The 57,671-nt window shown below is 42.1% G+C and carries 45 protein-coding genes and 2 tRNA genes (2 of these 47 running past the window's edge); 30 read left to right on the top strand and 17 right to left on the bottom strand.

Annotation, left to right across the window (positions count from 1 at the left end; translation table 11 throughout):
• Positions 1-266 carry the beginning of a sensor histidine kinase gene (locus tag DWW10_RS15505; protein WP_118421771.1) on the bottom strand. 1,102 nt of this gene lie to the left of the window's left edge, so 266 of the gene's 1,368 nt are visible here — the first part of the coding sequence; the start codon lies at positions 264-266; its stop codon lies beyond the left edge, outside the window.
• Entirely contained in the window at positions 263-1,615 is a 1,353-nt protein-coding gene (locus DWW10_RS15500; RefSeq protein WP_022391354.1) for a sigma-54-dependent transcriptional regulator, read from the bottom strand. The genes DWW10_RS15505 and DWW10_RS15500 overlap by 4 nt, the downstream gene beginning before the upstream one ends.
• 130 nt (positions 1,616-1,745) lie before the next feature.
• Here DWW10_RS15500 and DWW10_RS15495 point away from each other — a divergent pair, with 130 nt between their 5' ends.
• Genes DWW10_RS15495 through DWW10_RS15480 form a run of 4 tightly spaced genes read left to right on the top strand, consistent with a single transcriptional unit; the run spans position 1,746 to position 6,674 of the window.
• On the top strand, positions 1,746-2,531 hold the full coding sequence (locus DWW10_RS15495; protein ID WP_118421770.1) for a UDP-2,3-diacylglucosamine diphosphatase: 786 nt from the start codon (positions 1,746-1,748) through the stop codon (positions 2,529-2,531).
• 45 nt (positions 2,532-2,576) lie between these two features.
• Positions 2,577-3,692, top strand: coding sequence for a glycosyltransferase family protein (locus tag DWW10_RS15490; protein ID WP_022392383.1), 1,116 nt, complete (start codon positions 2,577-2,579; stop codon positions 3,690-3,692).
• The gene (locus DWW10_RS15485) at positions 3,685-5,760 is read left to right on the top strand and encodes an RNA degradosome polyphosphate kinase (protein ID WP_118421769.1); all 2,076 of its coding nucleotides are present in this window, start codon (positions 3,685-3,687) and stop codon (positions 5,758-5,760) included. Before DWW10_RS15490 ends, DWW10_RS15485 begins: the two co-directional genes overlap by 8 nt.
• Positions 5,761-5,762: 2 nt before the next feature.
• Positions 5,763-6,674, top strand: coding sequence for a Ppx/GppA phosphatase family protein (locus DWW10_RS15480; RefSeq protein WP_118421768.1), 912 nt, complete (start codon positions 5,763-5,765; stop codon positions 6,672-6,674).
• Here the strand turns inward: DWW10_RS15480 and DWW10_RS15475 are convergent.
• On the bottom strand, positions 6,671-11,332 hold the full coding sequence (locus DWW10_RS15475) for a translocation/assembly module TamB domain-containing protein (protein ID WP_022393902.1): 4,662 nt from the start codon (positions 11,330-11,332) through the stop codon (positions 6,671-6,673). The genes DWW10_RS15480 and DWW10_RS15475 overlap by 4 nt on opposite strands.
• Positions 11,333-11,364: 32 nt before the next feature.
• Here DWW10_RS15475 and tsaD point away from each other — a divergent pair, with 32 nt between their 5' ends.
• The 19 genes from tsaD (at position 11,365) to DWW10_RS15380 (ending at position 28,455) form a co-directional block, all read left to right on the top strand.
• On the top strand, positions 11,365-12,387 hold the full coding sequence (gene tsaD, locus DWW10_RS15470) for a tRNA (adenosine(37)-N6)-threonylcarbamoyltransferase complex transferase subunit TsaD (protein WP_022393901.1): 1,023 nt from the start codon (positions 11,365-11,367) through the stop codon (positions 12,385-12,387).
• Between the two features lie 175 nt (positions 12,388-12,562).
• A complete protein-coding gene (locus tag DWW10_RS15465) occupies positions 12,563-13,030 on the top strand; it encodes a CinA family protein (protein ID WP_022393900.1) in 468 nt (155 codons plus the stop codon).
• A gap of 121 nt (positions 13,031-13,151) precedes the next feature.
• Positions 13,152-13,412 (top strand): 50S ribosomal protein L28, encoded by a 261-nt coding sequence (gene rpmB, locus DWW10_RS15460; RefSeq protein ID WP_007214256.1) that lies wholly within the window; start codon positions 13,152-13,154, stop codon positions 13,410-13,412.
• Positions 13,413-13,434: 22 nt separating this feature from the next.
• Positions 13,435-13,623, top strand: coding sequence for a 50S ribosomal protein L33 (gene rpmG / locus DWW10_RS15455; RefSeq protein ID WP_002560155.1), 189 nt, complete (start codon positions 13,435-13,437; stop codon positions 13,621-13,623).
• Positions 13,624-13,635: 12 nt separating this feature from the next.
• The gene (locus DWW10_RS15450) at positions 13,636-13,794 is read left to right on the top strand and encodes a DUF4295 domain-containing protein (protein WP_007662457.1); all 159 of its coding nucleotides are present in this window, start codon (positions 13,636-13,638) and stop codon (positions 13,792-13,794) included.
• A gap of 139 nt (positions 13,795-13,933) precedes the next feature.
• Positions 13,934-14,893 carry a signal recognition particle-docking protein FtsY gene (ftsY, locus tag DWW10_RS15445; RefSeq protein WP_022393899.1) on the top strand — a complete coding sequence of 320 codons (960 nt, stop codon included), beginning with the start codon at positions 13,934-13,936 and terminating at the stop codon, positions 14,891-14,893.
• Complete coding sequence (gene rimO, locus DWW10_RS15440) at positions 14,890-16,188, top strand: 30S ribosomal protein S12 methylthiotransferase RimO (RefSeq protein WP_118421767.1); 1,299 nt, start codon at positions 14,890-14,892, stop codon at positions 16,186-16,188. The genes ftsY and rimO overlap by 4 nt, the downstream gene beginning before the upstream one ends.
• A 77-nt stretch (positions 16,189-16,265) precedes the next feature.
• The gene (locus tag DWW10_RS15435) at positions 16,266-16,538 is read left to right on the top strand and encodes an HU family DNA-binding protein (RefSeq protein WP_022393897.1); all 273 of its coding nucleotides are present in this window, start codon (positions 16,266-16,268) and stop codon (positions 16,536-16,538) included.
• A 33-nt stretch (positions 16,539-16,571) separates the two neighbouring features.
• Positions 16,572-17,873 carry an HU family DNA-binding protein gene (locus tag DWW10_RS15430; RefSeq protein WP_022393896.1) on the top strand — a complete coding sequence of 434 codons (1,302 nt, stop codon included), beginning with the start codon at positions 16,572-16,574 and terminating at the stop codon, positions 17,871-17,873.
• Positions 17,874-18,137: 264 nt separating this feature from the next.
• On the top strand, positions 18,138-19,133 hold the full coding sequence (locus DWW10_RS15425) for an AAA family ATPase (protein WP_029428141.1): 996 nt from the start codon (positions 18,138-18,140) through the stop codon (positions 19,131-19,133).
• A 129-nt stretch (positions 19,134-19,262) separates the two neighbouring features.
• Positions 19,263-20,132 (top strand): DUF58 domain-containing protein, encoded by an 870-nt coding sequence (locus DWW10_RS15420; protein WP_007214248.1) that lies wholly within the window; start codon positions 19,263-19,265, stop codon positions 20,130-20,132.
• A gap of 8 nt (positions 20,133-20,140) precedes the next feature.
• Positions 20,141-21,220, top strand: coding sequence for a hypothetical protein (locus tag DWW10_RS15415; protein ID WP_118421766.1), 1,080 nt, complete (start codon positions 20,141-20,143; stop codon positions 21,218-21,220).
• Positions 21,221-21,278: 58 nt separating this feature from the next.
• Entirely contained in the window at positions 21,279-22,262 is a 984-nt protein-coding gene (locus DWW10_RS15410) for a vWA domain-containing protein (protein ID WP_007214246.1), read from the top strand.
• 42 nt (positions 22,263-22,304) lie between these two features.
• Positions 22,305-23,351, top strand: coding sequence for a VWA domain-containing protein (locus DWW10_RS15405; RefSeq protein ID WP_007214245.1), 1,047 nt, complete (start codon positions 22,305-22,307; stop codon positions 23,349-23,351).
• The gene (locus DWW10_RS15400; protein ID WP_007214244.1) at positions 23,335-24,051 is read left to right on the top strand and encodes a tetratricopeptide repeat protein; all 717 of its coding nucleotides are present in this window, start codon (positions 23,335-23,337) and stop codon (positions 24,049-24,051) included. The genes DWW10_RS15405 and DWW10_RS15400 overlap by 17 nt, the downstream gene beginning before the upstream one ends.
• 22 nt (positions 24,052-24,073) lie before the next feature.
• On the top strand, positions 24,074-25,918 hold the full coding sequence (locus tag DWW10_RS15395; protein WP_118421765.1) for a BatD family protein: 1,845 nt from the start codon (positions 24,074-24,076) through the stop codon (positions 25,916-25,918).
• A gap of 12 nt (positions 25,919-25,930) precedes the next feature.
• Positions 25,931-26,770 (top strand): tetratricopeptide repeat protein, encoded by an 840-nt coding sequence (locus DWW10_RS15390; protein ID WP_007218564.1) that lies wholly within the window; start codon positions 25,931-25,933, stop codon positions 26,768-26,770.
• A gap of 198 nt (positions 26,771-26,968) precedes the next feature.
• A complete protein-coding gene (locus DWW10_RS15385; RefSeq protein ID WP_007218563.1) occupies positions 26,969-27,241 on the top strand; it encodes a hypothetical protein in 273 nt (90 codons plus the stop codon).
• An 83-nt stretch (positions 27,242-27,324) separates the two neighbouring features.
• Positions 27,325-28,455, top strand: a complete 1,131-nt coding sequence (locus tag DWW10_RS15380) for a universal stress protein (protein WP_022393890.1) — start codon at positions 27,325-27,327, stop codon at positions 28,453-28,455.
• Positions 28,456-28,642: 187 nt separating this feature from the next.
• Here the strand turns inward: DWW10_RS15380 and DWW10_RS15375 are convergent, their stop codons facing one another.
• Positions 28,643-29,947: a tetratricopeptide repeat protein gene (locus DWW10_RS15375; RefSeq protein ID WP_022393889.1), complete on the bottom strand. Its 1,305-nt coding sequence runs from the start codon at positions 29,945-29,947 to the stop codon at positions 28,643-28,645.
• Positions 29,931-32,501, bottom strand: a complete 2,571-nt coding sequence (gene gyrA / locus DWW10_RS15370; RefSeq protein ID WP_118421764.1) for a DNA gyrase subunit A — start codon at positions 32,499-32,501, stop codon at positions 29,931-29,933. Before gyrA ends, DWW10_RS15375 begins: the two co-directional genes overlap by 17 nt.
• A gap of 333 nt (positions 32,502-32,834) precedes the next feature.
• On the opposite strand from gyrA, the gene DWW10_RS15365 reads away from it, so the two are divergent.
• The 5 genes from DWW10_RS15365 (at position 32,835) to DWW10_RS15345 (ending at position 40,246) form a co-directional block, all read left to right on the top strand.
• Entirely contained in the window at positions 32,835-35,357 is a 2,523-nt protein-coding gene (locus DWW10_RS15365) for an ATP-dependent Clp protease ATP-binding subunit (protein WP_022393887.1), read from the top strand.
• Positions 35,358-35,482: 125 nt separating this feature from the next.
• Positions 35,483-37,528 (top strand): molecular chaperone HtpG, encoded by a 2,046-nt coding sequence (htpG, locus tag DWW10_RS15360; protein ID WP_022393886.1) that lies wholly within the window; start codon positions 35,483-35,485, stop codon positions 37,526-37,528.
• A gap of 186 nt (positions 37,529-37,714) precedes the next feature.
• On the top strand, positions 37,715-40,006 hold the full coding sequence (locus tag DWW10_RS15355; RefSeq protein ID WP_118487119.1) for a patatin-like phospholipase family protein: 2,292 nt from the start codon (positions 37,715-37,717) through the stop codon (positions 40,004-40,006).
• 75 nt (positions 40,007-40,081) lie between these two features.
• Positions 40,082-40,155: transfer RNA gene (locus DWW10_RS15350), tRNA-Arg, on the top strand.
• Between the two features lie 17 nt (positions 40,156-40,172).
• Positions 40,173-40,246, top strand: a tRNA-Arg gene (locus DWW10_RS15345).
• A 272-nt stretch (positions 40,247-40,518) separates the two neighbouring features.
• Here the strand turns inward: DWW10_RS15345 and dapA are convergent.
• Positions 40,519-41,412: a 4-hydroxy-tetrahydrodipicolinate synthase gene (dapA, locus tag DWW10_RS15340; RefSeq protein ID WP_007214232.1), complete on the bottom strand. Its 894-nt coding sequence runs from the start codon at positions 41,410-41,412 to the stop codon at positions 40,519-40,521.
• Positions 41,413-41,516: 104 nt separating this feature from the next.
• Complete coding sequence (gene ligA / locus DWW10_RS15335) at positions 41,517-43,514, bottom strand: NAD-dependent DNA ligase LigA (protein WP_022393884.1); 1,998 nt, start codon at positions 43,512-43,514, stop codon at positions 41,517-41,519.
• Between the two features lie 79 nt (positions 43,515-43,593).
• On the opposite strand from ligA, the gene trmD reads away from it, so the two are divergent.
• Positions 43,594-44,274 (top strand): tRNA (guanosine(37)-N1)-methyltransferase TrmD, encoded by a 681-nt coding sequence (gene trmD / locus DWW10_RS15330; RefSeq protein ID WP_022210442.1) that lies wholly within the window; start codon positions 43,594-43,596, stop codon positions 44,272-44,274.
• A gap of 89 nt (positions 44,275-44,363) precedes the next feature.
• Here trmD and DWW10_RS15325 read toward each other — a convergent pair whose 3' ends face one another.
• The 5 genes from DWW10_RS15325 to DWW10_RS15305 all read right to left on the bottom strand — a co-directional run bounded on the left by DWW10_RS15325 (position 44,364) and on the right by DWW10_RS15305 (position 49,717).
• The gene (locus tag DWW10_RS15325; protein ID WP_007214229.1) at positions 44,364-45,275 is read right to left on the bottom strand and encodes a dihydroorotate dehydrogenase; all 912 of its coding nucleotides are present in this window, start codon (positions 45,273-45,275) and stop codon (positions 44,364-44,366) included.
• Positions 45,263-46,039 (bottom strand): dihydroorotate dehydrogenase electron transfer subunit, encoded by a 777-nt coding sequence (locus DWW10_RS15320; protein WP_118421763.1) that lies wholly within the window; start codon positions 46,037-46,039, stop codon positions 45,263-45,265. Before DWW10_RS15320 ends, DWW10_RS15325 begins: the two co-directional genes overlap by 13 nt.
• Positions 46,040-46,189: 150 nt before the next feature.
• Entirely contained in the window at positions 46,190-46,660 is a 471-nt protein-coding gene (locus DWW10_RS15315) for a helix-turn-helix domain-containing protein (RefSeq protein WP_118421762.1), read from the bottom strand.
• A gap of 1,252 nt (positions 46,661-47,912) precedes the next feature.
• Complete coding sequence (gene holA / locus DWW10_RS15310; RefSeq protein WP_022210439.1) at positions 47,913-48,932, bottom strand: DNA polymerase III subunit delta; 1,020 nt, start codon at positions 48,930-48,932, stop codon at positions 47,913-47,915.
• 8 nt (positions 48,933-48,940) lie between these two features.
• Complete coding sequence (locus DWW10_RS15305; protein ID WP_007214225.1) at positions 48,941-49,717, bottom strand: AMP nucleosidase; 777 nt, start codon at positions 49,715-49,717, stop codon at positions 48,941-48,943.
• Between the two features lie 114 nt (positions 49,718-49,831).
• On the opposite strand from DWW10_RS15305, the gene DWW10_RS15300 reads away from it, so the two are divergent.
• Positions 49,832-50,281 (top strand): type I restriction enzyme HsdR N-terminal domain-containing protein, encoded by a 450-nt coding sequence (locus tag DWW10_RS15300; protein WP_022391452.1) that lies wholly within the window; start codon positions 49,832-49,834, stop codon positions 50,279-50,281.
• Positions 50,282-50,419: 138 nt separating this feature from the next.
• Here the strand turns inward: DWW10_RS15300 and DWW10_RS15295 are convergent, their stop codons facing one another.
• From DWW10_RS15295 to DWW10_RS15275, 5 genes are all read right to left on the bottom strand, one after another.
• Positions 50,420-53,602, bottom strand: a complete 3,183-nt coding sequence (locus DWW10_RS15295; RefSeq protein WP_022391451.1) for an efflux RND transporter permease subunit — start codon at positions 53,600-53,602, stop codon at positions 50,420-50,422.
• A gap of 29 nt (positions 53,603-53,631) precedes the next feature.
• Positions 53,632-54,750 carry an efflux RND transporter periplasmic adaptor subunit gene (locus tag DWW10_RS15290; protein ID WP_022391450.1) on the bottom strand — a complete coding sequence of 373 codons (1,119 nt, stop codon included), beginning with the start codon at positions 54,748-54,750 and terminating at the stop codon, positions 53,632-53,634.
• A gap of 27 nt (positions 54,751-54,777) precedes the next feature.
• Positions 54,778-56,250: an efflux transporter outer membrane subunit gene (locus tag DWW10_RS15285; RefSeq protein ID WP_022391449.1), complete on the bottom strand. Its 1,473-nt coding sequence runs from the start codon at positions 56,248-56,250 to the stop codon at positions 54,778-54,780.
• A 526-nt stretch (positions 56,251-56,776) separates the two neighbouring features.
• Positions 56,777-57,595, bottom strand: coding sequence for a zinc ribbon domain-containing protein (locus tag DWW10_RS15280; RefSeq protein WP_007214220.1), 819 nt, complete (start codon positions 57,593-57,595; stop codon positions 56,777-56,779).
• A gap of 5 nt (positions 57,596-57,600) precedes the next feature.
• Positions 57,601-57,671, bottom strand: the 3' portion of a protein-coding gene (locus tag DWW10_RS15275) for a Nif3-like dinuclear metal center hexameric protein (RefSeq protein ID WP_022391575.1). 1,024 nt of this gene lie beyond the right edge of the window; 71 of the gene's 1,095 nt are visible here — the last part of the coding sequence; its start codon lies beyond the right edge, outside the window; the stop codon is at positions 57,601-57,603.

Genomic DNA, 57,671 nt, shown 5'->3' with positions numbered 1-57,671 from the left:
CGGTTGTCCGGAATGTCTTCGTGTTCGGAGAAATGGATGGATGCATCGTTGTTTTCAATGGCATCGAGCAGAAACAGGACCTTCTGCGTATGCCGACGATACAGTTTCCATTGCCAGCGCAGACTCGTCAGCAGCAGCAAGGAAGAGATGACGATCCATAGAAGGTCTTTATAAATAATGGATACCGTGACAGCTCCCGCCAACAGGAGAGAGATGACGATACGGAAAAGGTAGCGGTCGGTGATGTATCGGTAGTAATGTTTCATAATCCGAATTTTTTCATTTTGTTATAGAGAGTCTGCCGGGTGATGCCGAGTTGTGCGGCAACAGCGGATAGATTGCCGTTACAGGTGTCCAGAGCTTTCTGTATCATTTTCCGTTCCATTTCTTCAAGGGTGGCTGCTTCTGTACCGGCATCGCTTCCGGTACGTGAGGTTTCGGGACGCTTAGGCAACTGGAACAGTTCCGCCGGCAGTTCGTTGCCGTCGCAAATAATGACTGCTTTCTCTATGGCATGCTCCAGTTCACGGATATTTCCATACCAGGGATGTGTTTTCAATTTGATACAGGCAGCATCGGAAAGCCGTAATAATGCTTTGTCATATTGCTTGCAGAAGCGTGTTATAAAGCGTTCGGCAAGAGGAAGAATGTCTTCCGGCCGTTCGCGCAAAGGCGGAATTTCAAGATGGATAGTATTGATGCGGTAAAGCAAGTCTTCACGGAATTCATTGCGTTGTACCATCTCGTTCAGGTTGCGGTTGGTGGCACAAATCAGACGGATGTCAACAGCTATAGGCAGGTTGCTGCCTACACGGACAATACTGCGGCGTTGCAATACGGTCAGTAGTTTGGCTTGCAGGTGATAGGGTAAATTGCCGATTTCATCGAGAAACAGTGTGCTATGGTCTGCTGTTTCGAACTTACCGGGACGGTCAGCGTATGCGTCTGTAAAAGAGCCTTTTGTATGCCCGAAAAGTTCACTTTCAAAGAGGCTTTCGGTGATGGCTCCCATGTCTACGGCAACCATTTCCTTCGTACGGCGGGAAGAAAGTGCATGAATCTCACGTGCCAGCATCTCTTTTCCCGTACCGTTTTCTCCGGTGATAAGGATATTTGCATTGGTTATGGCGACTTTCTCCACCAGCGAGCGCAGTTGCTGCATGATGGGACTTTCTCCCCAATACATGGCAGGGGTTACAGGAGAGGCATTTTTTCCATTATTCTTATTATGAATGGCTTGGGCTGCATTCAGTAAGGTTTCCACCAGCTTTTGATTATCCCATGGCTTGACAATAAAGTCCGTAGCTCCTTCTTTAATGCCACGCACGGCAAGATCGATATCTCCATAAGCAGTGAAAAGAACCACAGGCAAGGAGGGACGAAGGCGTTTGATCTCCTGCAACCAGAATAATCCTTCGTTTCCGGTATTGATGCCTGATGTAAAGTTCATGTCAAGTAACACCACCGATGGAGTTTCTTCACGCAACACAGAGGTAAGTGTGACAGGTGAAGTGAGCGTGATGATCTTTTCGAAATGGGGTTTTAACAGCAGTTGCACAGCGGTGAGCACACCGCGGTTATCATCGACAATGAGGATATTTCCGGGCTTTTTCATACGAGAGTTTCTTTTGAGGGGTAAAGATAAGGAAGTTCAGCGAAAAAAATGAAAGATACTTGTCATATTTTCTACATATCGGCGTAATACGAATAACTGACCTTTGCCTGCAACTAAAAATACAGACACTATGAGATTACGTACTTTTTATTCTACCATTGTGTTGTCTGATATCCATTTGGGTACCTCTCACTCAAAAACTGTTGAAGTAAGCAACTTCCTGAAATCCGTCAACTGCCGGCGATTGATACTGAATGGTGACATTATCGACGGCTGGGCCTTGAGCAAAGGCGGCACCTGGAAGTGGCAGGCAAAGCATACGGATTTCTTCAAAGTTATCATGAAGATGATGGAAAAGCAGGGAACAGAAGTGATCTATGTTCGTGGCAACCACGATGATTTCCTGGATGGGTTGGCACCGATGACATTCTATAATATAAAGATTGTAAGGGATTTCATTCACGAGAGTCACGGCCTGCGTTATTTTGTGACGCATGGAGATATTTTTGATACTGTCACTACACGGATGAAGTGGCTGGCACAGTTGGGAGATGTGGGATATACGTTTCTATTATGGCTGAACCGTATTTATAATGTGTATCGTGCCCGGCGTGGACAACCTTATTATTCTTTGTCACAAGCGATTAAACAAAAAGTAAAATCCGCTGTTTCTTATATTTCCGATTTTGAGGAGGAACTGGTGAAGTTTGCCCGTACACGTAAATGCGACGGTATTATTTGCGGGCACATTCATCATCCGGCAAATACTTATTATGATGATATACACTATCTTAACTCTGGTGACTGGGTGGAAACTCTTTCGGCACTCGTAGAGGATGAGGAAGGAAATTGGGAAGTGTTACGGTATGAGGATATGCTGATGAACGAAAAGCCTGAAGAGCGCCTCTGTAGTTAAAATCGTGAATTATAAATCGTAAATTACTAAATTATAAATATAAAGATGAAAGTTCTTTTTATTGTTCAAGGAGAAGGCCGCGGTCATCTGACGCAAGCCATCACGCTGGAAGAAATACTACGGCGCAACGGGCACGAGGTAGTAGAAGTACTGGTGGGGAAGAGTAATACTCGTCGCCTGCCGGGTTTCTTCAACCGCAGCATACAGGCACCTGTGAAACGCTTTCTCAGTCCGAACTTTCTGCCTACGCCTGCCAATAAGCGGGTCAGTATGTCTCGCAGTATCGCATATAATCTGATGCAGGTTCCTGCTTATCTGCGTAGCATCTGTTATATTCACCGGCGTATCCATGAAACGGATGCGGATCTCGTAATCAACTTTTATGAGTTGCTGACAGGCTTGACTTATCTCTTTTTCCGTCCTTCTGTACCGCAGATCAGTGTCGGCCATCAATATCTTTTCCTGCATCATGATTTTGAATTTCCCCAAAAGAATCCCATGAGCCTGCTGATGCTCCGTTTTTATACGCGACTCACGTGTATCGGAGCCAAAGAGAAGCTGGCTCTCTCATTCCGTCCGATGGAAACGGACGAAGAAGCGCATATACGCGTGGTACCGCCTTTGCTGCGGCGCGAAGTGCTTTGCTGTGAAGCTGCTTTCGGAGAGTATGTGCATGGCTATATGGTTAATGCCGGATTTGGAGAAAGTATCTCCCAGTGGCATAAGCAGCACCCTGAAGTGCCTTTGCACTTTTTCTGGGACAAACCGGATGAGCCGGAAGTATGCAGGATGGATGAAACATTGTCATTTCATCAGTTGGATGACGAAAAATTCCTTCGCTATATGTCGGGGTGCCGGGCGTATGCCACTACGGCAGGTTTTGAATCCGTTTGCGAGGCTATGTATCTGGGTAAGCCTTTGCTGATGGTGCCGGCGCACATCGAACAGGATTGTAACGCTTATGATGCGGCACGCGGCGGAGCAGGTATTATTTCCGATAATTTTGAGGTAGACCGTTTGTTAGAATTCGCCCGGAGTGAGTATCAACCCGAAGAGAATTTCCGTAGCTGGGTGCGCAGTTGTGAGTGGCGGTTGCTGAACTGTATAGAAACAGCAGAAGGAATAGGCTTTATAAATGATTATAAATTGATATATGAATAAGAAAATAGCCTCTGCTTCACATATAGATCGTGATTTAAGCTGGATGTATTTCAACCGTCGTATCTTGCAGGAAGCGATGAAACCGAACGTTCCTTTACTTGAGCGACTTTCCTTTCTTGGAATTTACTCGAATAATCTGGATGAATTTTTCCGTGTACGTATGGCAACCCTCAGTCGCATAGCTGAGTGTGAGGATAGAAGTTTGCGCTCGGAAAGCGAACGTGCCAAGCAGCTTATCAAGCAAATCAACAAACTGAATAACAGGTATGCCAAAGAGTATGAACGGACTATCCATGAAGTGACCGACCGCTTGCGTGAAGAGAACATCTTTCTTCTAAAGGAAAATGAACTGGATGAAGAACAACAAACTTTCGTCAGTGACTTCTTCCGCCGTCAGCTCAGTGGTTTTGTCAGTCCCGTTTGGCTTTCTGCCGTGAAACAACTGACGGAAGCAACGGATGAGAATATCTATCTTGCTGTAAAAATGCAAGTTTCCGAAGCTCGGAAGGTATCTGCTACACGGAAGTTACCGTCTCGTACCGATTATGCTCTGATAGAGCTTCCGGTTTCTGTTTGCGGACGTTTCGTTCGTCTGCCTGATCGTGAAGAACGCAGTTATCTGATGTATCTGGATGATGTGATCCGTTTTTGCTTGCCGATGATTTTCTCCGGTATGGAATACGATTGCTTCGAGGCGTATGCTTTCAAGTTTACGAAAGATGCTGAAATGGAGATAGATAATGACCTGCGCAATGGCACGCTTCAGAAGATTTCGAAGGCGGTAAAGAGCCGTAAAAAAGGAGATGCCCTGCGGGTTATCTACGATGCGGAGATGCCAAAGGATTTACTAAAGAGGGTGATGAATCGCCTGAATCTGGATAAGTTGGATACTGTACTTGGCGGAGGGCGTTATCATAATCATAAAGACCTGATGGCTTTTCCCGATTGCGGGCGTTGCGATTTGAAATATCCGCGCTGGCTTCCCATATTGAAGCCGGAACTGAAAGAGAATGTGAGTTTGCTGCGTCTTATTCAGAAGCAGGACAGATATATCCATGTACCTTTTCATAGTTTTGATTACTATATCCGTGTACTTCAGGAGGCGGCTCTTAGTAAGGATGTCAAGAGTATAAAGACGACTCTTTACCGTCTGGCAAAAGACTCTAAAGTGGTGAAAGCGTTGATTTGTGCTGCACGAAACGGTAAGAAGGTGACTGTAGTTATCGAACTTCTGGCACGTTTTGATGAAGCATCCAATATCGATTGGTCCAAAAAGATGCAGGATGCAGGCATTCATGTGATTTTTGGGGTGGAAGGGCTGAAAGTCCATTCCAAAATAACCCATATCGGAATGAAGACGGGAAGTGATATTGCTTGTATCAGTACAGGAAATTTCCATGAGGGAAATGCACGCATGTATACGGATTATATGCTGATGACGGCGTCCCATTCCGTAGTACGTGAGGTAAATTCTGTATTCACTTTTATAGAGAAGCCTTATTCACCTGTTCATTTCAAAGAATTACTGGTATCTCCCAATGAAATGAAACTACGCTTTATTCGCCTGATTAATGATGAAATAAAGAACCGGCAATCAGGGCGTCCGGCGTATATTCGCGTGAAAGTGAACCATATAACGGATTCTGCTATTGTCAAGAAGCTATATGAAGCCTCGGCTGCCGGAGTACCTGTAGATATGTTGGTGCGTGGAAATTGTTCTCTGGTAACGGGGATTCCCGGAATAAGTGATACTATCCATATCAGTGGTATTATCGACCGGTATCTGGAACATTCACGCATCTTCATCTTTGCTGCCGGTGGTGAGAATAAGACATTTATCGGTTCAGCGGACTGGATGCCCCGCAATCTCGATAATCGTATAGAAGTGATAACTCCTGTCTACGATGCCCGGATCAAAGAAGACCTGTGGAAAGTTATAGATTTCGGTTTACGCGATACTTGCCAGGGAAGTGTTGTAGATGGGACAGGGGAGAATCGTCCCTGGATGGGAGAAGATGGAAGCGGTGAGCCGTTCCGTTCACAAGAAGAATTATATAAATATTATTAATAATGCCAACTACTCATACTTGCTATGCCGCCATTGATATAGGCTCTAATGCCGTACGGCTTTTAATTAAGAAAGTAAAAGAGGACGAGACTGTATTGAACAAGCGTCTCTCAAAAGTTTTGTTGCTTCGTGTGCCATTACGGCTTGGTTTCGATGTGTTTTCTTTAGGTGAAGTGTCCGAAACGAAGGCTGTAAAGCTACGCCGGTTAATGAAGGCTTTCCGCCAACTGATGAAGATTTATGATGTGACGGATTACCGTGCCTGTGCCACTTCGGCCATGCGGGATGCCCGTAATGGGAAATCCATTATCAAGAAGATATTGAAAGATACCGGTATCTCTATTGAAGTCATTGACGGTCAGGAAGAAGCTAGAATGATCTACAACAACCATATCGAGTGTATGGCCGACCGTACAGGTAATTATATCTATGTAGATGTCGGTGGTGGCAGCACTGAGATCAACCTGCTGGTTGACGGAGAACTGCAACATTCCCTGTCTTACAACATTGGTACGGTACGTATGCTTAGTGGTGCGGTCCGCGAGGAGGTGTGGGGACAAATGCATGATGATCTGGAGCGATTGACTGAAGGTTTGGGAGAGGTGAATATCATCGGTTCCGGTGGCAATATCAATAAGCTCTATCGATTGGCGGAGAAGAAAGATAAGAAGAAACTGCGTTTACCCGTCACTTCATTGCAAACTCTGTATGATAAACTGGTGCCTTTGACACCTGAACGGCGTATGGATACATTTAGTTTGAAAGCTGACCGTGCAGATGTTATAGTTCCTGCTGCCGAAATCTTTCTGACTATTGCCAAGGTGGTACGTTCCGAATATATACATGTTCCGGTGATTGGATTGGCGGATGGCATTATAGATAGTTTGTATGAAAATAAAGAAGGGGAAAATTAACTTCCCCCTCTCTTTTCTTTTGCTTTTGCTGCCGCCTGGGTAGCAGTGGTTTCAGTTTCTTCGGTTTGTTCTTCGGTGTTCTTTTCCGCTTCCTTTTGTTCCATTTCCCGTCTCAGTCTTTTCAACCTCCACTTATTCCAGAACATTAGTTCTTTCCATCGGTTGAAGTCCTTCTTGAAAATGATACCGATGCCTTGCGTTGTCAGATTGGTCCTTGTGTAATAGCGGTCGTTCGTCTCATTATACGCTTTCAGGCGAATATCTCCGCTACGGTTCACAAGCCATTCTGCTTCAAAGTCACCTACAAAGTTTGTATTTGCCATCGGATTGTCTCGGTATCCGAAGTTACCATTGATAAGCAGACGATTGTTCAGTAATTGCCCCGATAGCATTCCTTCGAATTCCATATCCGTCCAGCCTTTTTCTCCGGTGCTGAGGTTGGTACCTATATTCCAGTTGTTACTATTAATAATGTTGGAAAGTGCATTATTTAGTTGTCCCGAAAGGGTGGATGAAAGCACAGAAGTCATCATATTCGAGTTTTGGGTGGCATCTACATTTTCGGGTGTATAGAATTTGCCGATACCCAGCAGATAGAGAATCTGCATATTCATTTGTTCGTCCGTTGAAATGTAGTTACGGATAAGGGCTTGCACTTCATCCCGTTCATTAGGCACCTCCAGTCCCAGCTTAATGTCCGGGGAAGTGAGTTGACCTGTGAGATTCATGGTACAGTTTACCCGGATATTCGTAGGGATTCCATAGCTGCTTGCATTGGGTACCAAGTCATTCAATGATGCGGAATTCACCATATAGTTTGCTTGGATATCCATGGTGGCATCCAACGGAGGACCGTTGAAACTGATAGTGCTTCCATCTTTGATGGTAAAGTCCTTGCGTATCACCTCTTGCAAACTGAATTTATAAACTCCCTGACTGATGCGATAACTACCGAACATTTTTACATCATCGGCTTTGTTGTAAAATTCTGTGCGGATATTTCCGGAACCTCGTCCACTGATGTAGTCGCCTGCGATGGGGTCCATAACAATCTTCATGGTTGCATTCGGGGTAGCTTCTACAAGCAGATTGAGGCGGATATCGGTATGACTTTCTTCTTCTTCTTGTATCTCTTGTTGTGCCAGCTCATAATCAGAGGTCAAATTGATGGAGTCCAGCACAGCACGACGGGGTGTCTTATCTATAAACTTGATGAATTGGGTATTGGCTGCCGAAGATACATTATCTTTTATATAAACAAAATTCGTGTTTCGGTCTGTAGTCATAGCTACATCAATACTTACGCCATCTCGCGCATTACCTGCGATCTGAGCGTTGCCAGTTCCGTAGACCGTACCATAGAAAGGAAAATCCAGTGATTCCTTTGTATTCATCACCAGCATATTATTTATGTCAAACTGAAAACGATATTCCAGATTCTTGAAGTGTTCATAGTGCAGATAACCGTTTACATGCCCTTGGTTACCCTGTGGGTCGAGAATACGGTTATTATGGAAAGTCAGCCCGTTCGGCTCTATGAGAATACTGTCTTTAATGAAGAAAGTGGTGTTCAATACATCGACCTTCATGGAAGCATCGCCAAGTACGCGCCCTTCCATTGTAAGCCCTTTGAATTTACCATAGAAATGCACGTTGCCACTGGCTCGTCCGTTAAATTCCGGTGTAATACTACTCATGTAGTGTTCTATAAACTTAAGATTGGTACTGTCGGCTTCAATCTGTAAATCGAGTGCACTTTTAGGCTTTAAGGGATAAATATAACCATATACATGACTTTTAGCAATGTCTTTCTCACGAATATACGCATCGAGATAGATTCCCTCTACTTCATGGTGCCATTCTCCATGAATATTGGCATCCCCCAGCAGGCCATCGTTTAGGCCAAGGCTTCGGATGAACAGGTCGGTATACATAACGGGTTTCTTCAATATTCCGCTGGCGTAGGCAGGACCGGTGGCTTCACCCTTAAAGTTAACCCCAAGGTCGGCTATATCGAATACATATCCTATATTAATATCTTTCAAGTCCAGACGTACCGTATCATTGGGTTCTTCCGAAATAACCCCATTGATGCGCAAGTGTCGGTCTTTATGGCTGAAATAGAAATCATTAATATGTATCTTTCCGGAATCAATGACTACTTGTGACGGATGTATTTCCCATAGAGTATCATTCAGAATGATATCCGTCTTTTGCACATCTACGACTGTTTTCAATGCCGAAACAGCCTTACGGGAACGTTTATTATCCAGCTCCTCGGTTTGCGCACGGAGAAAATGTGCAGTAGCAGCCAGCTTACCACTATAGGTGACGGAACTACTGTTACCCCAGTTTAGGGAAGTCTGAATAAGGTCGTCTTTGGCTTGAACTTCCAATGCAATGTTTATTGCACCTGTCGGCTTGCGGTTATTGAAGCGCAGGCGGGCATGAATTTTGTCACCCGGATTTTCGCATAATAGCATTCCAGATTCAATGAATTTATCTCCGTAACGCAACCGTGGGAAATATCCCTCTACCCGCAGACGTTGCGCTTTGTCATTGAAATAACCTTTTAGAGTAGAGTGTGTATAGATTTTAATGGGAACATTGAATATAGTGGACAATAAATCCGTATTGAAGATGTTTACATCAAAATGGAAATTATTCTCGCTTTCTATAGGTTTCTTGTCCGGTAATATCAGAGCGGGAATGTATTTTCGCATGATATTCATAGCACTGGCAGGCAGGGTACGATAGGAATAATCTCCCTCGATGCTTGCATTCAGGAAATTAGATGTTACTGTCAGTTGCTTATGAGAACTATCCCTCTGGCTAGCAGCGATTTTCAGGTTGTCCAGAAAATATTCCTTATTGGGTGCAGTGAATTGCAAACTGTCGATATTGATTTCTCCATTCATTTCATCGATGGAACCACCGGTGAAATCGGCGGTTAATTGGACAGAAAGTTCCGTATCCTCATATTTGGGGGTCAGGTGGAGTTCGTGCGGACGCACATTACGAATGCTGGCGTGGAAGTTGAAAGTCGGTATACGGCTGACGGTATTGATATTACCGTTCAGCAGAATAGACCCATTCTCGTCATCCAATGCAACTTTTCCATTGAAACCGCCTTGTTTGTATTCTCCGTCCAGTGTAATATTCTCATAGTTATAATCACTATAGTCGATGGAAGCGATTAATCCTTTCATCACAATGGAAGGATATTGATTATCATAGTGGTTGCCTTCAATGTCAAGATTGAAAGTAACTTTTCCCAGCTTTTCGTTATCCAGCATATTTCCCAATTCGAGTTCTTCGGTCTTCACGGCACCCGAATATGCAAAATAACCTTTTTCCTTATCTGAGCTTATTTTCAAGTCCGTCTTGATGGAGCCAATATCCGTGTGTACCAAACCATAAGTTACGATGTCCGTGAAATAGCCTGATACTTCTCCATGAAATGAGATGGTGCCCAAACGTTGCAATATAGGAGGAACACCCTCGTAATTCTTACTCAAGTTGCGTACAAAAAAAGCAACCCCTTCCGGATCGGCATATAAATTGGATAGGTTACCAAATACAAATGCATCCTGAGGGCGGGATAGATCCTGAAAAGATACATCTCCTCTCAAACGAAAATGCGGTCCTCCTGTAATTGACAGGTGGGGACAGTTCAGCTGATTAATGGTACCGTTTGTTTCTACAGCTATTTGCAGCTTTTCTTTGAAAGGAGAAAATGCAGGAACAAATGCTGCCAAATCACGAAGTACAATATCTGAAGGCAGTATACGGAACGAGAAGTGAACATCATTAGCAAAATTGCCAAAGGCCCCCAGACTGTCATATTCCATACGTATGGTGTCCATGGCAAGTGAAGTATTGGGCAGGTCGATTGCAAAATTCTCGATATTCATCTTCTGATCGTTTGCTACAACTTTTAAGCTTAGTCTCTTTAATTCAAATCCGGAATTTTCTTCTTCTATACTTAAACGTTTGATAGCGGCATTTATAGAATCATTTTGAAGTGCTTTTAAGGAGATATTGGCAATAATATTACGTAGCTGTATGTGCTGTGCATTGAATTTTCCCGGTGTTTCTTCTGCCGACAGCACATTGTAGGACAGTTTGCCGCGCCGTATCAATAAAGAATTGATGCGGATATCCAGATTACTTTCTTTTTTGATGGTGTCTTTAGAGGCAAATGCGTCCAACACGAACTGGAAATTAGGTATATCTTCCGGTGTTTTCTTTTCCAGATTGATGTTGAAACCAAATAACTGCACGTTGCTGATAGAAATCTTTCCCTTGAATAGGGGCAATATATCAAATTTTGCCGAAAGACGGGATATTTTCAGCATTTCTTTATCGGACTGGTCATTCAATAATAAGTCATCAATTATGATGCGGTTTAGCAGTCCCATATTTATTCGCCCGATGGTCAATTCTGTGCCCAGAACGTTAGCTAATTCGTTTGCAACCAACACGGATATTTGCCGCTGAACGTAAGGAATGTTCAACAACAAGATAGTCCCGATATACAAACTAAGTATAATACCGAGCACCCAGCGAACTGTCTTTTTTAACTTTCTGATAGGCGGTTTGTTTGAATTAGCCAACAAAAATATGAAATAATACGTTATCAATCCTACTTTTATCACTACTTTTGCAGCGTTTAAATGTAAATAACGATATGAGTACAATAATTTTAGGAATAGAAAGCTCTTGCGATGACACCTCTGCTGCCGTCATCAAAGATGGGTATCTGCTATCGAACGTCGTTTCCAGTCAGGCGGTGCATGAAGCCTATGGTGGTGTGGTTCCCGAATTAGCTTCACGTGCACATCAGCAAAACATAGTTCCGGTGGTGCATGAAGCATTGAAACGTGCCGGAGTAACTAAAGAAGAATTGAGTGCAGTGGCGTTCACCAGAGGACCGGGATTGATGGGTTCTTTGTTGGTAGGTGTGTCATTTGCCAAAGGTTTTGCTCGTTCTTTAGGTATTCCTATGATTGATGTTAATCATCTGACAGGTCATGTATTAGCTCATTTCATTAAAGCAGAAGGTGAAGAAAATGTTCAACCTGAATTTCCTTTCCTTTGCTTGCTTGTATCGGGAGGAAATTCACAAATTATCCTGGTAAAGGCATATAATGATATGGAGATTTTAGGGCAGACGATTGATGATGCTGCTGGAGAAGCCATTGACAAGTGTTCGAAGGTAATGGGGCTGGGTTATCCCGGTGGTCCGATTATTGATAAGTTGGCCCGTCAGGGAAATCCGAAAGCATTTACTTTTAGCAAACCCCATATCCCCGGATTAGATTATAGTTTCAGCGGTTTGAAAACCTCATTCCTGTATTCTTTGCGTGACTGGATGAAGGAAGATCCCGATTTCATCGAGCATCACAAGGTAGATTTGGCGGCTTCGCTCGAAGCTACCGTGGTGGATATCCTGATGGATAAGCTCCGTAAGGCCGCTAAAGAATATAAGATAAAGCAAGTAGCCGTGGCCGGTGGTGTTTCTGCTAATAATGGCCTGCGCAATGCCTTTCGTGAACATGCCGAAAAGTATGGGTGGAATATATTTATTCCCAAGTTCAGCTATACGACGGATAATGCCGCTATGATTGCGATTACAGGTTATTTCAAATATCAGGATAAAGATTTCTGTTCGATAGATGCACCGGCTTACTCACGCGTAACGTTGCAATAAAAAGAGTTTTAGAGCACTTTTTGACCTGCACCGTACCTGGTCCGTGTCTGGTCCATACCAACTCCATACCAAGTCCAAGTGTATAGATACGGAGCAAACACGGAGTTGATACGGATTTGGTGATGTGGAGAGGAAAAATAGAACAAAATATAGAAATATTATATATATAAGGTATATGAAGCTGGAAGAAAAGATTGGGGAGTTATTAAAATCGAAGAATTTGTCCCTTTCCACCGCAGAAAGTTGTACAGGAGGCAGTATTGCAGCTCTGGTGACTTCTGTCCCAGGGAGCTCGGAATACTTTAATGGAGGGATTGTGGCATATTCTAATGAGGTAAAGATGTCTCTGCTTCATGTCTCTGCTGAAACTTTGGAGAAATATGGAGCTGTCAGTAGGGAGACTGTTATTGAAATGGTGAAAGGTGCGATGAAAGCGTTGAAAACAGATTGCGCTGTCGCTACATCAGGAATTGCAGGACCCGGAGGGGGAACTGCTGAAAAGCCCGTCGGAACGGTATGGATTGCTGCTGCCTATAAAAATGAAATTGTAACTTTCAGACAAGAGGGAGATGATGGAAGGGGTGGAAATGTGCAAAAAGCCATTCGAAATGCTCTAATGATGCTCTGTGAGTGCTTAAAATGAAGAAAAAATGCTATCAGACAATGAATTATTTTATGAAAAACTTGTTTGGTATCGATAAAAGTACTTACTTTGCGCTCTGTTTGAAATAAGTATAGATAAAAACTATAAAAATAAGATAGAAATGTCGAAGATTTGTCAAATTACCGGAAAGAAAGCCATGATTGGCAACAATGTTTCACACTCAAAGAGAAGAACTAAGAGAACCTTTGATTTGAACTTGTTTAACAAGAAGTTCTACTATGTAGAGCAAGATTGCTGGATCAGCCTTAGCATTTGTGCTAACGGTCTGCGTATTATTAATAAGAAAGGACTGGACGCTGCTTTGAACGACGCAGTAGCAAAAGGTTATTGTGATTGGAAAAGCATTAAAGTAATTGGCTAAAAAGTAGAGGAGAATACTGATTATGGCAAAGAAAGCAAAAGGTAACAGAGTACAGGTGATTCTGGAATGCACAGAACACAAAGATAGCGGTATGCCGGGAACTTCTCGTTATATCACTACTAAGAACAGAAAGAATACAACTGAAAGATTGGAATTGAAGAAATACAATCCGATCCTGAAGAGAGTAACAGTACATAAAGAAATTAAATAATAAGTATAACCCATGGCAAAGAAAACTGTAGCAAGTTTGCACGAAGGTTCTAAAGAAGGTCGTGCTTATACAAAGGTTATCAAGATGGTTAAGTCTCCGAAGACTGGTGCTTACATCTTTGATGAACAAATGGTATTGAACGAAAAAGTACAAGACTTTTTCAAGAAATAAGATAGTCCGTCGAAAGACGTTTGATTATAAAATCCTCTTATCGTATTCCGGTAAGGGGATTTTTTTTGTACTTTATCCCCGTACTTTCATTACTTTGTTATATCTTTGTGGCATAATGTATTGTACAAAAAAATAGGATATGGGATTTTTTAGTTTTTTCTCAAAGGAAAAGAAGGAAACTTTAGATAAAGGATTATCTAAGACGAAAGAAAGTGTATTCGGAAAGATTGCCCGTGCTGTGGCAGGAAAGTCGAAAGTAGATGATGAAGTGCTTGATAATCTGGAAGAAGTACTGATTACTTCGGATGTAGGTGTAGAAACGACGTTAAATATAATTCAACGTATAGAAAAGCGTGCTGCATCTGAAAAATATATGAATGCGCAGGAGCTGAATACTATCTTGCGCGATGAAATCGCTGCTTTACTAACGGAAAATAATTCGGACGATGTAGATGATTTTGAAGCACCGATTACGAAGAAACCTTACGTAATTATGGTAGTAGGGGTGAATGGTGTTGGCAAGACAACTACTATTGGTAAGTTAGCTTACCAATTCAAGAAAGCGGGCAAAAGCGTTTATCTGGGAGCAGCGGATACTTTCCGTGCAGCAGCTGTGGAACAGTTGGATATCTGGGGTGGACGGGTAGGAGTGCCTGTCGTAAAACAAAAGATGGGAGCTGATCCGGCTTCTGTGGCCTACGATGCTTTAAGCTCTGCTGTTGCTAATAATGCTGATGTGGTAATTATTGATACTGCCGGACGTCTTCATAATAAGGTCGGCCTGATGAATGAGTTGACTAAGATTAAAAATGTAATGAAGAAAGTGGTTCCTGATGCTCCCAATGAAGTCTTGTTGGTGCTGGATGGTTCTACTGGGCAGAATGCATTTGAACAGGCTAAACAATTTACATTAGCTACGGAAGTAACCGCGATGGCTATCACTAAGCTGGATGGTACGGCGAAAGGTGGAGTTGTTATCGGCATTTCTGATCAGTTTAAAATACCTGTTAAGTATATTGGCTTGGGTGAAGGCATAGAAGATTTACAGGTGTTCCGTAAGAAAGAATTTGTTGACTCGTTGTTTGGAGAGAATGCATGAAACGGAAAACAATTGATATCATAACTTTAGGGTGTTCTAAGAATTTAGTGGATTCGGAGCATTTGATGCGACAGCTGGAAGAATCCGGATATCATGTGACTCATGATACGGAAAAGCCTAAAGGAGAGATTACTGTTATCAATACTTGTGGTTTTATCGGTGATGCTAAAGAGGAATCCATTAACATGATCCTGGAATTTGCACAGGCAAAAGAAGAAGGGGAGCTGGAAAAGTTATATGTAATGGGTTGTCTTTCTGAACGCTATCTGAAAGAATTGGCGATTGAAATTCCGCAGGTGGATAAGTTTTATGGTAAATTTAACTGGGCGGAGTTATTGCAGGATCTGGGTAAAGCTTATCACGAAGAACTTCATATAGAGCGTACTCTCACTACTCCTAAACACTATGCATACCTGAAAATATCGGAGGGATGCGACCGGAAGTGTTCGTATTGTGCTATTCCGATTATTACAGGGCGGCATGTATCGCGACCGGTAGAGGAAATTTTGGATGAAGTCCGTTACCTGGTAAACAAGGGAGTAAAAGAGTTTCAGATAATAGCTCAGGAATTGACTTACTATGGTGTGGATCTGTATAAGAAGCAAATGCTTCCTGAACTTATAGAACGTATATCTGAAATTCCCGGGGTAGAATGGATTCGTTTACATTATGCTTATCCCGCACATTTTCCTACAGATTTGTTCCGGGTGATGCGTGAGCGTCCTAATGTGTGTAAGTATATGGATATAGCTCTTCAGCATATTAGTAATCCGATGTTGGAGAAAATGCGCCGCCATGTAACTCAGGAAGAAACTTATCAACTGATAGAACAATTCCGCAAAGAAGTACCTGGTATTCATTTGCGTACTACTTTAATGGTAGGGCATCCCGGAGAAACGGAGTCGGATTTTGAAGAGTTGAAAGAGTTTGTTCGTAAGGTGCGTTTCGATAGAATGGGGGCTTTTGCATATTCAGAGGAAGAAGGTACTTACGCAGCTGCACATTATGAGGATGAAATACCTCAGGAAGTAAAGCAGGCACGTCTGGATGAATTAATGTCCATTCAACAAGGTATTTCTGCCGAATTGAGCGCAGCAAAAGTGGGGCAATCCATGAAAGTTATTATTGATCGTCTGGAAGGGGATTATTATATCGGCCGTACTGAATTTGACTCTCCTGAAGTGGATCCGGAAGTATTGATAGAGCGTGGTGAACAAACGTTGCTTATTGGTAACTTTTACCAGGTAGAGATAATAAGTTCCGATGATTTCGACCTTTTTGGACAGGTTATTTAAATAATTTTCCCTAAGAATTTGTGTATATGCGGAAGTTTTGCTAATATAGCACCGAACTTTATAAAAATAGCTGGATTTTGAATAATAAGGAATTTACTTCAGAACTGTCACGAAGATTGGGATATACCATAAAGGATACATCCGAACTAATTGCATCTTTACTGTCGGACATGACACAACAGCTGCAAGAAGGGAATATTGTTTCCGTACAAAGTTTCGGTACTTTTGAGGTAAAGAAGAAAGCAGAGCGTATTACCATCAATCCAACGACAAAGTTGCGTATGCTGGTTCCGCCTAAGTTGGTGTTGACCTATAGGCCCAGTACGACTCTGAAAGATAAGTTTAAATAATGCCGTCTTCTACTCAAGTAACCCTTCGTAAATATGAATGAAAAGCTGAACATACAGAATTTAATAGAATTGCTTGCCGAAAAGCATGGCATGGATAAAACGGATGCTGAGAGCTTCGTGAAAGAATTTTTCCAGTTGATTGAAGAATCGTTGGAGAGCGATAAGTATGTGAAGATTAAAGGCTTGGGCACATTTAAGCTGATTGACGTGGATAGTCGTGAAAGCGTAAATATAAATACGGGCGAACGTTTTGAAATACAAGGACATACAAAGGTTTCATTTACTCCGGAGCCAACTTTAAAAGATTTGATAAACAAACCTTTTTCGCATTTTGAAACTGTGGTATTGAATGATGAAACAGTGTTAGAAGATACACCGGTGGAGGATAATTCTGAGGAAGAGGAAAAAGATGAAAATTTTGTAGAGCCTGAAAGTTCTACAGTTGTTGTAGAATCACAGGTTGTTGTTCAGGAAACGGCTGAAGGAAATATAGAAGAGTCGATAGAGGAGGCTGTTGAGACTACAGAGGAATCCATAGAAAGTATAGAGGAAGTGGCTGAAGTAATTGAAGAGAAAACTGAAATTGCTGAAGAAAAATTGATAGAGACAGCTGAAGAAGAAGTGATTCAGACTGTTGAGGAAACCGTAGAGGATATAAAAGAAGAACCAGTTTCGGAAGAAACGCCTTCTGTTTATCAGGCTGAATCGGCTCTTCTGTCCGAGGAAGAAGATTTGGTGCCTACTTATGAGGTTCCTGAGCCTCCATCACCTCCTGTGAATAAAGCAGACAGTTCCACCATGAAGTTTTTTATCGGAATTGTAGTGCTTGTAGTATTGCTGTGTGTAGGTGCTGTTACTTTTATGTATTATCCGGATTTACTGGATAGGATGTCTACGCCATCAAAAGAGAAAGTTGCTGATGAAAAAGTAGAGAAACCAGCCGTTCCGGTCGCTCTGACGGATAGTATTGTTCGAAAAGATACCGCAACTGTGGTTGCGAAGAAAGATACTGTGGCAGAAGTTGTTACTCCTAAAGTTGTTGAAGAACCGAAGCCGGTTGCAAAACAGGAGACTCCTGCTACTACTCCTAAAAAAGAGACAAAGAAAGCTGCTGCAACTCCTTTTGAGCCAGACTCTGTAAATTATAAGATTGTAGGTACGAAAGCTACTCATACTATCCAGGAAGGAGAAACTCTGACAAAGGTTGCACTTCGCTTTTACGGGACTAAGGCCCTGTGGCCCTATATTGTGAAGTATAATTCGGGTGTTATAAAGAATCCCGATCATGTGCCGTATGGTACTGTAATCAAGATACCGGAGCTCGAAAAGAAATAAAAGAAAATATTGCACCCCTGCAAGTTGATAATACTTCACTTGCAGGGGTGATTTGCTATTTATTCCTGTCTGCGAATTTGAAATTCTTTTCAGAAACTATTGTTAACTACTAAACTCTATGAAAGTAGTTTAATCTAATTGTTTTTTAATAAAAATTAGTTGGTATGGTTAATTTATTCCTGTACTTTTGGGAGCGAAAAAAATAATTACCAGTAGCATACTGGAGAAATCAATGGAATTTAAACAATAAAAATAATAGTATTTATGGCTGAAACAATTGATATCCGCGAACTGAACGAGCGGATTGAAAGACAAAGTTCTTTTGTTACCAACCTTACTGCTGGTATGGACCAGATTATCGTAGGACAAAAACATCTGGTAGAGTCATTGTTAATCGGTTTGCTGTCTGATGGACATGTATTATTAGAAGGTGTGCCCGGTTTGGCAAAGACATTGGCAATTAAGACGCTTGCTTCACTGATTGATGCAAAATACAGTCGTGTGCAGTTTACTCCCGATTTGCTGCCCGCCGATGTTATCGGTACAATGGTTTACAGTCAGAAAGACGAAACGTTCCAAGTAAAGAAAGGACCTGTTTTTGCCAACTTCGTTCTGGCAGATGAAATTAACCGTGCTCCGGCCAAGGTACAGAGTGCTTTGCTGGAAGCGATGCAGGAACGTCAGGTAACTATTGGTACGGAAACATTCCCGTTGCCCGAACCTTTCCTTGTGCTTGCTACACAGAATCCTATTGAGCAGGAAGGTACTTATCCGCTGCCTGAAGCCCAAGTGGACCGTTTCATGCTGAAAGTGGTTATCGACTATCCGAAGATGGAAGAAGAAAAAATGATTATCCGCCAGAATATCAATGGTGATAAATTCAATGTGAAGCCTATTCTGAAAGCTCAGGAGATTATTGAAGCACGTAAAGTTGTTCGTCAGGTATATCTGGATGAGAAGATTGAACGCTACATTGTTGATATTGTATTTGCTACCCGTTATCCGGAGAAATATGATCTGAAGGAACTGAAAGATATGATTGGTTTCGGTGGTTCTCCCCGTGCCTCTATCAATCTGGCATTGGCTGCCCGTACTTATGCTTTCATTAAACGTCGTGGTTATGTGATTCCTGAAGATGTTCGTGCTGTGGCTCATGATGTATTGCGTCATCGTATCGGATTGACTTACGAAGCAGAGGCCAGCAACCTGACTTCTGACGAGATCATCAGCAAAATACTGAATAAGGTTGAAGTACCTTAATTAAGTAAGCATTTTTAAAAAGGTCTTCCGAGACCTGTTAATAAATGGTGTGAACGTTTTTAAAGAATCTTGCCAACGTTTTTAAAGAACGTTGCCGGTATTTATTAACGGAATTATTTAACGATATAGATGGAAACAAGTGAACTGTTAAAAAAAGTCCGTCAGATTGAAATCAAGACGCGCGGATTATCCAACAATATCTTTGCCGGCCAGTATCATTCGGCCTTCAAGGGTAGGGGTATGGCATTTTCAGAGGTGCGCGAATATCAGTTTGGCGATGACATACGCGACATTGACTGGAACGTGACCGCTCGCTTCAATAAGCCTTACGTGAAGGTGTTCGAAGAAGAGCGCGAGCTGACCGTTATGTTGCTGGTGGATGTTTCCGGTAGTTTGGAATTCGGTACAGTGAAGCAGATGAAAAAGGATATGGTGACGGAAATAGCTGCAACGTTGGCTTTTTCGGCTATACAAAACAACGACAAAATCGGGGTTATCTTTTTCTCTGACCGGATAGAGAAATTTATTCCGCCTAAGAAAGGGCGTAAGCATATCTTATATATTATTCGCGAACTGATTGACTTTAAAGCGGAGAGTCGGAGAACTGACATCCGGCTCGGACTGGAATATCTGACAAACGTAATGAAGCGTCGTTGTACAGCCTTCCTGTTATCCGATTTCATTGATCAGGGGAACTTTAAGAATGCAATGACTATCGCCAACCGGAAACATGATATGGTGGCTATCCAGGTGTATGACCGCAGGGTAGAGGAACTGCCGGCTATCGGTTTGATGAAAATAAAGGATGCTGAGACCGGACATGAGCAGTGGATTGATACTTCGTCGCGTGCTGTTCGTCGTGCTCATCACGACTGGTGGGTGAATAAACAGGTGGAACTGAACGAAACATTCACTAAAAGTAATGTCGATAATGTGTCGGTACGCACCGATCAGGACTATGTCAAAGCATTGATGAATTTGTTTGCGAAACGAAATTAATCGGAAAAATGAAAAGATATCTATTTCTGATAACCCTATTGGGGATGTTGACTGGCAAGGCAGTGGCTCAGTCGGTAACAGTGGATGCTACCATTGACTCTCTGCAAATTTATATCGGTGACCAGGCGAAGATTAAACTTCAGGTAGCCTTGGATGCCGATAAACGGGCTATTTTCCCTGTTTATACGGATACGCTGGTAAGTGGTGTGGAGATTATAGATGTTGCAAAGCCGGATACGCAGTATATAAATGATGATAAACGAATGCTGATTACGCAGGAGTATACTGTTACATCATTTGACTCGGCATTGTATTATCTGCCACCGATGGAAGTATTGGTGGATAATAAGGCATATCGTTCGAAGGCATTGGCACTGAAGGTATATTCGATGAATGTGCCATTGGATCCTGAGAATCCGGAACAGTTTTTTGGTCCGAAGACAGTAATGCAACCTCCTTTTGTGTGGGAAGATTGGTATGGGATTATCACCTGTGGCATATTGCTTATTCCGATTGCATTATTACTTATCTATCTGATCATGCGTATCTGTGACAATAAACCTATCATCCGTAAGGTAAAGGTTGAACCGAAGTTACCTCCGCATCAGATGGCGATGAGAGAAATAGAGCGTATCAAAGGGGAAAAAGTATGGCAAAAGGGACAGCCGAAGGAGTATTACACGGAATTGACAGATACTTTGCGTACGTATATTAAAGAGCGTTTTGGTTTCAATGCTTTGGAAATGACCTCTTCGGAGATTATAGAAAAGCTGCTTGAAATGCAAGATAAAGAAGCTATTGCAGATTTACGTTCTCTTTTTGAGACTGCCGATTTGGTGAAGTTCGCTAAACATAATCCGTTGATGAACGAAAATGATGCGAATCTGATCAATGCTATCGAATTTATCAATGAAACCAAGGAGAAAGAAGTGGAGAATGCAAAACCACAACCCACTGAAATTACCATCATTGAGAAACGTTCATTGCGTACTAAAATATTGCTGGGCATAGGCATCGTAGTATTGTCGGTTGCCTTGATTGGTTCGTTCGTTTATATTGGAATGCAGTTATACAATTATTTTGCGTAGTAGCAGAATTTAAGGGTAACTCCAATCTTAAATTGTAAATTGTTAAATAGTAAATACAATGGTTTTTGCCAATATTGAATATTTGTTTTTGCTGCTGTTGCTTATACCTTATATAGTATGGTATATCATGAAGCGGAGGAATAATGAAGCTACACTTCAGATTTCGGATGCTCGTGTATATGCTCATACACCGAAGAGTTATAAGAACTATTTGTTGCATGTGCCTTTTATGTTACGGATTATTGCCTTGGCATTGATTATCGTAGTGTTGGCGCGTCCTCAAACTACTAATAGCTGGCAAAACAGTGAAATTGAAGGTATAGATATTATGATGGCCATCGACGTATCTACCAGTATGCTGGCAGAGGATTTGAAACCGAATCGTCTGGAAGCTGCTAAAGATGTGGCTGCGGAGTTTATCAATGGTCGGCCCAATGATAATATCGGTATAACTTTATTTGCCGGTGAAAGTTTTACGCAATGTCCGTTGACGGTGGATCATGCAGTGCTTCTGAATCTGTTTCAAGGCATTAAGTGTGGTATTATTGAAGATGGAACAGCAGTCGGTATGGGTATTGCTAATGCCGTTACCCGCTTGAAAGACAGTAAAGCGAAGTCTAAAGTAATCATTCTGTTGACGGATGGTACAAATAATAAAGGAGATATATCTCCGCTGACTGCGGCGGAAATAGCTAAGAGTTTTGGTATCCGGGTTTATACAATTGGTGTAGGTACAAACGGAATGGCTCCGTATCCTTATCCGGTGGGTAACACTGTGCAGTATGTCAATATGCCGGTGGAGATTGATGAAAAGACACTGACGCAGATTGCGGCTACCACAGAAGGTAATTATTTCCGTGCTACCAGTAATTCTAAGCTGAAAGAGGTATATGAGGAGATTGATAAGTTGGAGAAAACCAAGTTGAATGTGAAGGAATACAGCAAGCGCCAGGAAGAATACCGTTGGTTTGCTTTGGCGGCATTTTTGTGCGTGTTACTTGAAGTATTGCTTCGTAATTCTATCTTGAAGAAGATACCTTAAAACAATGCATTAATTGTAAATTACTAAATTGTACATAGAAAGATGTTTCGATTTGAAGAACCTACATATTTATACCTGTTGCTCCTGTTGCCTTTCCTGGCGGCTTTCTACCTGTACTCCAATTATCGGAGACGGAAAGCGATCCGTAAGTTTGGCGATCCGGTGCTAATGGCACAGTTGATGCCGGATGTATCTAAATATCGTCCGGATGTGAAGTTTTGGCTGGTGTTTGCTGCAATCGGACTGTTTGCTGTATTGCTGGCACGTCCGCAGTTTGGCTCTAAGTTGGAGACTGTGAAACGTCAGGGAGTAGAGGTAATGATTGCGTTGGATATTTCTAACTCTATGTTGGCACAAGATGTACAACCCAGTCGTCTGGAGAAAGCCAAGAGACTGGTAGCACAATTGGTTGACAAGATGGAGAATGATAAGGTAGGTATGATTGTGTTTGCTGGTGATGCCTTTACACAGTTGCCTATTACAAGCGATTATATTTCTGCCAAGATGTTTTTGGAATCTATTAATCCGTCATTGATATCCAAGCAGGGTACGGCTATCGGTGCAGCTATTAATCTGGCTACCCGCAGTTTTACACCCCAGGAAGGAGTAGGGCGTGCCGTCATCGTTATTACTGACGGTGAAAACCATGAAGGCGGAGCTGTGGAAGCGGCCAAGGCTGCTGCGGAAAAAGGTATTCAAGTCAGTGTTCTGGGTGTGGGTATGCCTGATGGTGCACCTATCCCCGTAGAAGGAACCAATGACTTCCGTCGTGACCGTGACGGAAACGTGGTTGTAACCCGCTTGAATGAGCAGATGTGTCAGGAAATAGCTCAGGCAGGAGATGGAATTTATGTGCGTGTAGACAACTCAAATGCTGCACAAAAGGTGATTGCTCAGGAGATTAATAAAATGGCGAAAGCGGATGTGGAAACACAGGTTTATACAGAGTTCAACGAACAATTCCAGGCTGTTGCATGGATTATATTGTTACTGTTGTTGGCTGAAATGCTGATTTTGGAACGTAAAAACCCGTTATTCCGTAATATCCATCTGTTTAAAAAGGAAGAAAGGTATGATGATGAGAAATAGAACTATCGGAATTATCTTGCTGCTACTGACGGCTATTTCAGTTTCTGCACAGAAAGCGGAACGCGACTATATTCGTAAGGGAAACCGTGCTTATAAAGATAGTACGTACGTAAATGCTGAAGTGAATTATCGGAAAGCTATTGATGTGAATCCGAAGTCAGCGATATCCATGTATAATCTGGGTAATACGCTTATGCAACAGAATAAGTTGCAGGAGGCTATGGAGCAGTTTGTTGCTGCCACTAAAATGGAGAAAGATAAGGGTAATCTTGCTCAAATCTATCATAATATGGGAGTAATATTCCACTCCGGTAAGGATTATGCCAAAGCTGTGGAAGCATACAAAGAGTCACTACGTAATAATCCGAAAGATAACGAGACGCGTTATAACTTGGCTTTGGCTCAGAAAATGCTGAAAGATCAGGAACAGAATCAGCAGAATCAAGACCAGAACCAAGATCAGAATCAGGACAAAAAGGAGCAGGAAAAAGAACAAGATAAAGACAAACAAGACCAAAATCAACAAGATCAGCAGAATCAGGATCAACAGCAGCAACCTCCTCAGCCACAAGAAAATCAGATGTCAAAGGAAAATGCTGAACAGCTTTTGAAGTCGGTGATGCAGGATGAGAAAGATGTACAGGATAAGGTGAAGAAACAGCAAGTTATCCAAGGTGGTCGTTTGGAAAAGGATTGGTAAATAATAAAAGATACGATAATATATGAGAAAATTAATTTTCTTATGGATAGCACTGGTAGTAGTCAGTCTGCAAGCTTTGGCTAATGACAAGGTGTCATTTACCGCGTCAGCTCCTGATGCTGTAGCGGTGGGTGACCAGTTCAGACTGGCATATACAGTGACTACACAGAAGGTGAGAGATTTCCGTGCTCCTTCTATTAAGGGGTTTGACGTACTGATGGGCCCCAGTCGCTCTCAGCAAAGTAGTATGCAAATAGTTAATGGGGTATCGACCTCAACCAGCAGTATTACTTTCACTTATATACTGATGGCTACTACTGAGGGTAGTTTCACAATTCCGGGAGCTACAATAACAGCCGATGGTAATCAGATGGTTTCTAATTCTGTGCAAATCAAGGTTCTGCCAGCAGATCAGGCCGGAGCAGCTTCTTCAGGCGGAGGTAGTAGTAGTCAACAGGGCAATACCAGCCGTGCTTCTTCAGGAACTTCTGTTTCCAATCAGGATCTCTTTATTTTGCCTACTATTAGTAAGGCCAATGTGTATGAACAAGAAGCATTCTTGCTGACTTATAAAATTTACACTCTGGTTGACCTTCGTGGTTTTGACAATGTGAAACTTCCTGATTTTAAGGGATTTCATTCACAAGAAGTCGAACTTCCGAGTGATAGAAAATGGAGCTTGGAACATTATAAAGGGCGGAATTATCAAACTACCGTTTACCGGCAATTTGTGTTGTTTCCACAGCAGTCTGGTAATTTGACTATTGATCCGGCACGTTTTGATGCTTCTATTGCTAAAGCTACTCAAGTATCTGATCCATTTGAAGCTTTCTTTAATGGTGGCAGTAACTACATTGAAGTCAAAAAGACATTGATGACGCCGAAACTAACTGTAGATGTAAAACCCTTACCAGGCGATAAACCTGCTGATTTTTCCGGTGGAGTGGGAGAGTTTAGCATTTCTTCTTCCATTAATAGTACTAATGTAAAGACAAACGATGCTGTAACTATTAAACTTGTCATTTCCGGTACAGGCAATTTGAAGTTAATAGGTGATCCTGAGGTGAAATTCCCAGATGACTTCGAGGTATATGACCCTAAAGTTGATAATAAATTCAGGCTGACAAGTGCAGGACTTTCGGGTAGTAAGGTTATTGAATATCTGGCTATTCCACGCAATGCCGGAACATTTAAAATACCAGCGGTGAAATTCAGCTATTTTGATATCAAATCCCGTACTTATAAGATATTGACTACCGAAGAGTATGAATTGCATGTAGAGAAAGGTGAAGGAAATGCAGCGCAAACTATTGCTAACTTTACGAATAAAGAGGATTTGAAAGTCTTGAATGAGGATATTCGATTCATCAAGCAAAATGATGTGACGCTTTCTCAAAAGGGAGATTTCTTCTTTGACTCTATGCTATATTGGTTGCTCTATTTAGTACCTGGCGTTGCGTTTATCATTTTCTTTATCATTTACCGTAAGCAGATAGCTGCTAATGCTAATGTTGCGAAAATGCGTACGAAAAAGGCAAATAAAGTTGCTGTTAAACGTATGAAGTTAGCTGGTAAGTTGTTGGCTGAGAATAAAAAAGATGTTTTCTATGACGAAGTCTTGAAGGCTCTTTGGGGATATATAAGCGATAAATTGAATATTCCGGTTTCTCGACTTTCAAAAGATAATATTGAAGAGGAACTTCGTAAATATGGAGTGGAGGATGCTTTGATTAAAGAATTCCTGGCTGCATTGAATGATTGTGAGTTTGCCCGTTTTGCTCCTGGCGATGATAATCAGGCTATGGATAAAGTCTATTCGGCTTCATTAGCAGTAATAAGTAAAATGGAGAATTCGATTAAACATTAATTAGGAGGTTATATGATGAAAAAAATACTGTTTTTTACTTTTGTTGGCCTGTTAATGGCATTGACCTCTTCTGGACAGACTGCATCGGATACATTACAACAAGCGAATGATTCGGTAACAATAGGTTCACACACTGAATTCTCGGCTGCTGCGCAAGAGAATAGTGTGACAAAAGCAGAAGGGGATAGCGCATATGTGAAGAATGATTATGCCTCTGCTATTCAGATATATGAAGCTCTGCTGAAAGAAGGAGAAGCGGCTGAGGTATACTATAACTTAGGAAATAGCTACTATAAGGCCGGTGATATAGCAAAAGCCATTTTAAATTATGAGCGTGCACTTTTAATACAGCCAGGCAATGCTGATATTCGGGCTAATTTGGAGATTGCTCGTGCAAAAACAATTGATAAAGTGATTCCCGTACCCGAGGTTTTCTTTGTATCTTGGACGAAATCATTGATTAATTGTTTGAGTGTGGATGCTTGGGCAAAGGTAGGCGTCGTTTGTTTCTTTTTGTTGCTTGCATCTCTTTACTTCTTCTTCTTTTCCAAGCAAATCGTGTGGAAGAAAATAGGATTTATTGCAGGGATAGTATTTCTGGTGTTAGTTTTATTAGCGAATGTCTTTGCTTTTCAACAAAAAAATGAGCTATTGAATCGTAACAATGCTATCGTACTAACTCCAAGTGTAACAGTACGTAGTACTCCGAGTGAAAGTGGCACCAGTTTGTTCATATTGCATGAGGGACGGAAGGTTGAAATTAAAGATAACTCCATGCGTGAATGGAAAGAAATCCGCTTAGAGGATGGTAAAGTAGGATGGGTACCTGCGTCATCTGTTGAAGTTATCTGATAGATATAATTCTTTCATAATAAGATAGTTAATAATAGAAAGAAGCCTGTTGAAAGGGAAAATACAAATCTCCTTTTGATAGGCTTCTTTATTTTTGTAAAAAAGACACCGAAATAGTTTGTTTTATCTTTTTTTTTCCTTAAGTTTATAGCGTGATAAGTGAAACTCACAGAGTTATTAACCATTAAATTTATAAATATGAGAACAATAACATTTAATGAACTTCGCAGAATTAAAGATTCATTACCTACTGGTAGTATGCATAGAATAGCCGATGAGCTCGGATTGAACGTCGATACAGTTAGAAATTTTTTTGGCGGTCACAATTTTAAGGAGGGTAAGAGTGTTGGGATACATTTAGAACCTGGTCCGGATGGTGGTTTGGTTATGTTGGATGATACTACCGTCCTTGATAGAGCTCTAAAAATTCTAGATGAAATGAATGCCAGTGCTGAGCCTGTTCGAGCTTAAGAAAAGAAAGTTATAAATGAATCCCAATTGATAGACAAACAATTGGGATTTCTTATTTGTTTATAAAGTAAAAACAGTTGATTATGGAAGACAAGTTAGTAACCTTAGCTATTCTGACTTATGCAAAAGCTCAGATATTGAAGAATGTGCTTGAAAATGAAGGTATTGAAACCTATATTCATAATGTAAATCAAATACAACCTGTAGTGTCTTCAGGTGTGCGCTTACGTATAAAAGAAAGCGATCTACCGCGTGCATTGAAGATAACTGAGAGCTCTGCTTGGCTTTCTGAAGAGGTAGTGGGAGGGAAGTCACCCAAAGTAGAAAAGGAGAGTAATAAGGTCTTAATTCCTGTAGACTTTTCTAATTATTCAATGAAGGCATGTGAGTTTGGTTTTAATTTCGCTCAGAATATGGGAGCGGAAGTTGTGTTGCTTCATGTTTATTTTACACCAATCTATACCACGTCATTACCTTATGGAGACGTTTTTAATTATCAGCTAACAGATGATGAAAATGTAAAAAACATATTACAAAAAGTTCATGAAGATTTAAATACTTTATCTGACAAGGTAAAAGCAAAAGTAGCTTCAGGAGAGTTTCCGAATGTAAAATATAGTTGTGTATTGCGTGAAGGTATTCCAGAAGAGGAAATTCTTCGTTATTCGAAGGAATATCGACCACGTATTGTGATTATGGGGACTCGTGGTAAAAATCAGAAAGATATAGATTTAATTGGTAGTGTAACTGCTGAGGTAATTGAGCGAAGCCGCGTACCAGTTTTAGCCATTCCGGAGAATACTCCATTTAAACAGTTGGCAGAAGCTAAACGTATTGCATTTATCACCAATTTTGATCAACGGGATTTAATTGCATTCGATTCTTTGATTGCTGCTTTAAAGCCATTTCATTTCTCTGTATCTTTGATTCATCTGTCAGATGTTAAGGATACTTGGAATGAAATTAAATTAGGTGGTATTAAGGAATATTTTCAAAAACAGTATCCGGACCTGGAAATTCATTATGATGTTGTGATGAATGATGATTTCTTGAACAGCTTAGATAATTACATAAAAACTAATCATATTGATATAATTACGTTGACTACTTATAAACGCAATATATTCTCTCGCTTATTTAATCCAGGTATTGCTCGGAAGATGATTTTTCATTCCGATACACCGCTGTTAGTTATTTATGGACGCCCAAGCTAAAATAAATAGCGCAAACAATTTAGACTAATAATAAGGATTATGTTTAATATACAATGCTAATATTCATTGGACCAGATTATTATACTTCCCTATTATAAAAAAATAGTATTTAGTAAGAAGCTCCTAAAAAATAAAAAGCCTAATCAACCATGTTGATTAGGCTTTTTATTAAAAACTATTGGTGTGTTTATTGAACCATTTTTTCGATTTCTTCGAATTCAGGTCCCATATCCAAATTGTAGTATACCCGGTATAAACCATTCAACCATAAATCTTTTTGGTCAGGCTTCAATGCTCTTGCTTTTTCATAGCAAGGTTTCGCTTTTTCATAGAAAGCTTTCAAAGTTGCCTGATCTTCTTTATACTTAGGATCATTTACATCTGCTGTTGCTTTCTCTGAGAAGTCTTGTGCTTGCAGACAGTAGATCAAACCTAAATTAGAAAATGCTTCTGCGTAATTAGGATCTATTTCTGTTGTCTTAGTATAATACTTGATAGCATTATTGAGTGCATCTGCAGCTTCTTGCTCTTTCTTTTCATTTTTCAGGTTAGTGTACATATTATGATAAAGATATCCTTTTACATACAGATAGAATGTATTATTAGGATCTTTAGCCAACATGTCATCAGCAAACTGCATAGCTTCATCGTATTTATTATTATTGCTATAATAATCAATCAAATGACCGAAGAAGAATGAATGTTGAGGGTATTTCTGCAAACCTTCTTTTAAAGAAGCAACCCACTTTACAGTATCACCTTGTGCTTTTAAAGCTGTAGAAATGAATTCCATTGCATACTGACCTACTTCCTTATCATTCTGTGCATAAGGAGCATATTTCAGAACGCTAGGGTAATCTTCCATTTTAGCCGCTGCCAAACTTGCATAATATGCAATCTGTGGTAAAATAGTATCTGTCTGCAGGAAATTTTCCTTTTCAAACATAGGATTTTGAGCTATTTCAATGTAAGTTCCAAAGAAATCTAATGCTTCTTTGTTCTTCTCCAAATTATAGTATTGAATACCTCCATTGATCAAGTTAGGACGCTCTGCTATAATTGCAGCAGCGTTAGCCTTTCTGTACTTGTTCTTAATCTTTCCCTTTTCATTTGGAACCTGTGCCAGTTCATCACATTTGAGGTAGTACTTACACATGTTTAATGCACTGTTGTATACCTTAAGAGTATCATAAGGTTTTCTCAAAAATGCGTCTTTCATTTCCTCCTCATTAATCCTTTTTTGAATAAAACCGGCTACATCCCAAGTGTCGGCATTATCCTTTGTTTCAGGATTAGTCAAGGCTTGATTGATGAGCTGTTCGGCCTTATTAAAGTTCGGCTTTACTTCATTCGCAATGCTTTTAGCTTCTTTCACAGTCTTTTCTTGAGCGAAAGTGAAGCCTGCAGCGAGCAATAAAATCACTGAAAATAATACTCTTTTCATGATAGTTGTAAAATTAAAATTAATATTATGTCTATTCTTTATCTTCATTATTGGCTTCATTATCAGAGTTATAGTCTTTCTCCTCTCCTTCTACTTCATTTATAGTAGGCGGAATTGGAGAATTTTCATCATCAACAGGAATTTCATCTTCCATACTTTCTGATGTAACCTTACATACTGAACCGATCTCATCGTTTCTCTTTTCAAGATTGATCAGACGAACACCTTGGGTAGCACGGCCCATAATACGGACATCAGCAACTTTCAGACGAATGGTGATACCAGATTTATTGATAATCATCAAGTCATTATCATCTGTTACAGACTTTATTGTTACCAATTTACCTGTTTTATCGGTGATATTCATCGTCTTAACACCCTTACCGCCACGATTAGTCTTACGGTAGTCTTCGATATCAGAACGTTTGCCATAGCCTTGTTCAGAAACTACCATAATGGTTTCTGCTTCAGGATCTTTGATGCAAATCATTCCAACAACTTCATCTTGCCCGTCTTCGTCAAGCGTCATACCACGCACACCGGTTGCAGTACGTCCCATAACGCGTACAGCACTTTCGTGGAAGCGAATAGCACGTCCATTACGATTGGCAATGATAATTTCGTTGTCACCGTTAGTCATACGTACTTCGATAACGCGGTCGTCCTCACGGATAGTAATGGCGTTTACACCATTCTGGCGAGGGCGGGAATACTGTTCAAGTAATGTCTTCTTGATAACACCATTCTTGGTACAGAATAAGACATAATGGCTGTTGATGAAGTCTGTGTCAGAAAGGTTCTTTACACGCAGATATGCATTTACAGCATCGTCTGAATCAATATTCAGCAAGTTTTGGATGGCACGTCCCTTGGAATTCTTGGTACCTTCAGGGATTTCATATACTTTGAGCCAATAGCACTTACCCTTTTGAGTAAAGAACATCATGGTATTGTGCATGGTTGCCGGATATATGTGTTCAATGAAGTCTGCATCGCGGGTATCTGTACCCTTGGAGCCTACTCCACCACGGTTTTGAGCACGGAACTCACTCAACGGAGTACGTTTAATATAGCCCATATGAGAAATGGTGATAATCATTTCGTCATCTGCATAGAAATCTTCCGGATTGAATTCTTCGGATGAGTAAACAATCTCAGAACGACGTTCATCTCCGTATTTAGCTTTTACTTCAATTAATTCATCGGTAATAACTTTGCGGCAAAGTTCATCATTCGAAAGAATTTCTTCGTAATAAGCAATCATCTTCATTACTTCTTCATATTCAGCGTGAAGCTGATCCTGCATCAGTCCGGTCAATTGGCGCAAACGCATTTCTACGATGGCACGAGACTGAATTTCAGTTAATTGGAAGCGTTCTATCAAGCCGGCAATGGCATCATTAGGTGTCTTTGCGGCACGGATGATACGGATTACTTCATCGATATTATCTGATGCTATGATTAATCCTTCCAATATATGAGCACGTTCTTTAGCCTTACGCAAGTCATATTGAGTACGACGGATAACCACCTCATGGCGATGTTCTACGAAGTACTTAATCATGTCTTTCAGATTCAGCAAACGGGGACGCCCGTGTACCAATGCTACGTTGTTCACACTGAAAGAAGTCTGTAACAACGTCATCTTATAGAGTTTATTCAAGACTACGCTGGCGTTGGCATCACGTTTGATATCAATTACAATACGCATACCTTCACGGTCAGACTCATCATTGGCATTGGAGATACCCTCTATCTTCTTATCATTGGCTAAATCAGCGATATTCTTGATCAGTTCCGCCTTATTGACACCATACGGGATTTCCGTGATGACAATTTTGTCATGTGTAGAACTGGTTTCAATTTCTGCTCTTGCACGCATGATAACGCGACCGCGACCAGTAAGATATGCCTCGCGTACGCCACTCATACCATATATATATCCTCCTGTTGGGAAATCGGGAGCTTTCACATAGTTCATCAACTCCTCTATCTCGATATCGTTGTTCTCGATGTATGCGATGCAAGCATCGATAACCTCTGAAAGGTTGTGGGTAGGCATATTGGTTGCCATACCTACAGCAATACCAGATGCACCGTTTACCAAAAGGTTTGGAATACGGGTAGGCATAACGGTAGGCTCCTGCAAAGAATCGTCGAAGTTGCTCTGCATATCAACGGTTTCTTTGTCGAGGTCTTGCATCATATCTTCACCAATCTTGCGCAAGCGACACTCGGTGTAACGCATAGCTGCTGCGCTATCGCCGTCTACCGAACCATAGTTACCCTGGCCATCTACCACCATGTAACGCATTGCCCAAGGCTGTGCCATACGAACTAATGCACCGTAAACGGAAGAGTCACCATGCGGGTGATACTTACCCAATACTTCACCTACAACTCTGGCTGATTTTTTATAAGGTTTATCAGACGTATTTCCTAGTCCCATCATTCCGAAGAGAATTCTACGGTGGACAGGCTTAAAACCATCTCTAACATCCGGAAGGGCACGCGAAACGATGACCGACATGGAGTAGTCAATGTACGATGACTTCATTTCCTCCTCGATGTTAATCTTTATAATTCTGTCTTGTTCAAGCATTTAAAAAGATTATTAATTATACATACTTTGGTTCATGAAAAACCACGCTAAAGTACTGCTTTTTTACGATATACAAAAGTTTTCGCCCATAAACTTTGTTTCAGAACCATTCTCTCACCTACTTTGTTCTTATAATATATAAATAAGGTATTAATAAGGAGCTTTTTCCCAAGAATGAAAGCACTTTAGTATGATACTGGTGAACGGATATTAAACTGTGGCACGGGTTTTGTATATAAATAATAAATAAAACGATGAAATACGTACAGGAAATTATAAATGCGTATCTTTGTATTAAGTAACACCTTAGAATAAGGAAGGAGAATATTAAGTATGAATAATCAGTTTTCACAAAGAGTTTCTGACATTATCACTTACAGCAAGGAGGAAGCTAACCGGCTGAAGAATAGATATATCGGTCCGGAGCATCTTCTACTCGGCATGTTGCGAGACGGCGGAGGGAAAGCTATAGAAATATTGCAGAAACTGGATATAGACCTAAACAGGGTTAAGAAACGCCTGGAAGGTTTTTTAAAAGAGATTGAAGATGATAACTTGTTGCCCGATGCAGACATTCCATTGTCTCCGATGGCAGCTAAGATATTGAAAATGTGTATACTCGAGGCTCGTCTGCTGAAGAGTGCCACTGCTGATACTGAACATGTATTGCTGGCTATCTTGAAAGACGGTAATAATTTGGCCGCTACGGTATTGGAAGAAAATAATATAGATTATAAGTCAGTGTTCGAACAGCTTTCCATGAAAGCCAGCCCTAACGCAGGTATGGGATTTACGGAAGATGATGATGAGGAAGAAGATGAAATGAATATGTCTTCACGTTCTTCTCAAAGTGGTAGTTCACAGTCTTCTACGCAAACAGCGTCTAAGAAACCATCCAATGATACTCCGGTATTGGATAACTTTGGTATGGATATGACCCGGGCTGCGGAAGAAGGTAGACTGGATCCTGTGGTAGGTCGTGAACGTGAAATCGAGCGATTGGCTCAGATATTGAGCCGTCGTAAGAAGAATAATCCGGTATTGATAGGTGAGCCTGGTGTAGGTAAATCAGCTATTGTAGAGGGATTAGCATTACGTATTGTTCAGAAGAAAGTATCCCGTATTCTGTTTGATAAACGTGTGGTAATGCTTGATATGGCTTCTGTAGTAGCCGGAACCAAGTATCGCGGACAGTTTGAGGAGCGTATTCGTTCTATCATTAATGAGTTGCAGAAGAATCCGAACGTAATTCTGTTTATTGACGAGATTCACACGATTGTGGGTGCCGGAGCAGCTGCCGGTTCTATGGATGCTGCCAATATGTTGAAACCTGCATTGGCACGTGGTGAAATACAATGTATAGGTGCCACTACCCTTGATGAATACCGGAAGAATATAGAAAAAGACGGTGCTTTGGAACGCCGTTTCCAGAAAGTGATTGTTGAACCGACCACCGCTGAGGAAACGCTCCAGATATTGAAGAATATCAAAGAGAAGTACGAAGACCATCATAATGTGACTTATACGGATGAAGCGCTGGAAGCATGTGTCAAGTTGACAGGCCGCTACATTACTGACCGTAACTTCCCGGATAAGGCTATTGATGCTTTGGATGAAGCCGGTTCGCGCGTCCATCTGACAAACATTACTGTTCCGAAAGAGATTGAAGAACAGGAGAAACTGATTGAAGAAGCCCGTCAACAAAAGGCGGATGCGGTGAAATCGCAGAATTTCGAACTTGCTGCCAGCTTCCGTGATCATGAGAAAGAGTTTTCTGCTCGTCTGGAAGAAATGAAGGCTGAATGGGAAGCTCGCTTAAAAGATGACCGTCAGATAGTTGGTGAGGAAGAAATTGCGAATGTGGTTTCTATGATGTCCGGTGTGCCTGTACAGCGTATGGCGCAGGCTGAAGGTATTAAGTTAGCGGGTATGAAAGAAGAGCTGCAAGCTAAAGTTATAGCTCAGGATCCAGCTATTGAAAAGGTGACGAAAGCTATTCTGCGTAGTCGTGTAGGATTGAAAGATCCTAACCGTCCTATCGGAACATTCTTGTTCCTGGGACCTACGGGTGTGGGTAAAACTCACTTGGCGAAACAGTTGGCGAAATATATGTTTGGCTCTGCCGATGCGCTGATACGTGTGGATATGAGTGAATATATGGAGAAGTTTACCGTTTCTCGTCTTGTTGGTGCACCTCCGGGATACGTAGGATACGAAGAAGGCGGACAGTTGACAGAGAAAGTGCGCCGTAAACCTTACTCTATCGTATTGTTGGACGAGATTGAGAAAGCTCACCCGGATGTATTCAACATCTTGTTACAACTGATGGATGAAGGTCGTCTGACTGACAGTTATGGCAGAACTGTAGACTTCAAGAATACAGTGGTTATCATGACTTCAAACATTGGTACACGTCAATTGAAAGACTTCGGTCGTGGTGTAGGTTTTGCCGCCCAAAATCGTACGGATGATAAAGAATATTCACGCGGCGTGATACAAAAGGCTTTGAATAAGTCGTTTGCCCCTGAGTTTCTGAACCGTGTCGACGAGATTATTACTTTCGATCAGCTTTCGCTGGATGCTATCGAAAAGATTATCGATATCGAGTTGAAAGGCTTGTATGAGCGCGTAGAATCTCTTGGATATAAGCTTGTTATTGATGCTAAAGCCAAGACGTTCATGGCATCTAAAGGATATGATGTGCAGTTTGGTGCCCGCCCGTTGAAGCGTGCCATCCAGACTTATCTGGAAGATGGACTTTCGGAATTGATTATTTCTTCTGAATTGCAGACGGGCGATACGATTTCTGTCTCTTTGAACGAAGAAAAAGGAGAACTGGACATCAAGAAAGCATAAAAATGAAGTCTTCTTAGAAGATGATAAACAGTCAAAATGTCAGTCCTTATGGGCTGGCATTTTTTTTGCATTACACTTGCCAAACGATTAAATATATAAACTTAAAAATATAAATCATAAGTAGTATGCAAAAAGGAAATATTGGGGTAACTACCGAAAACATTTTCCCCGTTATCAAAAAGTTCTTGTACAGCGATCATGAAATTTTTCTCCGTGAGTTGGTTTCTAATGCCGTAGATGCTACGCAGAAGTTGAAAACCTTAGCCTCTATTGGCGAGTTTAAAGGTGAGGTTGGCGATTTGACCGTACATGTGTCTTTAGGAAAAGATACAATTACTGTTTCGGACCGTGGTATTGGTTTGACTGCCGAAGAAATCGACAAATATATCAACCAAATTGCTTTTTCAGGTGCCAACGATTTCCTGGAGAAGTATAAGAATGATGCTAATGCAATTATCGGTCACTTCGGTTTAGGCTTTTATTCAGCTTTCATGGTAGCTAAGAAAGTGGAAATTATCACGAAATCCCATAAAGAAGGTGCTCAAGCTGTGAAATGGAGTTGCGATGGCAGTCCGGAGTTCACCATTGAGAACATTGATAAAGCTGACCGTGGTACAGATATAGTACTTTACATTGACGATGAAAGTAAGGAATTCCTGGAAGAGGCCCGTATTTCTTCTCTGTTGAAGAAATATTGTAGTTTCCTTCCCATACCTATTGCTTTTGGTAAAAAGAAAGACTGGAAAGATGGAAAACAGGTTGAAACAGACGAAGATAATATCATCAATGACAGCAATCCGTTGTGGACATTGAAGCCCAGCGAACTGAAGGATGAAGATTATAAGAAGTTCTATCGTGACCTGTATCCGATGTCTGATGAACCTTTGTTCTGGATACATCTGAACGTAGATTATCCGTTCCATCTGACAGGTATCCTCTACTTCCCGAAAGTAAAGAGCAATATCGAACTGAATAAGAATAAGATACAGCTTTATAGCAACCAGGTATACGTTACGGATTCAGTAGAAGGTATCGTACCTGACTTTCTGACACTGTTGCATGGTGTGCTCGATTCTCCGGATATTCCGTTGAATGTATCCCGTTCTTATCTACAGAGCGACTCTAACGTGAAGAAGATTTCGACATATATCACGAAGAAAGTATCTGATCGTCTGCAATCTATCTTTAAAAATGATCGCAAACAGTTCGAGGAAAAGTGGAATGACCTGAAGATTTTCATCAATTACGGAATGCTTACTCAGGAAGACTTCTATGACAGAGCAAAAGATTTTGCCCTTTTCACCGATACGGATGGTAAATGCTATACATTTGAAGAGTATCAGAAGTTGATTAAAGATAATCAGACTGATAAAGATGGCAATTTGATCTATCTGTATGCTAATCATAAAGATGAGCAATTCAGCTACATCGAGGCTGCTAAGAATAAGGGATACAATGTATTGCTGATGGATGGCCAACTGGACATTGCTGTAGTAAGCATGTTGGAGCAAAAGTTTGAGAAATCTCGCTTTACCCGTGTAGATAGTGATGTTATCGATAATCTGATTATCAAAGAAGATAAGAAAGGTGAAACTCTGGAAGCAGGCAAACAAGAAGCTCTTTCTGCTGTGTTCAAGAGCCAGTTGCCTAAGCTGGAAAAGGTTGAGTTTAATATCACTGCGCAGGCTTTGGGTGAAAACTCTTCTCCTGTGATGATTACCCAAAGTGAATATATGCGCCGTATGAAAGAAATGGCTAATATTCAGGCAGGTATGAGTTTCTATGGAGAAATGCCTGATATGTTCAACCTGGTGCTGAATTCAGATCATAAACTGGTGAAAGAAGTTCTTGCAGACGAAGAAAAAGAATGCGACTCTGTTGTAGCTCCTATTCAGCAAGAAATGAATGACGTAGACAAACGTCGTAATGAGCTGAAAGATAAACAAAAAGGTAAGAAAGACGAAGAAATTTCTACTGCTGAAAAGGACGAAGTGAACGGATTGGATCAGAAGTGGGAAGAACTGAAAACAAAGAAAGACGAAGTATTTGCCGGATATGCAGCTAAAAATAAAGTTGTCCGCCAATTGATTGACCTGGCATTGCTGCAAAATGGCATGCTGAAAGGTGAAGCTTTGAATAACTTTGTGAAGAGAAGCATCGAGTTAATCTAAATACGCCCTTTATTCACAATCTATATGCCGGGAGCATTGCAACTTTTATAAGAGTTGTAATGCTCCTTTTTTCGTATATTTTGTGTGGGAACGCTTGTTTTTTAGCGTTGGATACGTCCAATTTCGAAACAATTGCATATATTTGAGCTTTGATAATAATATATTTTCAGCTCGGAACTTTGAAGTATGAAAAGAATTCTTTTGCTTTTATCGTTTTGTTTCTTGTTGCTGCCCATGTTGCATGCCCAAAAAGTTGGACTTGTATTGAGTGGTGGTGGTGCGAAAGGTATGACGCATATCGGCATCATTCGGGCTTTGGAAGAAAACAATATCCCTATCGATTATATTACCGGTACATCCATGGGAGCCATTATCGGTTCCTTGTATGCCATGGGATACTCTCCCGATGATATGGAGGCTTTGTTGCGTTCAGAAGACTTTAAACGCTGGTATTCGGGAAAAGTAGAACCTAAATATGCCTATTATTTCAAGAAAAGTATTCCCACACCGGAGTTTTTTAATATTCGCTTTGATTTTAAGGACTCCTTGAATGTCAAACCGCAATTGCCGACCAGTATGGTTAACCCCATTCAGATGAATCTGGTGTTTGTGGAGCTGTTTGCCCGTGCTACAGCTGCTTGTGACGGTGATTTTGATAGGCTGTTTGTTCCTTTCCGCTGTATCGCTTCTGATGTATACAATAAACGGCAAATAGTGTTAGGGAAAGGTGACCTGGGAGATGCTGTCCGTGCTTCTATGAGTTTCCCGTTTGTTTTTAAGCCTATTGAGATAGATAGTGTGCTGGCTTATGATGGTGGTATTTACAATAACTTTCCAACGGATGTAATGCGAGATGATTTTCATCCGGACATTATCATTGGTAGTGTGGTGGCCGCCAATCCATCCAAGCCTAAAGAAAATGACCTTATGAGTCAGATTGAGAACATGGTGATGCAGAAGACGGACTATTCTATTCCGGATTCTGTCGGCATCCTCATGACATTCAAGTATGATGATGTGAACTTACTTGATTTCGACCGTCTTCAGGAACTCCATGATATAGGTTACAATCGCACTCTTAGCCTGATGGACTCTATAAAGGGGCGTATTCATCGTAGGGTGAATGCAGATAATGTGCGTTTACGCCGTCTGGTTTATCGCAGTAATCTGCCGCAGCTCTATTTCCAGAAAATTTATATTGATGGAGCTAACCCCCAGCAACAGGCTTATATTCAGAAGGAATTTCATGATGAAGAAGATGAACCATTTACCTACGAAGATTTGAAGCGTGGATATTTCCGTTTACTTGCGGATAACATGATATCGGAAATCATTCCGAAGGCGGTATTCAATGAGGAAACCGATATGTACGATTTGCATCTGAAAGTAAAGATGGAGGAGAATTTCTCTGTCCGCTTGGGGGGTAGTGTGTCTACAACGAGTTCCAATCAGATATATCTGGGACTGGGCTATCAGAACTTAAATTATTATGCCAAAGAGTTTACGTTTGATGGTCAATTGGGTAAAGTTTATAATAATGCCCAACTGATGGCGCGTATAGATTTGCCTACTCATATTCCTACTTCATATCGGCTTATTGCGTCTATCAGTACTTTTGATTATTACAAGAAAGAGAAACTGTTCTCTAAAAACGATAAACCTTCCTTTAATTCAAAGGATGAACGATTTCTGAAGTTGATTATCGCTTTACCATTCTTAGCGAATAAACGGGCTGAATTTGGCTTTGGTATTGGAAAATTGCAAGATAACTATTTTCAATCCAGTGTGATAAACTTTGAAGAAGACCGTTCGGACAGGAGTTTATACAGGCTTATAGGCGGTTCTATTAGCTTTTATGGAAGTACACTGAATTCTCGTCAATACGCTACAAAAGGGTATAACGAGAAATTAATAGCTCAGATTTTTACGGGAAAAGAAAGATATAAGCCTGGAAATCCGGCAGAACAGCCTGTTACACAGGAACGGCAATCATGGTTACAGATTTCTTATATGAAAGAAGCATATCATAGTATGGCGCCTAAATTTGTTTTGGGGTGGATGGCGGAAGCGCTGTATTCATCGAGGAATTTCTCGGAGAATTTTACGGCGACAATGATGCAGGCTGCAGAGTTTTCGCCGACTCCGCATAGTAAGCTGATGTATAATGAGGCTTTCCGTGCCAATCAGTTTTTGGCTGCTGGTATCAAGCCTATGTTTATTTTCAATGATATGTTTCATCTGAGAGGAGAATTTTATGGATTTATGCCTATTTTTCCTATTGAGAAGAATACGCAAAACAAAGCATTTTATGGAAAAGCTTTCTCAAAGGTAGAATATATGGGAGAAGTTTCTGTTATTTGCCAATTACCCTTTGGAGCGATTTCTGCTTATGTAAATCATTATAGCTCACCGAGAAGGGAGTGGAATGTAGGTCTGAGTATCGGTTGGCAACTGTTTAATTACCGTTTCATCGAATAATTTTCTTCAAAAAAAGTTTGTAGAATACTTGCAGTTTCGGAAATAGTCCGTATCTTTGCACCCGTTAAACAAAAAGGCCGCGTAGCTCAACTGAATAGAGTAGCTGACTACGGATCAGCCGGTTACAGGTTTGAATCCTGTCGCGGTCACATCTTTTTGACAACAAGGTCGCGTAGCTCAACTGAATAGAGTAGCTGACTACGGATCAGCCGGTTACAGGTTTGAATCCTGTCGCGATCACGAAAAACCTCTGCAAAGTACTTTGCAGAGGTTTTTTGTTATACACCGTAGGGTAACGGTTATATCTGTATAAACTCATGCAAATATGTGTGTGAGTTGATACAGATATAACTGTGTGCTTGTGCAGATATAAGTATTAATTTCTTTCCCTGGATGAATAAATCCGTCTCATGAGACGGTAAAAATCAGCTTGTGAGACGAAAAAAATCGTCCCCTGAGATGAATTTTTTCATCTCAGGGGACGATTTACAAAGAAATATCTATTCTTTTTCTTAGCATTTAATGTTTAACTCATCCAAAATCTTCCGCATGGCCTCAAAAGTAGTAATCCTGGTAGGCACAAGCGGGAGGCGAAGTTTATTCTCAATCATTCCCATAACGTTCAACATTGCTTTTACGCCTGCCGGATTGCCATCCACAAAAAGAAGCTTGAATAACTCGGCAAATTTATGGTGGATAGTTAATGCATTTGCATAATCTCCTCGCAATGCCAGTCTTACCATGCGGCTAAATTCGCGTGGAAATGCATTTCCGATGACCGATATGATACCAACAGCTCCCAAGGTAATCAAAGGGAAGGTAATACCATCATCTCCCGAAATAACGTCAAAATTGGCCGGTTTATTTTTGATGATATCATCCATTTGAGTGATGTCACCGGAAGCTTCCTTGATAGCAATAACATTTTTGAAGTCACGGGCAATGCGCAGCGTGGTTTCTGCTTTCATATTTACACCGGTACGACCGGGAACATTATAGAGTACAATTGGGAGCTCTGTAGCCTCTGCAATTGCTTTATAATGTTGATAAATACCTTCCTGAGAAGGTTTATTATAATAGGGAACAACAGACAGAATGGCATCTACTCCGGTAAAATCGTCGTTTTGAAGCGTATCCACAATGGCACGCGTATTATTTCCACCAACACCGAGCAGGATAGGTATCCGACCATTTACGCGTTCGATGACCATTTTCTTGATTTTCTTTTTTTCTTCTTCCGTCAGTGTCGGAGTTTCTGCCGTGGTGCCCAGCACACACAAAAAATCAGTATTGTTTTGAAGTTGATAGTCCACCAAACGTATCAATGCATCGTAATCAACGCTTTCATCCTCTTTAAAAGGAGTAATCAGCGCTACCCCCATTCCTTTCAATTTAGTCTGTATCATGAGTGAAATTTAAGTAATCTCTAATTAAATGACTCGCAAAAGTACGAATATTTTCGATTTCTACAGCAAATATAAGCTATAAAAAAGATTTCACTGGAAAAATGTTACGAAATGAGCGCTAAAAACTCATCTTCGCTCACTATCTGTACACCCAGCTTTTGCGCTTTTTCCAATTTGGCAGGTCCCATATTTTCTCCTGCCAGGATAAAACTGGTCTTGGCAGAAATGCTACCTACATTTTTTCCTCCATTCTTCTCTATCAAATCTTTATATTCGTCTCTGGAGTGATGGGTGAACACGCCACTGATTACAATAGACTGTCCGGCAAGCTTATCTGTATAGCCGCTAAGATCTTCTTCCTTCCGGCTAAACTGTAATCCGGCAATTTTCAGTCGCTCTATTAATTCTCTATTCAGAGGATTAGCGAAGTAGGAAATGATACTTTGCGCTATTTTCTCACCGATTTCATCGATATTTATCAATCTTTCAAGATCTGCATTTTCCAGTTCTTCTATGTCAGTGAAGGACTTAGCTATTTTCTTTGCTACAGTTTCACCGACAAAGCGGATACCCAGGGCGAACAAAGCTCGCTCAAAAGGCACTTCCTTACTTTGGGCAATACCCTTGACGATATTTTCCGCCGACTTATCTCCCATACGGTCCAGATTCTTGATATCGTCTACAGTCAGCTTGTACAGATCTGCCGTATCCTTAATGAGTCCTAACCGGTAGAACATATCCACAGTTTCCGGGCCTAATCCGTCAATGTTCATAGCCTTCCGGCTGATGAAATGCTCGATCTTTCCTTTTATCTGAGGCGGACAAGCCGTTTCGTTGGGGCAATAATGCGCAGCTTCTCCCTCGTAACGGATTAATTTGCTACCACATTCAGGGCAATGAGTGATGAACTTCACTTTTTCACCTACCATCATACTCCGGGCATCTTTATCTACTCCGGTAATTTTGGGTATGATTTCACCGCCTTTTTCTACATAAACCATATCGCCGACATGCAAGTCGAGCCCTTCAATGATATCTGCATTATGCAGCGAGGCGCGTTTTACGATTGTACCCGATAATTGTACCGGATCCAGGTTGGCAACAGGGGTTACTGCTCCGGTTCTTCCCACCTGGTAAGTCACCTTGTTTAAGCGGGTCAATGCACGCTCTGCCTGGAACTTGTATGCGATGGCCCAACGAGGAGATTTTGCGGTGAAACCGAGGTTTTTCTGCTGTTTCAGGCTATTAACTTTCAAAACAATACCATCTGTGGCTACAGGTAAATTCTTCCGTTCCGTATCCCAATAATGGATGTAATCGAACACTTCCTGCAGGCTGTGGCACTTCTTCATATGGTCGGAGATTTTGAATCCCCATTGTGCAGCTTTTTGCAGGTTTTCATAATGTCCGTCGCAGGGAAGTTCTTCGCCTAATAAATAATAAAGGTAGGCATCCAGTTTGCGGGAAGCAACTATAGCAGAGTTTTGTAATTTCAAAGTGCCTGATGCAGCATTACGCGGATTAGCGAAAAGAGGTTCTTCGCGTGCCTCTTTTTCGCGGTTTAGTTCCTCAAAGACTTCCCACGGCATTAGTATTTCCCCTCTGATCTCAAATAATTGGGGATAATCACCATGCAAAACAAGGGGGATAGTACGGATTGTCTTCACATTATCTGTTACATCATCGCCTTTTTCACCGTCGCCACGGGTTACGGCACGTATTAATTTGCCGTTTTCGTATGTCAGCGAGATGGAAGTACCGTCATATTTAAGTTCGGCACAGATTTCAAAATCTTCGTTCAGGGCTTTTTGAGTGCGATCATAAAAGTCAGATACCTCACCTTCAGAATAGGTATTACCCAACGAAAGCATTGGATATTTGTGTGTCACTTGCGTGAAATTCTTATTCAAATCGCTTCCTACGCGCATGGTTGGCGAATTTTCGTCCTGATATTCAGGATGTTCTCGCTCCATCTCCTGCAATTCCCGCATCATGTCGTCGAACTCTTTGTCGGAGATTTCGGGAGCATTCAACACGTAATAATTGTAGTTGTGCCGATGCAGTTCGGCACGGAGCTGATCTATCTTTTCTTTTGCAGTCATAGCTATTTCAGATTGTTTGAACGCAAAAATACAGGTTTCTCCTCTAATATTTGTACTTTTGCAGAAAATTAAAATTAATATGCGCATTGATATAATAACAGTTCTACCGGAGATGATTGAAGGCTTTTTCAATTGTTCCATAATGAAACGTGCTCAGAATAAAGGGCTTGCAGAAATACATATTCATAATTTACGTGATTATACTGAAGATAAATATCGACGGGTGGATGATTATCCTTTTGGCGGTTTTGCCGGAATGGTGATGAAAATAGAGCCTATAGAGCGCTGTATCAATGCCTTGAAGGCAGAACGGGAGTATGATGAAGTCATTTTTACGACTCCTGATGGTGAGCAATTCAATCAGCCAATGGCCAATACACTTTCACTTACCCAGAATCTTATTATCCTTTGCGGGCATTTTAAAGGTATCGATTATCGTATTCGCGAGCATCTGATCACTAAAGAAATCAGTATCGGAGACTATGTGCTGACCGGTGGAGAGCTGGCGGCAGCAGTGATGGCTGATGCTATTGTCCGTATTATCCCCGGTGTTATTTCTGATGAGCAATCGGCATTGTCCGACTCGTTTCAGGATAATCTTTTGGCTGCTCCGGTCTATACAAGACCTGCCGATTACAATGGTTGGAAAGTTCCGGAAATTTTATTGTCCGGGCATGAGGCTAAGATTAAGGAATGGGAGTTGCAACAGTCTTTGGAACGGACGCGCAGACTCCGTCCGGATTTGCTGGGAGAGGAATAAACCAGTTGTATAAAAATAGAAAAAGGACATTCGCTATGAATGTCCTTTTTTATGTAAAATAGGTGCGAATGATATTCACTTGTTATTGGTTACACCTCAAGCGCACCGATGATTTCTTTCACGGACTTATATCCGTGTCTATCGAGATAGTCGTTTATACCTTCCGCTACTTTAATTGTAACTGCCGGATCGATGAAATTTGCCGTACCGATTTGGATGGCTGAAGCTCCGGCAAGCATAAATTCCACTGCGTCTTTCCAGTTCATGATACCTCCTAAACCTATGACAGGTATTTTTACCGCCTGAGCAACTTGCCATACCATGCGGAGTGCGATTGGTTTTACTGCTGCGCCGGACATACCACCTGTTACGGTAGAGAGTATAGGACGCCTGCGTTCCGCGTCTATAGCCATTCCAAGTAGTGTATTAATTAATGAAACGCTGTCTGCACCGCCATTTTCTACTGCACGGGCTATTTCAGCGATGCTTGTCACGTTGGGAGACAGCTTTACGATAAGTGTCTTTTTGTAAGCTGCACGCACAGCTTTCACCACTTCTTCGGCTCCTTTTGCAGTGACGCCAAAAGCCATTCCACCTTGCTTCACATTAGGGCAAGAGATGTTCAATTCAATGGCAGGAATTTTGTCAAGTTCGTTAATGGCTTCCGCTGTTTTTACATAATCTTCTATGGCAGAACCCGAAACATTTACAATCATATTGGTTTCGATGTCCTTAATACGCGGATATATCTGTTCAACAAAGTAATTTACTCCCTTATTTTGCAGTCCCACAGCGTTTAACATACCTGAAGGAGTTTCTGCCATACGCGGATATGGGTTACCTTCACGTTTGTGAAGAGTCGTACCCTTTACAATTATACCACCTATTCGCGTAATATCAATGAAATCGGCAAACTCTTCACCATATCCAAATGTACCGGAAGCCGTCATCACCGGATTCTTCATTTGTAATTCTCCAATGTTTACACTTAAATCTGCCATAATAGTTTGTTTATATTAAAAACCGGACCTTCTTTACATACACATAAATGCCCTTCCGTTGTATTTTCTACACAACAGAGGCAAGCGCCTATACCACACGCCATTGTATTTTCCAATGATACTTCACAAGCTATATCTTTACTTTTGGCATATTTAGCCACCGCCATCATCATAGGCTTAGGACCACAAGTGTAAATCTGCTCGAATTGCACCTTATTCAATATGGAATGTTGTGTCACATACCCCTTTTCGCCATGACTGCCATCCTCGGTAGTCGTATATACATCACCATAAGCTGCAAACTGCTCCAGTTGCAGCAAGTCCTTATTGCTTCTTGCTCCCAGAAGGAACGTCGGTTTACTGCCGTTTTTAGCTAATTGCTCGCCCAGATAAAGCATGGGAGCTGTACCAACACCTCCACCTACTAACAGAAGCTTATCAGAAGCTTTTTCAGGCATTGTGAAGCCATTTCCCAAAGGAAGTACTACGTTGACCGTGTCTCCGGCTTTTGCTTCGCCTAATTGCCTGGTTCCGTCTCCAATCAGTTGGATCAGAAACCATACTTCATTGCGTTGTCTATCTACATAATTAATGGAAATCGGGCGGCGCAAGAAAGTAGTTGGAGATCCGTCCACACGTATTTCCGCAAATTGTCCCGGAAGCATATCCGGAAGCGGAGACGGAGACGTCAGTTTCAATAGCACATAATTAGCGTGCAGTCGGACGTTCTCAGTCACTGTCAAATCTAAAATGTATTTTTTCATTATCCTATATAAAGAGGTGAATTTTATCTTCAGGGTACAAAGATAATGCAAATCGAATGCAGAACTTTCATGCTTGCATGAAAAAGTTCTGCTGAGATGCTTATCTTATCCAAAGATACGGGAAATTGTGCAAATAGTCGTTTATGAGCCTTACTTTTCGGGTTTAAACGTCTCGTACGTATTATCGTCGAAGAAAATTCTTATTTCAGTGATTTTTCTGGGAGGCCTTTCTTTATAGATAATCTCCTGTTTTACAATCTCTTTAGTAGCATTTGCAGGTGTTTCTAATGCGATTTCCTTGCGATTTTCGGCCGGACCTGTCTCTTTGGACGGATTTACGGGATTCTCAGCGAATAATGGATAGTCGAATCCACTCTCGATAGAAGGGTCAGAATCGGAAGACGTATTACTCATTTCACCTTGTCCGGTAAGTAGCCATTCCAAATTGATATCATTATATCTTTGATGTAGACGAAGAATAACTTCTGTACTTGGATACTTATTACGCGGACCTAAAATATGTGAGATGGTAGCTTGAGCTACACCAATACTTTCGGCAAATGCGCCTGCGGTTAATTTTTCCCGATCCATGATCATTTTGAACCTATCTTTTATGCTCATAACTGTTGCGATATAGGTGATGTTTACAATTGTATTGATTCTCTTTTGAATTACAAAAGTAAAAAAATGAAGTTACAAAAGCAAATTAAAAATGTGAATTCTTTCATATTACAATTGTATGATTTCTATTTCAAATGTTATATATACAAATGTGATGATATATATTACCTAGATTTTAAGCCCATATCTGTACTTTAATAAAACTATGTATGTTATTGGTTATTATGTATATAAATTTAAGTTCTTTCTATAGTATATCCTATATTACAATTGTTTTCTCATTGATTTCTCTATTTATGAACTGATAGATCATATAAATGGCTATATTTATATTGATTATTAGCAATTTAATTGTTATTTCACTCCTCGTTAACCCCTATCCTATTACCTTTGTTATTTTATCATTACTTCATTAAAAGCAGTCTTATTACAATTGTGTATTATATCTTTTAATTACGTTTGTTATATGTATAATTGTTATATATCCAATTGTGAATATAGTGATATTACGTTTTTAATATTTCATAGTTGAAATAGCAACTATTTCCTTTTCTAATTGCATTTATTCTTGATGATAGATTCGATATTACAGAAAGAATTTGTTACACTAAAATAAGAAGAGCCCAATTGATATGTTCTAAAGTCTTCGTAATTGTAAATCCTTGCTTTATTTCTGTATAAATGATCGGGAACTTGGAATTTCTTAATTCTCAGGGGCTTATTTTGAGTGTATTTAGTTGTAATACAGTATATTATACCCTAATTTTTAGTTCTAAAATTCTCTCATTCTAGAAAAATAACCCTTTCTTAAGTGAGAAATGACATAATGATAGTGAAAATGGCATTTACTTCTCTATTATTGCTGATATAGTTAACAAGTATAATCTCCTCTAAAATAAGAAATAGACGATCTATTTCTATTGATCTGCTGACCACTTTCTAAATATAATTTTCCTTTTTCTTAGAAAAAGTATATTGTTTTCCTATAAAAATATGCCTGCTTTACTCGGGACAGGAGAATATATTATATAAAAACACATGGTCTATTTAATGCAAATAGACCATGTGTTTATATCAGATAAATGGTCTGTTCACTGTATATAGACCATCTGTTTCTGCGAATACGTTGTATGTATTTCAGATACCCTTCCACACTCTATTACTATGAACAGTACGTTTGGGAACGGTGGAAGGGGGTGAAGGAAAAGCTAAATTTCTTGTTTAATGAAGAGTGTATAGAAGAAAAAAGCTGTTAATGCAGGATCTTGAAGACCAGTTCGCGAAGAATATCCCCGTCACTTAAAGATGGATTTCCCACTCCTTTAGATTTTGCATCTGCATATCGTATTTCTCCGATAATTTGCATGGTCTTTACTCCATTATATCGACGCATAGCTGCGAGATAGTCTTTGGCCTGCCAGGGGGTGCGTAGTCCCAACATGTTGGCTATGCCTTGCTCCGATTTTTCAGGGGCATAATAGGCCAACATCAAGTTAGAAAAGAATCCAAAAAGTAAAGATAAAGTCATTTGAATAGGGTTTGTTTTCGGATTTTCTTCAAAATATTTTATTATCTTATTAGCTTTCAGGACATCCTTTTCAACGAGGGCACTGCGCAATTCGAAGTTGTTATAATCCTTACTGATACCAATGTTCTTCTCTATCTGTTCGGGGGTAACGCGTGTATGACCTTTTGGAAGTGTAATGATCAGTTTTTCCAGCTCTCCTGTGAGGCGACTGAGGTCGGCGCCAACGAAATCGGCCAGCATGGCAGTGGCTTTAGGTTCCACGTCGATACCTTTGCGTTTCATATAAGAAGTGATGAATGCAGGCAGTTGCGCATCCTTCACTTTTTTAGATTCAAACAGAACACCAGTCTTTTCGATTTCGGCAGCCAGTTTCTTTCTTCGATCCAGTACGCCATGTTTATGGCATATTACTAATATGGTAGAAAGCAGTGGCTTTTGGAGGTAATAAGAAAGCTCCTCCATATTACGGATATTCTGCGCTTCCTTTACCACCACCACCTGATGCTCGGACATCATCGGATAACGCTTGGCGGCATTAATAACAGTAGCTATATCCACATCTGCCCCGTATACAACGGTCAGGTTGAACTCCTTTTCCGTTTCGGTCAGAATATTGTCTGTTATATAGTCGGCGATGAGGTCGATGTAATAGGGTTCCTCGCCCATGAGATAATAGACGGGACGGTATTGTTTCGCTCTCAGTTCCTTTAAAATGTCATCACACGTGATTTCCTGTTTTGCCATATTCGTTTTTACCAGTCGAATTTCAGATGTTTTACGGTTTTCTTCTCGTCGATAATCATACGCAGGGATGCGATGCCGATTTCAACGTGCTCGGTTACGTAGTTTTGGGTAACCAGGTTATCGCTTTTATCGGTTTTTACTCCTTCAGGAATCATTGGCTGGTCAGAAACCAGTAAGATGGCTCCGGTAGGAATGTGATTGGCAAAACCGCAGCTGAAGAGAGTTGCTGTTTCCATATCGACAGCCATGGCACGGGTTTTCTTCAAATATTCCTTGAATTCCTCATCATGCTCCCAAATGCGGCGGTTGGTAGTGTATACGGTACCTGTCCAATAGTCGCGGGCATGGTCGCGGATGGATGAAGAAACGGCACGTTGCAACATAAATGCCGGTAGCGCCGGTACTTCGGGCGGGAAGTAGTCATTGGAAGTTCCCTCGCCACGGATGGCGGCGATAGGAAGGATGAGATCCCCTATTCTGTTTTTCTTATCGATACCACCGCACTTGCCCAGGAACAGGCAGGCTTTGGGCTGTATAGCACTTAGTAAATCCATGATAATTGCAGCGTTAGGGCTTCCCATACCAAAGTTGATAATGGTCATGCCTTCTGCTGAAGCAGACGTCATATTAGCGTCTTTACCAAGAACGGGCACATTGAACTTCTCCGCAAAAATATCCACATACTTGTTGAAGTTAGTCAACAGAATATACTCTCCAAAGTCCTCAAGCTTACGTTTTGTGTAACGAGGCAGCCAGTTAGCTACGATTTCTTGCTTTGTTTTCATAAGATTTCATTAAATTTGTTCCCTAAATACTTTCAGGGAGCGATTATTTAACTCACAAAAGTACAATAAAAAAGTAGAATTCGGAAATTTGTTAATCACTTATCACATATCAATATGTTATCGTTAAACTTACCTGTATTTGATGCTAAAGTCGTGAACCGTGAAGGGAAACCTGCTATTTTCGACGTGATACGGCGCCGATATGTAGCACTGACGCCCGAAGAATGGGTACGCCAGCATTTCGTACATTTTCTGCTGAACCATAAAGGATATCCGCAGACATTGATGGCGAACGAGGTACAGGTACAGCTAAACGGAACGAAGAAACGTTGTGACACAGTGCTTTACCGTCGTGATCTCACGGCACGGATGATTGTGGAGTATAAAGCGCCGGACATAGAGATTACGCAAGCGGTGTTCGACCAGATTACGCGCTACAATATGGTGCTGAAAGTAGATTACTTGGTAGTGAGTAATGGAATGCAGCACTATTGCTGCCGGATGAATTACGAGCGGAACAGCTATACTTTTCTTCCGGATATTCCTGATTATCAGACGTTATAATATCCATTAAAAAGGGCTACACCCTTTACCCCGGATGGCTACACCCTTTTGGGGATATGGTGTAGCCATGTGAGGCAAAGGGTGTAGCCCTTTTCAATGAGACTGATCAGGATCTAAATCAATGAACCCAATCAGGGTCTAAACCTTCTCAGTCTTTTCTTCTATCTGCTTCTTTCCCAATTTTTCCTGTATCTTCTGCATCAACTCATAGAAATTAGGGATATAGACTGTGGCAAGCAATGTATTCAGTGCCATACCGAACACGACGGCAGCTCCCAGTGCAATACGGCTTTCCGCTCCTGCACCCGTAGCAAACAGCAACGGCATCACACCGAATACAAATGCCAGGGATGTCATCAGGATAGGCCGCAAGCGGATATGCCCTGCCTGGAATGCCGCATCACGAATGGAGTTGCCTTGCGCACGGAAATCGCGGGCGAACTCTACAATCAGAATACCATTTTTTGCCGACAGTGCCACAAGCAGGATAATACCGATTTGTGTATAGATGCTGACAGGTGTTCCCATAATGAGACAGCCAATCATCGCTCCCAACAATGCTACCGGAAGTCCGATGACCGCAGCTACCGGGCTCGTCCAACTCTCGTACTGTGCTGCAAGTACCAGGAAGGCAACGAGTAACGCCATTACAAACACAACGGTTGTCGTCGTTCCCGCCTGCGTTTCCTGATAAGCTACTGACGTCCATTCATAACCAAATTCATCGCCCAATTGCTCCTTAAAGAGTGCCTCCATTTGCTGTATCGCCTCTCCGGAACTGCTTCCCGGGGCTACGTTGCAAGTGACGGAGGCAGTGGAATACATATTGTAACGGTTGATCTGGTCCATTCCCAACTGTTCCTCCACCCGCATAAAGGCTGAAAACGGTACCATCTCTCCCGATGCATTCTGTACACTCAACTTCAGTACATCGTCAATGATCCGTTGGGCACGATCCCGTGCACCGAGTTTTACTTGATAAATACGACCGAACTCAACGAAATCGTTCACATAAGCAGCTCCCATGTAGTAACCTAAGGAAGTAAAGACACTGTTCAGCGGAATACCCATCAATTGCACTTTATCCCGGTCGATGTTCAGGAAATACTGGGGTACATTAGCCTGATACTGACTGCTGACGGATGCCAATGCGGGTTTGGTGTGATAGGTTGCCATCAGTGTCTCTACGGCATGTTGCATTTCTGTGGCACCGAGGTTATTACGATCTTCCACTTGTAGCTGTAGACCGCCCGTAGCACCGAGTCCGGGAATGGCAGGGGGCACCATGGCAAAAACTTCTGCTTCCTGAATTCCATAAGCCTGCGCATTGAAACGATTTACTACAGACTGGGCCGTATGTTCCTTTCCTTTACGCTCGTCCCAGTTCTTCAGGATGACGAAATAGGTGCCGGAATTACTCTGTTCCCCGCCTCCCATGACAGAGAAGCCGGATATGCCGATATAATTTTTCACTTCGGGATAGCTGTTGAGGATTTCATTGATCTCACGTCCGACAGCTTCTGTACGTTCCAGACTTGAAGCAGGCGGCAATTGCACCACGGCAAGGAAATACCCGTCATCTTCTTCGGGAATAAAGGTACTGGGCCACTTCATAAACAGGATCACAGCGAGCGCTGTAAACCCGGCATAAGACAACAGTGCAGCAGCAGGACGCCGGAGCAACCAACCCACGGTTTTATCATATATCCCTTGTGTCTTGTCGTACACAAAGTTGAAGCCCCGGAAAAGTGGCGACTGTGCAGGTTTCGTGGGCTGTAATATCAAGGCACACAATGCCGGAGTCAGTGTCAGCGAGTTGAAACCGCTTAGCACGGTGCTGGCAGCAATAGTCAGTGCAAACTGCTTATAAAGCTGTCCGGAGATACCGCTGACGAGCATTGTCGGAATAAATACGGCAAGCAACACCAGCACTACGCCCACAATCGGACCGGTGATCTCTCCCATCGCCTGAATGACCGCCTGCCGGGCACTGTACTGCCCCGTATCAAGCAAACGCGTGGAGTTTTCCACTACCACAATGGCGTCATCCACCACAATGGCCACGGCAAGTATCAGTCCGAACAGCGTCAGTGTATTGATGGAGAATCCGAAGAGCGCCATCACTGCCAGAGTACCGATGAGTGATACGGGAATGGTGATACACGGAATGATAACCGCCCGCCAATTTTGTAGGAAAAGGAAGATGACAAGTACCACAAGCAGGGTTGTTTCCAGGAAAGTTACCAGCACTTCGTCTACTGAAGCGTGGATGACGTCCGTCGTATCCAGGGTTACACTGTAATGGATGCCGCTGGGGAACGATTCTGACAGTTCCTGCATCTTCTCTTTCACGCCTTTGGATACATCCAGCGAATTGGAACCCGGTTGCTGATAGATGGCAATGGCGGCGGTAGGTTGCCCGTTCAGCCGGGATACGACGCTGTAGGATGCGGAGCCAAGGTCGATGTGAGCCACATCACGGAGGCGAAGCACTCTCCCGCCCGCTTCTGTTCGTAAGATGATATTGCCGAACTCTTCGGGAGACGAAAGTCGCCCTTTCACCGTCAGACTGTATTGATAGGCAGGGGCATTGTTGCCGGAAGAGACATTGCCGATGTTAGTGTTGCCCGGAGTAGGATTTCCTGGCAGGGGTTGTCCCACGGCTCCGGCACTGACTTCTACATTCTGTGATTGAATGGCCTGGTAGACATCGGCTGCCGAAAGATTACGGATACGCAGTGCTGCCGGGTCCAGCCAGATACGCATGGAGTAGTCTCCCGCTCCCATCACATTGACAGCGCCTACGCCCGGCACGCGCGTCAACTGGTCGGCAAGGTTCAGGGTGGCGTAGTTGCTGAGGTATAGTCCGTCATATTCCTTGTTTTCGGAAGTCATGGTGAGGAACATCACGATGTTCGACGACTGCTTTTGAACGGTTACTCCCTGTACCACTACCGGGGTTGGCAATGAAGCCTGTGCCACGCTGACACGGTTTTGGACTTGTACGGTTGCCATGTCGATATCTGTTCCGACGGCAAAAGTAATGGTGAGTGAATAGGCACCCGATGAGGAGGAATTGGAGGACATATAAAGCATGCCTTCCACTCCGTTTACTTGCTGCTCGATGGGTATACCCACGGTTTGGGCCACTGTCTGCGCGTTGGCACCCGGATAGACGGCGCTGACCTGAACGGTAGGCGGCGTAATGTCCGGATACTGCGCAATGGGGAGTATGCCCAGTGTGACCAGTCCCGCCACCACGATCAGCAGCGCAAGCACGGTAGCAAAGATAGGACGGTTTATGAAGAATTTTGAGAACATGAGCTTAGTATTTAGTTATTTACGATTGGTTATTTGCTGATGGGCTTTACTTTCATCCCTTCCCGTACTTTCATCAGTGCCCGGGTGACGTAGCGTTCCTGTGGCGAGAGTCCGCCGGTTATTTGCCGCAGACTGTCGTCTATCAACTGTCCCACCTCGATGTGGCGATAGCGCACCATATCGGAATCGTTCACTACATACACATATTTTCCCAATTGATCGGTCCCGATAGATGCGTCCGGTATCAGTATTGCCTGCGATTCTTTGCCGTATGGCAAGGTGATGCTGACATAAAGTCCGCTTTTCAGTAAACCTTTCGGGTTGTCCAGGCGGGCACGCAGATTCAGAGTTCCGGTGCTCAGGTCTACATTTGGTGCGAAGTAATCGAGTGTGGCAGGATACGGCTGTATGCCGTCTTCCCCCAGATTAACAGTGATTTGCCGGGGCAGTGTATCTTTCTGCTGTGCGGTTCCTTGTTGCATCAGCATGGCAAGCCACTGGTTATCAGTGATATTGAAGTATGTATATAGCAGGTCATCTTTATAGATCGTGGCAAGGGTGACAGGTTGCAAACTTCCCCCTACATAACTGCCCACATCGACTTGATTCCGGCTGACAGTCCCATCAAACGGTGCCCGGACTGTGCAGTAGCCCAGATTTGTGCGTGCCGTATTCAGTGCAGCTTCGGCGTTGCTGACTGCCGCTTGCGAAGTGGCAACATTCGATTTCGACTGTAGCACCTGTATCTGGCTTACAGCATCGCTTTTCACAGCTTCCAGCATACGGGCATAGTTGTTCTGGGCATATTCCAGATTGGCTCGGGCGGTGTTCAGTTCCGCTTCCGCCTGTTCTACATTGTCCTGGTAAATAGTGGGTTCGATGACGAACAACACCTGTCCTTTCCGAACTCTGCTTCCCGGAGCATAGGCGATGCTTTGCAGGGTTCCGTTCACCCGTGCCACCAGGTCGACGGTCTTTTCCGAACTCAGATAGCCCGGATACTCTTTAGTCAGTGTGATGTCTTTCACCACCGGACTGGCTACGCTTATCTCCGGAACGGGCATCGCTCCGCGCGCTGCTTCTTTTTTGTCCCCACATCCCGCCAGCAACGGAATCAGCGTGAGGATGATGTACATTTCATTTTTCATATATGGTTATGGTTTAGGAATTATTACTCAGTTCTCTTTATATCCTCCTCCCAGTGCCTGGTACAATGACACCAGATATAGCAGTGAACTACCCTCCGCCTGCGTCAACTGGTTTTCGTACGTCAGTAGCGAACGGAGTGCATCCAGTACATTCTGGAAAGGGCTAAGTCCCTGTTTATAAAGCTCCAGGGAGAGTTTCAGTGTCTCTTGTCCCTGATTTCGTACTTCCCGGAGGGCGACAATCTGCTTGATGGAATTCCGGTAATTATTCATTGCATTATCCGTTTCCTGCACAGCGGTGAGCACGGTTTCGTTGAAGTTATGCACTGCTTCGTCCAGTTGTGCACGTGCCTGTTTGGTGGCATTCACCAGCTTTGTTCCGCTGAAGAGTGTCCAACTGAGGGTTGGGGCAATTTCAAATGTCATGCTTTTCCGTCGGGTCAGGTCTTTCAGATCACGAGCGGCATATCCTACAGATCCTTTCAGGAATACTTGTGGTAGCCAGTCGCTTTTGCTGGCTCCCAATAGTGCGGCTTGTGCATTAACCAGTCTTTCGGCCTGGCGCACATCGGGACGACGAAGCAATAAATCGGCGGGTAATCCTACTCCAACAGGTTCCATGTAGTCGGGCAATTTCCCGATTCTTTCCAATGTGGGGCGTATTTCCTGCGGATAAGTTCCCAGCAGAATAGCCAGCGAGTTGATGTATTGGCTGATTCCGGATTCCAGTTGCGGAACAGATGCTTTAGTGCTGAAATACACTGATTTAGCCTGTGCTACATCCAGTTTCGATACAAGTCCCGTGTTGTAGCGTACTTCGGTGATGTTGAGCACTTCTTCTTGCGTCCGGCAGTTATGCATTACTACCTGCAATTCCTGTTGCAGTTCCCGCAGGTTGATGTAGGCAGAAGCTACTTGTGCACAGAGGGATACCTGTACGGAGATGTACTCTTCACGGCTGGCTTGGAATGTTTCCCGTTGCGCCTTTACCCGTTGCCGGATGCTTCCGAATATATCCAGTTCCCAACTGGCATTGAGCGACGCATCATAATAATGTGTGATGGATTGGGGCAATTCGGTGGTGTTACCACTGCTTTGCTGGCGGAGCCATCCACCATTTAAAGAAATAGAAGGGAAAAAATTACTGCGCTCCATCCTCAGGCTGGCACGTGCCTGTTCCATACGGTCTATAGCGGCAAGTACGGAATAGTTTTCGCCGGATGCTACGCTGATAAGAGAGTCCAGTACCGGGTCATTGAATGCTTTCCACCACTGGTCATCTACCGGTAATATTTGTCCGCTGAATAAGTTATCATCTGCGGATGCCGTGGTAGAATTAGCGGTTCCTGCGGAAGTAGGGACCGTTTTAGAGTTCGGAACTACCGTATTCCCCCAGCCTCGGGGCAACGGTTTTTCCAGATAACGGTTGCCATTCTGTGCCGTGACGGCAGAACATAGGCACGATAAGAGCAGCACGCTGCCCCAAGCTTTAATCTTCATAGGTTTAGGTTGTTTTTTGTGATACAGGGTTCATAACAACCTGGAGCTCTATTTGTTTAGAGAAGATTGGGGAGGTTATAATGGGGTTCTGACAGATGGATGTGGATTGGTGTGGGTGATCTATAATTGAAGAAATGAATTAAAGATTGCTGGTATCCTTTTGTTAGTTTGCTGATAATCAATTAACTGTATTTACCGACAGCTTACTGCAAGATGTAAAAGCATTTACCGCCGTATGTAACGACCTTTACCCCTTATTGTAACGGCTTTTACTTCGGTATGTAACGACCTTTACTGCAGTATGTAAATGGAGTTACCGTGCGGGGTTAACAAAGCTATCATTTGGGGTAAACAGAATTTTCATGAGAGGAAACGACTGTGCACTTATAAAGTGAAGTAAGAGATAATCCATACCCCTACAATAATGAGTTTAATTCAACGACTTCGGCAGTGTATATATAAGGACGCCCCTGCAAGCAATAAGATGTTGCTTGCAGGGGCGTCCTTATATATATACCGCCGAATATTATTCCGCAGTCTTTTTTCTTCTAGTTGGCTTTTCCTTTACCTCTTCCTTGTGTTCGATGGTTACACCAGCCAATTCCGGGTCAATCATGATACGTCCGCAATATTCGCAAACGATGATTTTCTTACGAGAACGGATATCCAGTTGTCTCTGGGGCGGGATTTTGTTGAAGCAACCGCCACAAGCGTCACGTTGTACATATACGATACCCAATCCGTTGCGAGAGTTCTTACGGATACGCTTGAAAGATTGCAGCAAGCGCGGTTCGATCTTAGTTTCAAGTTCTTTGGCTTTGTCTCTCAGCTTTTCTTCTTCCTGCTTGGTTTCAGAGATGATTTCGTCCAGTTCGTTCTTCTTAACGTCCAGGTCTTTCTGTCTTTCATCCAACGCTTCTGTGCTCTTTGCAGCTTCAGCAGATTTCTCCTGTTCCTGTGCAGCGAACTCTTTAATTCTCTTATCGCAAAGCTCCATTTCCAGAGTCTGAAATTCGATTTCTTTGCTCAGGAAGTCGTACTCACGGTTGTTGCGTACATTCTCCTGCTGTTCCTTGTATTTTGCGATAGAAGCTTTTGAAGTTTCAATCTCCACTTTCTTGGTAGCGATGGCGGATTTCAGTTCGGCTACTTCTGCCTTAATTCTGTCAATACGAGTGCTCAGACCGGCGATTTCATCTTCCAAGTCCTGTACTTCCAGCGGAAGTTCACCTCTTAAAGTCTTGATTTCATCAATCTTAGACAACATAGTCTGCAACTGGAACAGGGCTTTCAATTTCTGCTCCACGGTCAATTCCTGAGGATCTTTTTTTGCTTCTTTAGCCATTTTACTTATAAATATTTTATGGGGTTGGTATTCACTTTGCACTGTTGCAGCGCAAGGTTAGGAAACAACTCCCGGA

Source organism: Bacteroides intestinalis (assembly GCF_003464595.1).
In the GTDB taxonomy this organism is placed as follows: Bacteria; Bacteroidota; Bacteroidia; order Bacteroidales; family Bacteroidaceae; genus Bacteroides; species Bacteroides intestinalis_A.
The sequence above is the reverse complement of the archived record's forward strand: the minus strand, read 5'-3'. Positions and strand labels throughout refer to the sequence as shown.

Excerpts from the sequence above, each read along its gene's own strand:
- DWW10_RS15500 (WP_022391354.1), bottom strand. The coding sequence starts at position 1,615 with ATGAAAAAGCCCGGAAATATCCTCATTGTCGATGATAACCGCGGTGTG.
- DWW10_RS15495 (WP_118421770.1), top strand. The coding sequence starts at position 1,746 with ATGAGATTACGTACTTTTTATTCTACCATTGTGTTGTCTGATATCCAT.
- DWW10_RS15490 (WP_022392383.1), top strand. The coding sequence starts at position 2,577 with ATGAAAGTTCTTTTTATTGTTCAAGGAGAAGGCCGCGGTCATCTGACG.
- DWW10_RS15485 (WP_118421769.1), top strand. The coding sequence starts at position 3,685 with ATGAATAAGAAAATAGCCTCTGCTTCACATATAGATCGTGATTTAAGC.
- DWW10_RS15480 (WP_118421768.1), top strand. The coding sequence starts at position 5,763 with ATGCCAACTACTCATACTTGCTATGCCGCCATTGATATAGGCTCTAAT.
- tsaD (WP_022393901.1), top strand. The coding sequence starts at position 11,365 with ATGAGTACAATAATTTTAGGAATAGAAAGCTCTTGCGATGACACCTCT.
- DWW10_RS15465 (WP_022393900.1), top strand. The coding sequence starts at position 12,563 with ATGAAGCTGGAAGAAAAGATTGGGGAGTTATTAAAATCGAAGAATTTG.
- rpmB (WP_007214256.1), top strand. The coding sequence starts at position 13,152 with ATGTCGAAGATTTGTCAAATTACCGGAAAGAAAGCCATGATTGGCAAC.
- rpmG (WP_002560155.1), top strand. The coding sequence starts at position 13,435 with ATGGCAAAGAAAGCAAAAGGTAACAGAGTACAGGTGATTCTGGAATGC.
- DWW10_RS15450 (WP_007662457.1), top strand. The coding sequence starts at position 13,636 with ATGGCAAAGAAAACTGTAGCAAGTTTGCACGAAGGTTCTAAAGAAGGT.
- ftsY (WP_022393899.1), top strand. The coding sequence starts at position 13,934 with ATGGGATTTTTTAGTTTTTTCTCAAAGGAAAAGAAGGAAACTTTAGAT.
- rimO (WP_118421767.1), top strand. The coding sequence starts at position 14,890 with ATGAAACGGAAAACAATTGATATCATAACTTTAGGGTGTTCTAAGAAT.
- DWW10_RS15430 (WP_022393896.1), top strand. The coding sequence starts at position 16,572 with ATGAATGAAAAGCTGAACATACAGAATTTAATAGAATTGCTTGCCGAA.
- DWW10_RS15425 (WP_029428141.1), top strand. The coding sequence starts at position 18,138 with ATGGCTGAAACAATTGATATCCGCGAACTGAACGAGCGGATTGAAAGA.
- DWW10_RS15420 (WP_007214248.1), top strand. The coding sequence starts at position 19,263 with ATGGAAACAAGTGAACTGTTAAAAAAAGTCCGTCAGATTGAAATCAAG.
- DWW10_RS15415 (WP_118421766.1), top strand. The coding sequence starts at position 20,141 with ATGAAAAGATATCTATTTCTGATAACCCTATTGGGGATGTTGACTGGC.
- DWW10_RS15410 (WP_007214246.1), top strand. The coding sequence starts at position 21,279 with ATGGTTTTTGCCAATATTGAATATTTGTTTTTGCTGCTGTTGCTTATA.
- DWW10_RS15405 (WP_007214245.1), top strand. The coding sequence starts at position 22,305 with ATGTTTCGATTTGAAGAACCTACATATTTATACCTGTTGCTCCTGTTG.
- DWW10_RS15400 (WP_007214244.1), top strand. The coding sequence starts at position 23,335 with ATGATGATGAGAAATAGAACTATCGGAATTATCTTGCTGCTACTGACG.
- DWW10_RS15395 (WP_118421765.1), top strand. The coding sequence starts at position 24,074 with ATGAGAAAATTAATTTTCTTATGGATAGCACTGGTAGTAGTCAGTCTG.
- DWW10_RS15390 (WP_007218564.1), top strand. The coding sequence starts at position 25,931 with ATGATGAAAAAAATACTGTTTTTTACTTTTGTTGGCCTGTTAATGGCA.
- DWW10_RS15385 (WP_007218563.1), top strand. The coding sequence starts at position 26,969 with ATGAGAACAATAACATTTAATGAACTTCGCAGAATTAAAGATTCATTA.
- DWW10_RS15380 (WP_022393890.1), top strand. The coding sequence starts at position 27,325 with ATGGAAGACAAGTTAGTAACCTTAGCTATTCTGACTTATGCAAAAGCT.
- DWW10_RS15375 (WP_022393889.1), bottom strand. The coding sequence starts at position 29,947 with ATGAAGATAAAGAATAGACATAATATTAATTTTAATTTTACAACTATC.
- gyrA (WP_118421764.1), bottom strand. The coding sequence starts at position 32,501 with ATGCTTGAACAAGACAGAATTATAAAGATTAACATCGAGGAGGAAATG.
- DWW10_RS15365 (WP_022393887.1), top strand. The coding sequence starts at position 32,835 with ATGAATAATCAGTTTTCACAAAGAGTTTCTGACATTATCACTTACAGC.
- htpG (WP_022393886.1), top strand. The coding sequence starts at position 35,483 with ATGCAAAAAGGAAATATTGGGGTAACTACCGAAAACATTTTCCCCGTT.
- DWW10_RS15355 (WP_118487119.1), top strand. The coding sequence starts at position 37,715 with ATGAAAAGAATTCTTTTGCTTTTATCGTTTTGTTTCTTGTTGCTGCCC.
- dapA (WP_007214232.1), bottom strand. The coding sequence starts at position 41,412 with ATGATACAGACTAAATTGAAAGGAATGGGGGTAGCGCTGATTACTCCT.
- ligA (WP_022393884.1), bottom strand. The coding sequence starts at position 43,514 with ATGACTGCAAAAGAAAAGATAGATCAGCTCCGTGCCGAACTGCATCGG.
- trmD (WP_022210442.1), top strand. The coding sequence starts at position 43,594 with ATGCGCATTGATATAATAACAGTTCTACCGGAGATGATTGAAGGCTTT.
- DWW10_RS15325 (WP_007214229.1), bottom strand. The coding sequence starts at position 45,275 with ATGGCAGATTTAAGTGTAAACATTGGAGAATTACAAATGAAGAATCCG.
- DWW10_RS15320 (WP_118421763.1), bottom strand. The coding sequence starts at position 46,039 with ATGAAAAAATACATTTTAGATTTGACAGTGACTGAGAACGTCCGACTG.
- DWW10_RS15315 (WP_118421762.1), bottom strand. The coding sequence starts at position 46,660 with ATGAGCATAAAAGATAGGTTCAAAATGATCATGGATCGGGAAAAATTA.
- holA (WP_022210439.1), bottom strand. The coding sequence starts at position 48,932 with ATGGCAAAACAGGAAATCACGTGTGATGACATTTTAAAGGAACTGAGA.
- DWW10_RS15305 (WP_007214225.1), bottom strand. The coding sequence starts at position 49,717 with ATGAAAACAAAGCAAGAAATCGTAGCTAACTGGCTGCCTCGTTACACA.
- DWW10_RS15300 (WP_022391452.1), top strand. The coding sequence starts at position 49,832 with ATGTTATCGTTAAACTTACCTGTATTTGATGCTAAAGTCGTGAACCGT.
- DWW10_RS15295 (WP_022391451.1), bottom strand. The coding sequence starts at position 53,602 with ATGTTCTCAAAATTCTTCATAAACCGTCCTATCTTTGCTACCGTGCTT.
- DWW10_RS15290 (WP_022391450.1), bottom strand. The coding sequence starts at position 54,750 with ATGAAAAATGAAATGTACATCATCCTCACGCTGATTCCGTTGCTGGCG.
- DWW10_RS15285 (WP_022391449.1), bottom strand. The coding sequence starts at position 56,250 with ATGAAGATTAAAGCTTGGGGCAGCGTGCTGCTCTTATCGTGCCTATGT.
- DWW10_RS15280 (WP_007214220.1), bottom strand. The coding sequence starts at position 57,595 with ATGGCTAAAGAAGCAAAAAAAGATCCTCAGGAATTGACCGTGGAGCAG.